This is a genomic window from Ewingella allii (genome assembly GCF_044430645.1).
Taxonomy (GTDB): domain Bacteria; phylum Pseudomonadota; class Gammaproteobacteria; order Enterobacterales; family Enterobacteriaceae; genus Ewingella; species Ewingella allii.
On the sequence record NZ_JAWUDN010000008.1, the window covers coordinates 171293 to 226694 of the forward strand.

A 55402-nucleotide genomic window follows, 5' to 3' on the forward strand; every position below is an offset into this window, starting at 1 on the left:
CAAATGGCGCGATCTCAGCTGGGATCGCTGGCAGCTACTGCCGGGCGTGAATCACTTTAGCGGCCAGCTGAGCGGCAGCGTGCAGCACGGCCAACTGATGGTCAATTTGCAAGACAGCCTACTGCCGTATGGTGAGATGTTCCGCGCGCCGCTGGAGATCAGTGCGGCGCAGGGCACCGTCGATTGGAGCTATAGCCAAGAGGGCTGGGCGCTGTGGTCGAAGAGACTGGATGTCAAAGCCAACGGCCTGTGGGCCAACGGCGGCTTCCACTATAACCAGCCGGAGCACGGCGAGCCGTGGCTAAAAATTCTCGGCGGCATTCGTCTGTATGATGCTGGGCAGGCGTGGCGCTACTTCCCTGAGCCGCTGATGGGCAAACATCTGACGGATTATCTCAGCGAGGCGATTCAGGCCGGGCAGGTGGATAACGCCACGCTGACCTTCAACGGCAATCCGCACGATTTCCCGTTTAAAAAGCATGAAGGGCAGTTTGAAGTGTGGGTGCCGCTGCGTAACGCCACCTTCCAGTTCCAGCCTGAGTGGCCAGCCTTGACCAATTTGGATATCGACCTCGATTTCCTCAATGACGGCCTGTTCATGAAAGCCGAGCACACCAAATTGGGTAATGCCGACGGCAATAACGTGGTCGCCAACATCCCTGATTATCTGAAAGAGAAGCTGTTCATCGACTCCGACATTTCAGGTACTGGCAAAGACATTGGTGACTATTTTAAAGACACGCCGCTGAAGGACTCCCTCGGCGCGGCCCTAGATGAGCTGCAGATTGGCGGCAATGTGAGTGGTCGCTTACATCTTGATATCCCGCTGGATGGCGAAGAAGTTCGCGCCACCGGCGGCGTGAAGCTCAATGACAACAGCCTGTTTATCAAACCGCTGGAAAGTACCATTGAGCACCTCAGCGGCCAGTTCACCTACGACAACGGCAACTTGCAGAGTAGTTTGCTCACCGCCAACTGGTTCGGACAACCTCTGAACGTGCAGTTTAGCACGCACGAACTTACTGATAATTATCAAATTAATGTTGGTCTGGACGGCAACTGGGAACTGGGCAAAATCACCGGAATGCCGGATGCTGTTGCCAGCAAACTCAGCGGCAGCGCACCCTGGAAAGGGACGGTGGATATTTCACTCCCTCATAAGGGTGAGCCAAATTACAGTATCGGCGTAACTACCGATCTGAAGAGTGTAAGTAGTCACTTACCTAGCCCACTCGACAAGAAGCCGGGCCGCAGTCTGCCACTGGCGGTAAATGCCAAAGGCGGGCTGAAGAGTTTTGAAATGAATGGCGTGCTGGGCGGCAAAGACCGATTCAACAGCCGCTGGCTGCTGGGCAAGCAGCTACAGCTGGATCGCGCGTCGTGGCAGATGAATGCCCAGAAAACCCCGGCGCTGCCAGCGACCAGCAGCCTGACGCTGCACCTGCCTGAGCTGGATGGCGAGAGTTGGCTGGAGCTGATGTCGCCAGATAACGCCCCGAAAGCGCCAGTGCAGAAGAGTGCCAAAGGCGCGAAGAGAGCGGCCAATACCGCCGCTTCTTTTGGCTTCCCACATGAAGTGACGCTGACCACGCCGAAGCTCAAATTAGGCGGTCAGGTCTGGAATGACTTACAGATTAGCTCGACTCAGGCCAGCAATGGCATGAACATCACGGCGAAAGGCAAAGAGATCGACGGCACGCTGGCGATGAATGACCGTGGTCCGTGGCAAGCCAATATCCGCTACCTCTATTTCAACCCGCAGTGGACGGTGGCTGACGCGGCCAGCGGCGGTAAGTCAGGCCAGAATCCTTTTGCCGATGACAAAATTTCCTTCGCCAAATGGCCGGCACTGCTTCTGCGCTGTGAAGACTGCTGGTTCCTCGGGCAGAGCTTCCGCAAGGTGAATGCTGATATCACGCCGAGTGGCGATCAGCTGGCGCTGCGCAACGGCCTGATTGATACCGGCTCGGTGCGTTTAGACGTGCAGGGCGACTGGAAGCAGAACGGCAGCGTTGAATCTACCGGCCTGAAAGGCAAACTGTCGGGCAAAGATATTGAAGCCGCGACCTCCTTCTTCGGCGTCACTACCCCGCTGCGCGGTGCGCCATTCAACATCGACTTTGATTTGCACTGGAAATCTATTCCGTGGAAGCCAGATCTGAAAACCCTGAATGGCACCCTGAAAACTGACCTTGGCAAAGGTGAAATCGTGGATTTAGGCGGCGGCCGCGCCGGGCAATTGCTGCGTCTGGTCAGCTTCGACGCCCTGCTGCGTAAGCTGCAACTCGATTTCAGCGACACCTTTGGCAAAGGCTTCTACTTTGACTCTATCCGCTCAAACGCCTGGATCAAAGACGGCACGCTGCATACCGAGGACCTGCTGGTTGACGGGCTGGCGGCGGATATCGCCATGAACGGTAGCGTCGATTTAGTCAATCAGCGGCTAAATATGGAAGCGGTGATCGCTCCTGAAATCTCGGCCACAGTCGGGGTCGCCACGGCCTTTGCTATTAACCCAATCGTCGGCGCGGCGGTGTTTGCCGCCAGTAAGGTATTGGCGCCGCTGTGGAATAAGATTTCGTTAATCCGTTACCATATCGACGGCACCATTGCGGATCCAAAAATTAATGAAGTGCTGCGCCAACCGCGACCTGCAAAAGAGCCTGCCGCACCTTGAGTGCTGAACGCGCTGTGTTAGGCTGTTTAAAACCCGTGTTACGATAGAATTGTTTGGCGGCTAACGAATCACAGTTCATGCCGCGACAATTCATCCCCAAAGAGAGTGAGAATCTATGAGTCTGGCATTAGTCAGTGAGCGGTTACTAACCGCTAACAATCTGAGTCATCAAGACCTGTTCGCTGTATTAGGTCAACTGTCTGAACGCCGTCTCGATTACGCCGATCTCTTTTTCCAATCCAGTTTCCACGAAGCCTGGGTGATTGAAGACAGCATTATCAAAGATGGCTCTTACAACATTGATCAGGGTGTTGGCGTGCGCGCGGTCAGTGGTGAGAAGACCGGCTTTGCCTACGCGGACCAAATTACCCTGAATGCCTTGCAGCAGAGTGCCACCGCCGCGCGCAGCATCGTGCGTGAGCAGGGCAATGGCAAAACCCACACGCTGGGTGAAATTGGTTATCAGGCGCTATACCCGATCCTTGACCCGCTTCAGAGCCTGTCTCGCGAAGAAAAAATTGAGTTATTACATCGCGTTGACCGCGTTGCCCGTGCCACAGACAAGCGCGTGCAGGAAGTCAGCGCCAGCATTACCGGCGTTTACGAAAGCGTATTAGTCGCCGCCACCGACGGCACTCTGGCGGCGGACATTCGCCCGCTGGTGCGCCTGTCGGTCAGCGTATTGGTTGAAGATGACGGGCGTCGTGAGCGCGGTTCTAGCGGCGGCGGCGGTCGTTTTGGCTATGACTATTTCCTTGAAACCGTGAATGGCGAAGTGCGCGCCGAAGCCTACGCCCGCGACGCGGTGCGTATGGCCTTGCTGAACCTCAACGCGGTAGCCGCCCCTGCCGGTGGTATGCCGGTAGTGCTTGGCGCAGGCTGGCCGGGCGTGCTGTTGCACGAAGCCGTAGGCCATGGCTTAGAGGGCGATTTCAACCGTCGCGGCACTTCTATGTTCAGTGGGCAGATGGGCCAACTGGTGGCGTCTGAACTCTGTACCGTGGTGGATGACGGCACCATGCCGGGCCGCCGTGGTTCACTGGCGATTGATGACGAAGGCGTGCCGGGCCAATACAACGTATTGATCGAAAATGGCGTGCTGAAGGGTTACATGCAGGACAAGCTGAACGCGCGCCTGATGGGCGTTGCGCCGACCGGTAACGGCCGTCGCGAGTCTTATGCTCACCTGCCGATGCCGCGCATGACCAACACTTATCTGCTGGGCGGCCAGTCTACGCCGGAAGAGATCATCAGCAGCGTGGAGTTCGGCCTGTATGCCCCTAACTTTGGCGGCGGCCAGGTGGATATCACCTCGGGCAAATTTGTGTTCTCCACCACCGAAGCTTACCTGATTGAAAAAGGCCGTATCACCAAGCCGGTGAAAGGCGCGACGCTGATTGGCTCGGGTATTGAAGCGATGCAGCAGATCTCCATGGTCGGCAACGATCTGGCGCTGGATAAAGGCGTCGGCGTCTGTGGCAAAGAGGGTCAGAGCCTGCCAGTGGGCGTAGGCCAGCCGACTCTGAAACTCGACAACATCACCGTCGGCGGCAGCGCCTAAGCCTTCGAGTTAATAATAGAAAGGGAACCTATGGGTTCCCTTTTTTTAGGCTATTTCGGCCCGAGCTTGCCTTGCCGATAGCCCTGATAGACTTTCCCCACCTCTTTGAAGTACTCGGTCAGGTAGTTGATGCATACCTGCACTTTCAGCGGCATTTTGTCCTTTTCAGTGTACAGCGCGTAGACCGGGCGCGGGTCCGACTGATAATTGCCGAATAAAATTTCCAGCTCGCCGGAGTTAATCTCATTGATCACCCACATTAGTGGCACATAGGCGATGCCCACCCCGGCTTTCAGCCAGCGCGTTAAGGTTTGCGAGTCGTTGGTGACGAAGCGCCCCTGCGGGTTGATGCGCGTGGTAATGCCTTCTGGCGCGATCAGCTCAAACTCGCTGTCGGGCCGCACGCTGTATTCAATCCATGAGAAATTCACCATGTCTGCCGGTTTTTCTGGCTTACCGTGCTGGCTGAGATAGCTGCGCGCGGCGCAGACGATCATCGGCATGGAGCCAAGCCTTTTGGAGAACAGGCTCGAATCCTGCAGTTTTCCCACGCGGATCACCACGTCGAGGCCGTCGGCAATCAGGTCCGGAGCCGGGATGCCGGTGACCAGATTCACTTTCAGGCCGGGGTACTCAATCAGCATCTCGGCGGTCATGGCGGCAAGAACGTTTTGTGCCATTGTCGACGAACTGCCGATGCGCAACGTGCCGGTCGGCGTGTTGTTAAAGGCATATAATTGCTCGTGCACTTCGCGTACATCCAGCAGCATTTTCATACAGCCTTGATAGTAAATCTTACCGGCTTCGGTGAGGCTCAGGCTGCGCGTGCTTCTGTTCAACAGTTTGACTTGTAAGTCATTTTCTAATTTTGAGATCGTCTGGCTGATCGCGGAAACACTCATCTCAAGGCGGCGAGCGGCGGCAGTAAACGAGCCGCTTTCGACCACTTGAGCATAAACCGACATTCTTTTTAATCGTTCCATTGTTAACTCTGGCTTAAAAGTGATTGTGATCACAGAACGTTGATTACTTGATAATAAGCACGCTAATATACTTGCTCGGGTGAATACCTCGGGTTCGGCGCTCGCTGGCAACATAATGCTTACCTTCGCACACTTTTCTGGCAAACCCATTGTCTCTTTTTAACTCATTCTGGCTCTCAGAATGCAGTTGTATTGCCTAAAATAATGATAAAGCTCGGGCGTGTTGCGACGGGGCCTTCTGGTGAGAGTAACGCCACGAGACGAAAGCCCGTGACTATAAACTAAGGATTTTTGAATGAGTTTGCTTCCGGTAATGGTGATTTTCGGATTGTCGTTTCCTCCGGTGTTCTTCGAAGTACTGTTGGCGTTAGTGCTGTTTTTCCTGCTACGACGCCTATTACAACCCACCGGAATTTATGACTTTGTCTGGCATCCGGCGTTATTTAACACAGCGATGTACTGCTGTCTGTTCTACCTGATTTCCTGCTTCTTCATCTGAGGGTGTCGTGAAAAATTTCTCTATAAAAATAATACGTTACTTAATAACGTTAATCCTTGTGGTTCTTGCTGCCATCGCAATTTTCCGGGCATGGGCGTTCTATACTGAATCCCCTTGGACTCGTGACGCCAAATTTACCGCCGACGTGGTTTCTATCGCGCCGGACGTCACCGGCTTGGTGACGGATGTCCCTGTCGTGGATAACCAGTTAGTCCTAAAGGGCCAAACCCTATTCAAGATTGACCAGCCGCGTTATCAACAGGCGCTGGACGAAGCCAATGCCGACGTTGCCTACTATCAGGCGCTGGTCGCGGAGAAAAAACGCGAAGCAGGCCGCCGCGTGAAGCTGGGCGTGCAGGCGATGTCGCAAGAAGAGATCGATCAGGCCAATAACGTCCTGCAAACGGCGCAACACCAGCTGGCGAAATCACAGGCTGCGCGCGACCTCGCGGTGCTTGATTTGCAGCGTACCGTAGTTACGGCTCCGGCTGACGGCTGGGTAACTAACCTCAATGTGCATCCGGGGAACTACATTAATCGCGGTTCGACCGCCGTCGCGCTGGTGAAGAAAAACACCTTCTATATTCTGGCTTATCTGGAAGAAACCAAGCTTTCCGGCTTGAAAAAAGGCGACCGCGCCGAAATTACCCCGCTGGGCAGCAATCGCATCATGCATGGTTCGGTGGACAGCGTCGCGGCGGCGGTCACTAACAGCTCGTCTTCTGCGGCAGCCAACGGGCTGGCAACGGTAGACAGTAATTTGGAATGGGTACGTCTGGCACAGCGCGTGCCGGTGAAAATCGTGCTTGATGATGTTGACCAGCAACACCCGTACCCGGCAGGGACCACCGCGACAGTGGTGATCACCGGCGATCACGATATCAAACATGAGCACCAGTCGCCATTCTCCAGAATGTTGCACCGTCTGCGTGAGTTCGGTTAATCGGCGATGAATAGCATACTGATCCCGCGTATCAGGTTCGCCTGCAAGCTGACTTTCGCCATTCTCGGCGCGCTGGTTCTCGGCTTCTATATGCAGCTGGAAACCCCGCGCTGGGCGGCGATGACCGCGGCGATCGTCACCTCCGGCCCGGCGATGGCGGCGGGCGGAGAACCCTTCGCCGGTGCTATTCGCCACCGTGGCTTCCTGCGCGTTATTGGTACCTTTTTCGGCTGTATCGCCGCGTTAGTCATTGTTATCGCCACGGCGCGTGCCCCGGTAGTGATGCTGCTTTTATGCTGCATCTGGGCTGGGGTCTGTACCTGGTGGTCCTCGCTGGTTCGCGTTGAGAACTCCTATGCGCTCGGGCTGGCGGGATACACGGCGCTAATTATCGTAGTGACTTCCGCCGCCACCCCTTTGCAGACGCCGCAGTTTGCCGTCGAGCGCTGTAGTGAAATCGTGATTGGTATTTGCTGCGCCATCGTGGCCGACCTGCTGTTTTCCCCGCGCTCGATCAAAACCGACATTGACCGGGCGGTTAGCCAACTGCTGCTAGACCAGTTCGCACTGATGCGGCTGTGTATTAATCGTGGTGATAAAGAGGATGTTGACAAGTCGTGGGGCAATCTTATCAAGAGCACTACCGCGCTTAACGGCATGCGTAACAGCCTAATGATGGAGTCTTCGCGCTGGCAGCGTTGCAACCGGCGGTTGAAAGCATTGCACAGCACCTCGCTGAGTTTGATTACGCAGGCCTGCGAAACCTATCTTATTTTGCAAAACTCCCCTGACCGGGTGACGCCTGAGATCAAAGCGCTGTTTGCCGAACCGGCAGAGACGCCGCTGGAAGTGCGTCGGCGGATGAAACAGCTGCGTTTGGCGGTTTCTTCCTCCCATAGCAAAGATATTTTGCTCACCGTCACCAGCTGGATTGGAGCCGGAACGCGCGCGCTGCTGCTGATTAAGGGCATTCATACCAATAGCAGCATTAGCAATCTGGAAGCCGATTTGCTCAATACCGAGGTGGAAGTCAGACCAGCCTCCGCCGAGCGCCACCACGCGCTGATTAACGGCATTCGCACCTTTGTCGCCAGCGCGGCGGGCTGCCTGCTGTGGCTATGGACCGGCTGGACCTCGGCGAGTGGCTGCGTAGTGATCATCGCCGTCGTAACCTCATTGGCGATGCGCACTCCAAACCCGAAAGGCATGGCGTTAGACTTCGTGGTCGGCATGCTGCTGGCAATCCCGGTCGGCTCCATTTACTTCATGCTCATCATGCCCGCCACCCAGCAGAGCCTGTTCCTGCTCTGTCTGTGTCTGGGGGTTTTAACCTTCTTCATCGGCATTGAAGTACAGAAGCGTCGTCTGGGTATGCTGGGGCTATTGGCGGGTACTATCAACGTGCTGGTGCTCAGTAACCCAATGAAATTTAACGTAAGCGCATTTCTCGACAATGCAACGGGACAGGCGATTGGTACCATTATCGCGCTGGTGGTGCTGCTGCTAATTCGCGACAAATCGCGCGACAAAACCGGGCGCACTCTGCTGAACCGCTTTATGAGCAGCGCGGTGTCGGCCTTAACCACCAAGGCGTATCGCCGTCGTGAGAACCACCTTCCGGCGCTTTACCATCAGTTGAATCAGCTACTGGTGATGTTCCCGAATGACATTGATAAATACCGTCTGGCGCTGATGCTGATCATCGCGCACCAGCGAATGAAAATGGCGGAGATCCCGGTCAGCGAAGAGCTATCTGCCTTCCACAAGAAAATCCGTAATACCGCCGACCACGTGGTGTCGTCGGGCGAAGGCAAGCGAACTTACTACTATCAGCGGCTGTTGTCCGAGCTGAATGAGTATCAGCAAAAGCTAGTGGAACACGACGCGCCGCTCAAGGTGACAGAGCCGGTCAAACGACTCGCAGATATGCTGCACAAGTACCAGCACGCCTTTCTGGCCTAACGTTCAGACTCGCGTAAATCATGCCGGGGCCTTTAATGCTCCGGCTTTTTTTTTCCTTATGCCGCATGGACATGATGTGCGGTCTGAAGCCCGCAGTCCGTATTAGCCGCTATACTTAAGCGATTCAAGACTGAAACTTACATTCTTACGTCGTTGTTTTCGAACGATGTTTATTAGCAGGAGAGACAACCTTTATGTCAGCCAATCAACAGAAACTCACTTCTCACAAACTGTTTAAAACCGGGTTTTATGTGGGCGGCAAATGGCAAGAAGCCAAAGAAACTTTTGATGTGTTAAACCCAGCCACTGGCGACGTGGTGGCGAAAGTCGCCAAAGCAGGCAAAGCGGAAACCAACGCGGCCATCAAAGCAGCCAGCGATGCCCTTCCGGCTTGGCGCAAAAAAACCGGCAAGGCGCGCTCTGAGATTTTGCACCGCTGGTATGAACTGATGATTGAAAACAAACAGTTCCTCGGCGAGCTGATGGTGGCCGAGCAGGGTAAGCCGCTGAAAGAGGCCTTGGGCGAAGTGGAGTACGCCGCCAGCTACCTGCAATGGTTTAGCGAAGAGGCCAAGCGCGCCAACGGTGAGATCATCCCGCCAGTGAAAGAGGGATCGCGCATCTTTGCTACCCGCGAGCCGATTGGCGTGGTTGCGGCCATCACGCCGTGGAACTTCCCGCTGGCGATGCTGACCCGCAAACTCGGCCCCGCGCTGGCCGCGGGTTGTACCGGCTTGATTAAACCTGCCAACAACACGCCGCTGTCAGCCTTCGCGCTGCTGGAGTTGGCACACCTGGCGGGCGTTCCCGACGGCGTGATCAACGGCGTGGCCGGTGATACGCATGCTATCAGCGACGCCATCATGGCCAGCAACGAGGTGCGTAAAATATCCTTCACCGGCTCGACCGAAGTGGGTAAAACGCTGGTGCGCAACAGCGCCGACACCATGAAGAAAGTGTCGATGGAGCTGGGCGGAAACGCGCCCTATATCGTGTTTGACGACGCCGACCTTGATGCCGCGGTGAAAGGCGCGGTGAGCTGCAAATTCCGCAACAGCGGGCAGGTTTGCGTGTGCATTAACCGTATTTACGTGCAGGACGGTGTCTACGACAAGTTCGTCACGGCGCTGGCGGAAGAAGTGCGCAAGCTGAAAGTCGGTAACGGCATGGACGACGGCGTGATTGTCGGCCCGCTGAATGATATCAAAGGGTTAGAGAAGGTTGAAGACCACGTCAAAGACGCGCTGGAGAAGGGCGGTCGTCTGGTGGTCGGTGGTCAGCGCCACGAGCTGGGCGGCAACTTCTATCAGCCGACGGTGATTGCCGACGCCAACGACGACATGAAAGTGGCGGCAGATGAAACCTTCGGCCCGCTGGCGGCCTGCTTCCGCTTCAAAACCGAAGAAGAGGTTATCGATCGCGCCAACGCCACGCCGTTTGGCCTGGCGGCTTACTTCTATACTCAAAACTTGCAGCGCGTATTCCGCGTTGCCGAAGCGATTGAAAGTGGCATGATTGGGATTAACGAATCTGCGCTTTCTACCGAAGTCGCGCCGTTTGGCGGGGTGAAAGAGTCCGGGTTGGGCCGCGAAGGTTCGGTGTTAGGTCTGGAAGAATATTTACAGGTGAAAACCTTACATTTAGGTAATCTGTAGAGACATACTAAAATGCTGAATCAGTAATCTGAATGAGTATAAACAGGGCAATGATGAATCGATTGAAAGGGTTGCGTCAGCGCAGCGTTTGGATAAGTTTGTGCCTCGGGCTATTGGCGGGGCCGTTCTCATCTGTCGTTTTGGCGAAACAATCCTCTGATACGCTGGCTGGGTTGACCTCGGAGCAAACCGTGGTGAGCTATTTGCGGCAGAATCATCGGTTGCCCGACTATTACGTGACTAAACGGCAAGCACGGGATGCGGGATGGGACGCCCGCGCGGGCAATCTGTGTCAGGTCTTACCGGGTAAGGCCATAGGCGGCGACAGATTCTCAAACCGCGAAGGGCGCCTGCCTAATGCCTATAAACGCGTGTGGCGCGAGGCGGATATCAACTATCGCTGCGGGCGGCGCGGCGCCGACCGCGTGCTGTTCGCCAGCGATGGCCTGATTTACGTCAGCCGCGATCACTATAAACAATTTGTTCGGGTGGAGTGACATCGATGAATAAAGTGGTCTTCGATTTTAATCATATCCCCGATTTGCCCGCGTTTTATAGCGAGTTTTCCCGTCAATTTGGTCTGAGCGAGAGCTTTGGTGCCAATCTTGACGCACTCTGGGATGAGGTGACGGGAGGCATTACGCTGCCCGTTGAAATTGATTTTGCCCATCTGAATGCCAGCCGTAAACGGCGTTTTGGCGCACTGATTCTGCTGTTTGAAGAGGCGGAAGAGGAGCTGGACGGCGAGCTGCGTTTTAACGTGCTAGAGAAAGCGGCGGCGGCGACGGGTAAAGCTAAAGAGTAAGCGAAAGAGTAGGCGGGAGAGAGTGAAAAGTAGCAGCCACCCGGTGACTCGCGGTGGCTACTGCTGATGGCTGAAAAGACTTACAGGTCTTTGGCTTCGGCCAGCTCGCGCAGATATTGGAAAATCTGGCGGTAAGATTTAGGCGGCTTATTGGCTGCCTTTTCTTTTTGTGCGTTACGGATAAGCGCGCGCAGCTGCTGGCGATCGGCCTCTGGATAAAGCTCCAGCACCGGCGGGATCGCGTCGTCGCCATCTTCCACCAGACGGTCACGCAGCTGCTCCAATTTGTGGAACAGGGAAACCTGCTGGTTGTGGCGGTTTTTCAGCTTATCCAGCGCGGTGGTGATAGGATCAACATCGCGGGAACGCAGCATTTTACCAATCAGCTGTAGCTGACGGCGGCGGCCTTCTTTCTTGATCTTCTGGGCTAAATCGATGGCGGCGCGCAGATCATCATCTAGCGGCAGCTTGTCCAGCGAGTTCTTGCCTAAATCGACCATCTCTTGACCCAAATCTTTCAGGGCTTCGGCGTCGCGTTTAATTTCACTTTTGCTGACCCAGATGATTTCATCATCTTCTTCGTTCTCGTTGCTCTCGGGAACGTCATCCAGCCAGTCGTCAATTTTCTTTGTCATGAGTGCTTCCTCCTTGGGAGGTTTTCCTATCATTTTTCATTGTGCTTTATTGCTTGGCGGCATTATGCATGGTTATGGGGTTTACCTCCACGTTCTGTTGCATATTAAGCCGCTTCCTAGCGTGTCGGGTGCGAAATAATGGGGCGTCTCTGTTAGACTCAAAGACAACGTAACCTCTTTTTTCTCATAAGTGATGGCAGGCTGATGAACGTAGTCAATCAAGTTGCAGAACAGCGTAAGACACTGGAACAGGCCGTAGCTCAGGCCCTCGAATTAGCGAAAGCCGGTTCAGACGGTGCTGAAGTCGCGGTCAGCAAGACCACCGGCATTGGGGTAAGCACCCGCTTTGGTGATGTTGAGAACGTCGAATTCAACAGCGACGGCGCGTTAGGCATTACCGTCTATTATCAGAATCGTAAAGGCAGCGCGTCATCTACCGATCTCAGCTCAGATGCCATTTCTCGCACCGTGCAGGCCGCGTTGGACATCGCCCGCTTCACGTCTCCTGACCCTTTCGCGGGCGTCGCCGATAAAGAGATGCTGGCGTTCGACGCCCCGGACTTGGACCTGTTCCACCCGACTGAATTAGACGCCGATCGCGGCATTGAGCTGGCAGCCCGCGCCGAGCAGGCCGCGTTAGCCGCCGATAAGCGCATTACCAATAGCGAAGGCGGCAGCTTCAACAGCCATTACGGCATTCGCGTCTTCGGCAACAGCCACGGCATGTTGCAGAGCTACTGCTCGACGCGCCACTCGATTTCCGCCTCGGTGATTGCCGAGCACGACGGCGACATGGAGCGCGATTACGCCTATACCATCGCGCGTAAAATGAGTGATTTGGCGAATCCTGAATGGGTGGGTGCCGAGTGCGCACGCCGCACGCTGTCGCGCCTCTCTCCGCGTAAATTGCCAACGATGAAAGCCCCGGTGCTGTTCGCCTCTGAAGTGGCGACCGGCCTGTTCGGCCACTTGGTCGGCGCTATCAGCGGCGGCAGCATCTACCGTAAATCCTCTTTCTTGCTCGACAGTCTGGGCAAGCAGATTCTGCCGGAGTGGCTGACGATTGAAGAGCATCCGCACCTGCTGCAAGGCTTGGCTTCTACGCCTTTCGACAGCGAAGGCGTGCGCACCCAGCGGCGTGACATCGTCAAAGACGGCGTGCTGCAAAGCTGGCTGATGACCTGCTACTCGGCGCGCAAGCTCGGCCTGCAAACCACCGGCCACGCGGGCGGCATCCACAACTGGCGCATTGCCGGGCAGGGCGATGACTTCGCCGCTATGCTGCGCAAAATGGGCAAAGGCTTAGTCGTAACTGAGCTGATGGGCCAGGGCGTCAGCGGCGTGACCGGCGACTACTCGCGCGGCGCGGCGGGCTTCTGGGTGGAAAACGGTGAAATTCAGTATCCGGTTAGCGAAATAACCATCGCTGGCAATCTGAAAGACATGTGGCGCAACATGGTGAGTATTGGCAGCGACATCGAAACGCGCAGCAATATTCAGTGTGGCTCCGTGCTGCTGCCAGAGATGAAAATCGCCGGCGAATAATCGTTTTCTTCGCGTTATCCGCGCAGCGATCGCCCGATCGCTGCGTTTTTTTTATCCTTTTCCGCTCAGACATTACTTATTTACAAAAAAGCTCTGCCACTTTTTCCTTCGCCCATTTATTTTGTCATTGCTGAATAAGTAATGTCGTTTTTTAACAAAATTATAAATTTCTATTAACCTAGATGGATGACCCGAAAATGCGTAAACATTTGATAGCAATGGTTGCCGTTGCCCTACTTGGAAGCAGTTCTATGGTTCTGGCGGCGGATGTCGGCACCAACATGGACACTATCGCCGATAACTACGGCAAAGCGCTGAAAGCCAGCAATGCACAGGATTTCGAAGCGAGCCTGGCGAACATGAAAGCCGCCGCGCTGGACGCTAAAAACGCAACCCCGCCAAAACTGGAAGGGAAATCGGCCAACAGCCCAGAGATTCAGGATTACAAAAAAGGCATGGATGATTTAGTGGCCGGTATCGACAAAGCCTCTGCATTGGCGAAGGCTGGCAAACTGGATGACGCGAAGAAGGAAGCTCAAGGCTTCAAAGCGATTCGTGACGAGAACCACAAGAAGTTCAGATAAGATTTATACGCCCTCCCGGTCATCGGGAGGGCGTGACGCTGACTAGCGGTACTCTCCGGCCGCTTCCGGCTGATACAACAACTCTAGCACTTTAACCAGGCTCTCTTTGCCATTGGGCATCGTCCACGTGATGCTGCTACCCACGCGCAGGCCCAGCAGTGCCGCACCTAGCGGCGCCATCACGGACAGCTGCTCATCGGTATCTTTTAACGCCGCCGGGAAAACCAGCGTGCGCACATGTTCTTCCCCTTCGTTGCCTTCCGTGAAGCGTACCTTACTGTTCATCGTCACGACGTCGGCAGGCATCTCCTGCGGCGGCAGGATTTCAGCGCGATCCAGTTCTTCGTTTAATGCCTCTGCCACCGGGCTGCTTGCGTAAGCAGGCTTCGCCAGTAAGGAATCTAAACGTTCTGCATCCAGCTCGTTGATGGTCAGGGTCGGTTTGCTCATAGCATTATTCCTATTTCCTTCTGAGTCGCCATCGCGAGCGATGGTGTTGGGTGGCATGGTTGCCGATTGTCAAAAAGCAACACCCCCGCGCACTAGCGCAGGGGTGTTGGCGTTTTTCGAATTTCTCATCTGATACTAGGCAGAGATAGCGCAAAATGGAAGGGCTATCCTTTCATTCGTCACTACTAAAACTCCGTTAAGCAGTGAAATACCCTGAACCCTCGCCGTCTGATAGTCGTATCCCCAGATTAATCCCAGTTTTGAGAATGTGATCCGCTTAGGTCACTGCATTTCCACTTTGAACTGGAAAAAAACCATCTACACAGGAAATGCCCGCGGGGTTAGGGTAAAGACAGATGAAATAAACGCGCTTTTTTAGCATTGCACGGCAAGGAGAGGGGTAACCGCGAGTGAATAACGGAACCGCATCTGTTAATACGGCAGGGCAAATTGGTTTGGAAGACGCAGAAGCAACCACAGAGAAAGTGTTAAAAGATATTCAGGTTATGTTGAACGCCGAAAATATCTATACCAATGATGTCCAGCAGCAGATGTTAGCCTCGCACGTTAAGGCAATGGTATTACGCTCTATTACCGGTGAGCCATTACCCGAGGTGGAAAAAGAGCTGTTTGACGAAATTTCTGCGGAGTCAATGCGAATGGCGGAGCGGGTTGTCGACCTGTTCGGTAATTTACCTATCGAAGAGGCTTATTTACTCTCGGTACATTTTGAAGTCGCAAAAGACAATAATTCTTAACAATTTAAATTTTACTCAATTTATCTGGAGAAAGAACTCATGGGACAAATTACCGTTGTTATCGGCGACCGTTTAGGGAAAGGCCAGAAAGTTGCAGCAGGCGTAGAAGCCGCAGGTGGCAAGGCTATCGTGGTGCCGGGCGTGGCCGCTGACATGAAATTAGGCGACGTGATGAAAGCAGAAAATGCCACCTTCGGCATCTCTTTCTGCGGTAGTGGCGGCGCGGGCGCAATTACTGCGCAAACCAAATACGGATATAAAGCAAAATATGGAATGCGCTCTGTGGATGAAGGCGTAACTGCAATTAACGAAGGCTGTAATGTATTAGGTTTCGGATTTATGGATAAAGAAGAGCTGGGTCAACGCCTGGTTGAAGCTTATATCAAGAAATTCGGCCAGCCGTAATGAAACAACAATTAACCACCACTGTTCGGGTTGAAGGAAAAGGCGAAAATAAGGCCGCCGCCTTTTCTGCCGCGCTGAGTCAGGTGCAAAGAACCGTTCTCAAATCTACGAATAATATCTTGCTGCGAATTGAACCGCAGGACGTCAAGGTGATCACCGCAGAAGAGACGGTAAGAAAGGAAAAGTTCCTGTTCTTTTTTCTGGCCAGAGAAAGGAAGAGTTATTATGTAGTGCTCGATATTACCGTCAATATGACGGCAATAGAGACTGACAAGGTAGTTTTTGTCACTAAATAAGGAGCCATTGAGTCAAGAATATTATTTCTTGGTGCAAGGCTCTAAAAACGTTAGCTATAAATGACAAGGATATACTGATGTTTTTAATTATTTTATTTAAGTCGCTTATTATCGGCGGATTGGTCGGCGTGGGCGTAGGTGCAGGTGCTGCACGTATGTTTCACGCGCCAAGCGTGCAAGGGATGGGGGCTTTTCGTACTCTTGGGGAATTAAATTCCTGTGAAGGCGATCCAGCTTCGCATTTCTCATTCGGTTTAGGCTTCTTCTTCAACGCCTGGGCATCTTCTGTCGCTGCAGGTTCCTTCACACAAGACGTCGACCACCGCATTATTCCTCACTGGGCAGCCGCCTCGTTGATGGTGAAAAACCGCAACGTGTCTGAAACCCTGCACGATCCGCGCAAGATGGCCATCGCCGGTGCTGTTATCGGCATGATTGTCGTCGCGTTCCTTAACACCACCGCCTCCGCCGTACCGGCAGCCTTGCAGGTTACCGCGGTGAAAGTGCTGGTGCCTGCCGCTAACCTGTTGGTTAACACCGTCATGCCCGTGATTTTCTGGCTGGCTGCGATTGACGCAGGCCGCCGCTCCGGCTTCTGGGCCACCATCTTTGGTGGTTTGGCGCAGATGATCATGGGTAACGCCGTACCGGGTCTGGTACTGGGTATCTTGATTGGTAAAGGCGTCGAAGAGGGCGGCTGGAACCATGTGACCAAGGTGATGATGGCGGCAATTATTGCGCTGTTCGTGCTCAGCGGGTTCTTCCGCGGTTTCGATGTGAAATTGCTGCAGTCCTTCATGTTGGATGTTCCTGCATGGTTGAACGGCATTCACAACTCTCTCAGCGGCAAGTAACAGGGGATTATGACAATGGAAGAACAAGCCAAAAGTGGTTTTTGGTACGCCGAGTGGTCGTTCCCGATCTTCGTCGGATTACTCTCCTCCGGGGTATTTGCCGGTACGCACATGTACTACCTGTACGGCATCGGTGCCTTTAACGAAGTCGCCTTCGTATCCATGCTGCGTTCCGGCATGGATACCGGGGTGTATGGCGCAGTAGCGGCCTTCGGCGCGAGCTTCTTGTTCGCCCGTATTATCGAAGGTTCGCTGGTCGGTATTCTTGATATCGGCGGCGCAATCCAGACCGGCATTGGGCTAGGGGTGCCGGCAATTCTGCTGGGCGCTGGCATCGTGTTCCCGGTGGCGAACTTCGCGGCGTCTCTGGTGACTGGCCTGATTCTGGGGCTGGCGGTGGGTTACATCATCATTCTGGCGCGTAAATTTACCATCAACCAGAGTAACTCGACCTATGGCGCAGACGTCATGATGGGCGCGGGTAACGCCTCAGGCCGCTTCCTCGGCCCGTTGATTATCCTCTCCGCCATGGCGGCTTCAATCCCAATCGGTCTGGGGTCATTGCTCGGCGCGCTGGTGTTCTATATCTGGCAGAAACCGATCACCGGCGGCGCAATTTTAGGCGCGATGATCCTCGGTGCAATTTTCCCAGTATCGCTGTAGTAGAAAGCAATAAAACGAGTTAAATCAGGCGTCGGCGGCTCGCCGCTGACGCCTAAAAGCAGGACAGAACGGGTCGGGTGGCCACTGTGACTGCCCTGCGTTTACGGAGAATGGCGTATGTTGTATGACCTGATAATCCGACAGGCAAAAAGCTCAGACGGCAGCTTGACGGATATTGCAATTCACGACGGTAAAATCGCCGCCATCGGCCAGCTGGATTCCAGCGTCAGCGCCAAACGGATTCTCGAACTACAGGGCAAGGTTTTCGCCAGCGCCGGGTGGATCGACTCTCATGTTCACTGTTATAGCAAATCGCCGATTTATCACGACGAGCCGGATTTAGTCGGCGTCGCCAGCGGCGTCACCACGGTTATTGATGCAGGCAGCACCGGCGCGAACGACGTCGATGACTTCTACCAGCTGACCCGCCAGGCCAAAACCAACGTCTTTGCTTTCCTCAATATCGCCCGTACCGGCATCGTGACCCAAAACGAGCTGGCGGACATGGAGCAAATCGACAAAGTGGGCGTGCGCGAATCCATTGCCCGCAACCCCGGCTTCATCATTGGTATCAAAGCTCGCATGAGCAGCAGTGTAGTGGGCAAAAACGGCATTAAGCCGCTGATCCGCGCCAAAGAAATTCAGCAGGAAAACGACGACCTGCCGCTGATGGTGCACATTGGCAATAACCCGCCAAATCTGGATGAAATCGCCGATTTACTCACTTCGGGCGACATCATCACCCACTGCTACAACGGTAAACCCAACCGCATTTTATCGCCAGAGGGCGTGCTGCGAGATTCGATTAAACGCGCCCTGAGCCGCGGCGTGCGTCTCGACGTCGGCCACGGCAGCGCCAGCTTTAGCTTTGAAGTGGCCCAGTTGGCGATTCAGCAAGGCATTTTGCCGCACACCATCAGCTCCGATATTTACTGCCGCAACCGCGTCAACGGCCCGGTCCACAGCCTGGCTGCGGTGATGTCCAAGTTCTTTACCGTCGGCATGACGTTAGAACAGGTGATTGATTGCGTCACCTGTAACGCCGCCGACGCGCTTCGCCTGCCGTCAAAAGGACGCCTCGAAGTCGGTGCCGACGCTGACCTGACGCTGTTTGAGATCCAACACGCGCCGAAAGTCTTCCTCGACTCCGAAGGCCAGTCAGTGACCGGCGAACACCATCTGATCCCACTGGCCGCCGTGGTCGCTGGCGTCACCCTAATAACTGATGAAGGGAAATCAAATCATGTCTTCTAATGCCGATCTCTACGAAAAATATAAGCTAAAACAGGTCATTAATGCTTCAGGTCGTATGACCGCGCTGGGCGTGTCTACCCCGCGCCCGGAAGTGGCTGACGTGGTGAATACTGGTCTGAATCACTACTTCGAAATGAAGGATTTGGTCAATAAAACCGGGGCTTACATCGCCAAGCTGCTGGATGTTGAAAACGCGGTAGTGGTGTCCTGCGCCTCGGCGGGGATTGCTCAGTCCGTCGCTGCCGTGATTATCAAAGACAATGCCTGGCTGCTGGAGAACCTGCACGCCGCGCCGCTGGACGTGCCGCACGACATCGTGCTGCCGAAGGGCCATAACGTAAACTTCGGCGCGCCGGTCGGCACCATGATCACCCTGGGTGGCGGTAAAATTGTTGAAGCCGGTTATGCCAACGAATGCTCTGCTGCCCAGCTGGCGGCCTGCATTACGCCGCGCACCGCCGCGATTATGTACATCAAATCGCACCACTCGGTGCAGAAAAGCATTCTCTCCGTGGAAGAAGCCGCCGTCGTGGCGCAGGAGCATAACCTGCCGCTGATCGTCGATGCTGCCGCTGAAGAAGATCTGACCTGCTACTACAACATGGGCGCAACTCTGGTGATTTACAGCGGCGCGAAGGCCATCGAAGGCCCAACCAGCGGCTTGGTGCTGGGCAAGCACCAGTACGTCGAGTGGGTGAAGCAGCAGTCTGGCGGCATTGGCCGCGCGATGAAAGTGGGTAAAGAGGGCATTCTTGGCTTAACGCAGGCGATTGAAAGCTACATCACCCAGCCGAAAACCACCGGGCAGGAGATGGTGGACAAGATGACGCCATTTATCGACAGCCTGAACCAAATCAACGGCGTCAGTGGCCGCGTGGTGTGGGACAGCGCCGGGCGCGACATTGCGCGCACCGAAATCACCTTCGACGAAGCCGTGCTGGGCTGGAAAACCAAAGCCATCGTGGAAGCGATGAAAGAGGGCGATATCGCGGTGTACTTCCGTGGTTATCGCGCCAACGAAGGCAAGATTGAAGTCGACGTGCGCAGCGTGACCCCGCCGCAGTTAGCCATCGTCGCTGAGCGTTTCAAACAACTTTTTGATGGAGCAAAAGCATGAACCTGACCCCGAACTTCTACCGCGATCGCGTGTGTCTGAACGTGCTGGCAGGCTCCAAAGACAACGCCCGCGACATCTATGATGCGGCGCAGGGCCACGTGCTGATTGGCGTGCTTTCCAAGAACTATGCCGATGTACCTTCTGCCGTGGCGGATATGAAAGAGTACGCGTCGCTGATTGAAAATGCCCTGTCCGTCGGGCTTGGCGCGGGCGATCCGCGCCAGTCGCTGATGGTCAGCCTGATTTCACAGCAGGTCCAGCCGCAGCACGTCAATCAGGTGTTCACCGGCGTCGGCACCAGCCGTGCGCTGCTGGGCCAGAACGACAGCGTAGTTAACGGTCTTATCTCCCCAACCGGCAAAGTGGGCTGGGTTAAAATCAACACCGGGCCACTGAGCGCCTCGCAGCCCGACGCCATCGTGCCGGTCGAAACCGCCATTGCGCTGCTCAAAGACATGGGCGGCAGCTCGGTGAAATACTTCCCGATGGGCGGGCTGAAGACTCGTGATGAGTTCGCCGCCGTGGCGCGCGCCTGCGCCGAGCACGACTTCTGGCTTGAGCCGACCGGTGGTATCGATCTGGAAAACTTCGAGCCGATCATGGAGATCGCACTCGAAGCCGGGGTGAGCAAAATCATTCCGCACATTTATAGCTCGATTATCGACAGCGCCAGCGGCGACACCCGTCCGGTCGATGTCAGAACTCTGCTGGCGAGCGTCAAAAAGCTCGTAAGCTGAGGTTTATTCTCGTATTCCAATTCGCGCCGTCAGTTCGCTGCGCTGTTAAACACCCTGCGTCGCCGTTTTATGGCGCAGGGATCCCGCGTTTGTCTGGCAATCCCTTTGATTTGAGGAAATGTATGAGAAACTGGTTACTGATTTCAGGTTTAACATCCGCGATGCTGGCGATGTCTGCCACGCCGCTCTACGCAGCAGAAAAAGCTATGGCCCAAACTTCACACTATGCCTATGTCGGGACTTACAATCCCAATGGCGAAGGCGTCTATCGTTTTAAATTTGATAGCAAAACCGGCGCGCTGACTGACCGCGTGCTGGCCAGCCAGTTGCCGAATCAGGCACAGATGGTGCTGAGCCACGACGGCAAAACGCTGTTCATTGGCAGCGAAATCGATAACTTCAATGGCGGCAAAAACGGTGCGATTGCGGCATATAAAATCAACCCGCAGGATGGCAGTTTAACGCTGATCAATCAGGTGGATTCACAGGGCGCAGGCCCGGTGTACCTATCGCTGACGCCAAAAGGCGATCACCTGCTGGTGGCTAACTACATCAGCGGCGTGGTGGCGATTTTCCCGGTGGATGCCAGTGGCAAACTGGGCGAAGCCAGCGATCATCAACAGGACTCAGGCCCGGCCGGTGCCGCCAAACCTGAAGCTGCGGCGCCGGGCAGCTTTGCCGCCAGCGACCACAACGGCCCGCACGCGCACATGATCGCCACCGATCCGAGCGGCAAGTTTGTCTTCTCAACCGATCTGGGTCTGGACAGGATCTATCAGTGGAAGCTGGACAGTGCCAGCGGCAAGCTGGAAGCCAACGATCCTCCGTTTATCAACGCCTCTTCCGCCGGTGCGGGGCCGCGCCATTTCGTGTTCCACCCGAACGGCAAAGTGGTGTTCCTGATTAACGAAGAAGCTTCGACCCTGACCAGCTATCGCTTCGACAGCGCCAAAGGCACGCTGACCCAGCTCCACGTGCTCTCTTCATTACCTGCTAACTTTAAAGGCACCAACTTTGCCGCCGGTATCGTGCTGAGCAAGGATGGCCATCACCTTTACGTGGCGAACCGCCTGCATAACAGCATCGCGCAAATCAACGTGACGGGCGAGGGGGCAATGACCTTCGCTGAGGAAGCTTGGACACGTGGTGACTACCCGCGCACGCTGACCTTGTCGCCGGATGGAAAATACATTTACGCGATGAATCAACGAAGCGATAACATCACTCGATTCAAGATTGCCGCCGAGAGCGGTAAACTGACGTTTGTTGATGATTACACGCCAGTGGGCAGCCCGTCGCAGATGGTGATTGTTCCTTAAGCCGTTTTACCTCGTGAGGTAGGCGGAAAATAACGGGTGCGGGGTGACGCGGTGGGTCATCCCGCCTTGTCATTTCAAGTGGCAGTAGAATTGATGTTTCACAGCAACAACCGACTGGAAGGATTATGGTGAGATTTCCCTATCAACGACTGGCCCATCTGTTCGATGCCTTACAGGCCGAAACGCTGCCTCAGGACGAGCTGGCGAAGCGCCTTGACGTCTCCACTCGCACCGTGCGCGCTGATATTACCGCGCTGAATGAAATTATGGCCCAGTACGGCGCCTCCTTTGTGCATAACCGCGGTAGCGGCTATCAGCTGAAAATCGACGATCAGACGCTGTTCTCTGCGTTGCAGGAAACCAATAATCGTCGCGTCAGCCCAACGCCGCGCACCGCGCCGGAGCGGGTGAATTACCTGCTTATACGCTTTTTGACCTCAGCCTTTTCCCTCAAGCTAGAAGATCTGGCCGATGAATGGTTTGTCAGCCGGGGAACCCTGCAAAATGATATGGCTGAGGTCAGAGAACGTCTGGCACGTTACCACCTGAGCATTGAAACCAAGCCGCGTTACGGCATGAAGCTGTTTGGCGCCGAGCTGGCGATTCGCTCCTGCCTGACGGATTTGCTGTTCCAGCTGGAAAGCGACGAGCAGAGCCATCCGCTGCTGAAAACCGAGAGTCTGGCGCTTGAGGCGCTGGGGCCGTTAACCGATTTTATGCACCAGTCGCTGGCGCAGTCCTCGATCCAACTGACCGATGAAGGTGAGCAGTACCTAATTCTGTACTGCGCGGTGGCGATTAAGCGCATTAGCGGCGGCTATCCGTTAACAGATTTTGATGCTGAAGAGGGCGACCCGGCGGTGAAGCAGGTCTCTACGCGCCTGGCGGCCGAGCTTAAGGCGCTAGTGGGTAAGGAGATCCCGGCGGCCGAAGAGGCCTATTTGCGGGTGAATATCGCGGCACGGCGGGTGCAGAACATCCTGCCGACGGATATTAATGCCGATGACGATGAGTCGCTGGTGGACTACATTCTGTCCTACATCAATGCGCACTATAATTATGATTTACAAGGGGATAAGCAGCTCCGCGCCGATTTGCTCACCCATATCAAAACCATGATAACCCGGGTGAAGTATCAGATTAACATCCCCAACCCGCTGCTGAGCAACATCAAACAGCACTACCCAATGGCCTACGACGTCACGCTGGCGGCGGTATCGAGCTGGGGCAAATACACCCCTTATTCGCTCAGTGAAAACGAAATCGGTTTTCTGGTGCTGCATATCGGCGTCGGGTTGGAGCGCCACTACAACATCGGCTACCAGCGCCATCCGCAGGTGATGCTGGTGTGCGATACCGGCAACTCGACCATTCGCATGATTCAGGCGCAGATTAGCCGCAAATACCCGCAGCTGGTGGTGACGCAAGTGGTGACGCTGCGAGATTACGAGAAGCTGGAGCACATCGACGAAGATTTCATCATCTCCAATGCGCGCATCACCGAGAAGAACAAGCCGGTGGTGGTGCTGTCGCCATTCCCCACCGAGTACCAGATGGAGCAGCTCGGCAAGCTGGTGCTGGTGGACCGCACGCGGCCCTATATGCTGGAGAAGTTTTTCGACGAGCGCCATTTCATGATAATCAATGAGCCGATGACCCAGGCCGAGCTGTTCCACAAGGTGTGCAGTCAGCTGGAAGAAGAGGGCTATGTGGACGCGGAGTTTTACCCGTCGGTGGTCGAGCGCGAGGAGATTGTCTCGACCATGCTGGGCGAAGGCATTGCGCTGCCGCACTCGCTGGGGCTGCTCGCCAAGAAGACGGTGGTGATCACCCTGCTATCCCCGCAGGGCATTGAGTGGGGCGATGGCGAAACTGCGCACGTGATTTTCCTGCTGGCGATCAGCAAAGCGGACTATGAAGAGGCGATGGCGATTTACGATTTGTTCGTGACGTTCGTACGGGAAAGGTCGATGAGCCGTTTGCTAAGTAGTGAGAGTTTTAATTCTTTTAAAGCGATAGCGATAGATTGTTTGAGTAGAATTTAGGAAAAATGCTTTACCCAAAATAGTTCGAGGCGCAGCCAACGCACCTGCACCTTGAAATATGATGGGTCAATTAGTCTTCGTCGAAGCCGGAATTGATAAGATTAATCACGGCTTCCAAAGCTTGAACCTCATCGGAGCCGGTGGCTTCGATTTCAATCTGCTGGCCCTTTGGCGAGTCCAGCATCAGCAGCGCGATCACGCTGCTGGCCTCGGCTTCAATGCCTGCGTCGTTACGCAGCATCACTTCTGACTCAAAGCTCTGCACCAGTTCAAACAACTTCATTGCCGGACGAGCGTGCATGCCCAGCCGGTTTTTGATTTCTACCGTTTGTTTAACCGTCATGATTTGCGTTTTTCCAGCGTGCGATGGCGGGATTGCACATTCTTCCCGCGAGAACGGAAGTAGTCAGCCAGTTGTTCAGCGATGTAAACCGAGCGATGTTTCCCGCCGGTACAGCCAATGGCAACGGTCAGATAACTGCGATTGTTGGTTTCCAGCATCGGCAACCACAGTTCAAGGTAGCTGCGGGTCTGGTAAATGAAGTTATGCACATCGGTATGGCGGTCGAGGAACGCGGCGACGGGTTTATCCAGTCCGGTCATCGGGCGCAGTTTCGGGTCCCAGTGCGGGTTCGGCAGGAAGCGCACGTCAAACACGTAGTCGGCATCAATAGGAATGCCGTGCTTGAAGCCAAAGGACTCAAACACCATGGTCAGTTCGCGCTCGCGCTTGCCCAGCAGGCGAGTACGCAGCATTTCAGCCAGTTCGTGAACTGACATCTCGGAGGTGTCGATGATCAGGTCTGCGGAAGAGCGCAGCGGCTCTAGCAGGTCAGCTTCTTCATCAATCGCACTTTCGAGCGACAGATTTTTACTGGAAAGCGGATGCAGGCGACGAGTGTCACTGTAACGGCGGATCAGCGTGTTGCGATCGGCGTCGAGAAACAGCAGCTGCGGCGAAAAGCTCGCGGGCAACTGCGTCATTGCATGTTCGTAAACTTCCGGGGTTTCCGGCATGTTGCGCACGTCGATACTGACCGCGGCGGAGGTATTACGTTCAGCAAGGGTCTGTGCGAGCTGCGGCAGTAACACCACCGGCAGGTTATCGACACAGTAAAAACCCATATCTTCCAGTGCCCGCAAAGCAACCGATTTCCCTGAACCGGAACGGCCGCTGACAATCATCAGCACCATGTTGTCACTCCCCTGCAATCAGTGTTCAGAATTCACTTTCCCGGAACACAATCCGGGAACCGTCATTGGCAAAATCGCGCCGGTAAACACTATTATCCGGCTGAACATTAAAGAGATCTTAAATCTGTATTCTTCTTATTATTCACTTTCGGTCATGATTTGGAACAGTTCTTCGTCACTTTGCGCTCCGCGCAGGCGACGGCACACGGCTTTGTCCGCTAATTTCTTAGCTACCAAAGAGAGGGTGTGTAGATGGGTTTTACATTGATCGGCGGGGACCAGCAAGGCAAAAAGCAGGTCGACAGGTTGATTATCGATAGCGTCGAAAGCGATCGGCTGTTCCAGTTGAATGAACACACCTACGGCGCGCAGCGTATCCTCTTCCAATTTGCCGTGAGGAATGGCGATACCCGCACCGATGCCGGTGCTGCCCATTCTCTCGCGGGTCAAAATGGCGTCAAAAATAACCTGTGGCGCCAGATTGAGCTGCTTGGCGGCGAGTTCGCTGATGATTTCCAGCGCGCGTTTCTTACTGGCGCAGTGAACGCCGCTTTTGGTGCACTCGGCATTAAGGACCGACGTTAACTGCATGGCTATATCGTTAATCATTTCATCATTCACTTTTTCGCTCTGACACCGGACAGGCTCTTTTACCCTAAATGACAGTTCGGCTCGCTGCCAGAAGGTCGCGAGCCGATACTCAAGGTCCGTAGTGCATAGAGACTATGTGGGTGCTAGTGCTGTTTCAGTTTATCTTTATGCTTATTGAGCTGGCGAGCCAGCTTATCAATCAGGAGATCGACGGCTGCATACATATCCTGATGATCCGAGGTGGCGTGCAACTCGCCTCCATTCACATGCAGCGTGGCTTCCGCCTTTTTCTGCACTTTTTCAACGCTCAACACCACGTATACCTGATTTATTCGATCAAAATATTGCTCAAGTTTGGCAAATTTTGTCGTAACAAATTCTCTGATAGGTTCCGTGATCTCGATGTGGTGTCCGGTAATGTTGAGCTGCATAATGTCTTCCTTCTCTGTTGAGGTCAAACTAACTGTTTACGTTGGTTTGAAGGCGGGATGGACAAAGACTCTCGGTATTTCGCTACTGTGCGGCGCGCGACCATGATCCCTTGATCAGAGAGCATGGTGGCTAACTTGCTGTCACTTAACGGTTTGACAGGGTTTTCCGCCGCGATTAATTTCTTCACCAGCGCCCTAATGGCGGTAGATGATGCCTCGCCTCCGCTGTCAGTACTGACATGGCTGGAGAAGAAATATTTTAGTTCGAAGATACCGCGCGGACTGTGCAGGAACTTCTGCGTGGTCACGCGCGATATGGTCGATTCGTGCATATCCACGGCGCTGGCGATGTCTGCCAACACCATAGGTTTCATAAATTCTTCGCCTGATTCAAAGAACGCCTGCTGCTGCTCGACAATGCAGCGCGTCACTTTTAACAGCGTGTCGTTGCGGCTTTCGAGGCTCTTAATCAGCCACTTGGCTTCCTGCAAATTACTGCGTATGAACTGCCCGTCGCTGTCACTGCGCGTTGAGTTGCCCATCGCGGCATACTGCTGGTTAATCTTCAGGCGTGGAATGCTGTCTGAATTCAACTCGACGGTCCAGACGTTCGACACTTTGCGCACCAGCACGTCGGGGATCACATACTCAGATTCTCCGGTGTTGATCGACTGCCCTGGGCGCGGATCGAGCGACTGGATCAGCTGCATCGCACATTTAAGTGTATCTTCTTTTAAGCGGGTCGAACGCATAAGTGCGCGAAAATCATGATTGGCGAGCAGATCCAGATGTTCACTGACGATCAATTTAGCTTCGGCCAGAAAAGGCGTTTCCGCCACGTATTGCGATAGCTGGATCAGCAGGCAGTCGCGCAGGTCGCGTGCGGCAACCCCCACCGGATCAAAGCGTTGAACGCGCTTAAGCACGGCTTCAACCTCATCCATGCTTATCTCTTCATCGCCCATGCTTTCAAGGATATCTTCCAGCGAGACGGTGAGGTAGCCGGTGTCGTCAACGGCGTCGACGATAGAGGTGGCAATGGCGGCATCGGTGTCGGTGAAGGGGGTCAGTTCCACTTGCCACATGAGGTAATCTTGCAGCGTTTGGGTGGTTTCGCCCTGATAGATTGGCAACTCGTCATCACTGTAGTCATTACCAGTGCCTGACGGCGTTCCTGCGGTGTAAATCTCATCCCACGTGGCGTCGAGCGGCAGCTCCTCGGGCATATCTTTCTGCTCAAGGGCTTCACGCGTATCTAAGCCTTCACTGGCCGTGGCTTCGACGGAATCAATTTCATCATGCAGATCGGTTTGCTCCAACAGCGGGTTGCTTTCCAGCGCCAGTTGGATCTCCTGTTGGAGCTCAAGCGTTGATAGCTGCAACAGGCGAATAGCCTGCTGTAGCTGAGGTGTCATGGCCAATTGCTGGCTAAATCTGAGCTGCAAACCTTGCTTCATATCTTGGCTTTACTTCCTGAACTGAACTACCCGCCGTCACTCAACGCGAATGAAAGCGGGCAGAATCGGTGATTACAGACGGAACTCATTGCCGAGATAAACGCGTTTCACTTGTTCATCTTCCAGAATATCTGTCGGAGTACCATGAGCGATAAGCTTGCCCTGACTGACGATGTAAGCGCGCTCACAGACATCCAGCGTTTCACGAACGTTGTGGTCGGTAATTAATACCCCCAGCCCGCTGTCGCGCAGATGTTCGATAATCTTTTTGATGTCGATAACTGAAATAGGGTCAACGCCGGCAAAGGGTTCATCCAGCAGGATAAATTTCGGGTTTGCGGCCAGCGCGCGGGCGATTTCAACACGACGGCGCTCACCACCAGACAGGGATTGACCCAAGTTATCGCGCAGATGAGAGATATGGAACTCTTCCATCAGCTCGTTGGCGCGATCGTTACGCTGCTCTTTGGTCAGGTCGTCGCGAATTTCCAGCACGGCCATCAGGTTGTTGAAAACGCTGAGGCGGCGGAAAATCGAGGCTTCCTGCGGCAGATAGCCAATACCGCGACGTGCGCGGGTATGCAGCGGCAGCAGACTGATGTCTTCATCATCAACCACAATACGACCCGCGTCGCGCTGAACGATGCCCACGACCATGTAGAAGGTGGTGGTTTTACCGGCACCGTTTGGCCCCAGCAACCCAACGATTTCGCCGGAGTTGACGGTCAGGCTGACGTCCTCGACCACTTTGCGGCCTTTGTAAGCCTTAGCCAGATTTTCTGCGATTAACGTTGCCATAAATTATCACTTACTCTTTTTGGTCGGAGTTGTCGCCGGTTGCTGGCCTTTGTCTTGCAATTGCGTAGGCACCAGCACGGTGGTCACACGGCCGCCTTTATTGTCACTGAAGGCCTGCATCTGCTGTTTTTGCACCAGATAAGTAATTTTGTCACCTTTCACGTTGCTATCTTGTTGTTCGAGATAAGCATTGCCGGTCAGCGTCACCAGATCGCTCGCCACTTCATAGCGCACTTTCGAAGCGTGGCCGCTGATTGGCTTACCGTTATCCTGCATCTGATAGAAGGTCACGGGATTACCATAGCCTTCTACCACTTCTTGCCCGGAAACGCCGTTAGGGCGGATAACCACGACTTTATCGGCTTTCACCTGAATAGAGCCTTGATTCACCACCACGTTGCCCGTAAAGGTCGCGGTATTGGTGTTCACATCCAGTGCCTGGTTAGCAGAGTCGATAGTGATCGGCTTTGTGGTGTCATCTTTCAGCGCAAACGCCGGAATGCTGACGGCTAACAGAGAGCTGGTGATCAGGAGATTACGGATTCTGTTTTTTGTTTTGAATTTCATAAGAGGTATTTACCTTATCGATCAGCTCTGCGGTTTTGTTACGCAGATTTCCACGCATTTTCATGCCGTTAGATGTAAAGCCTGTGCCGTAAAGCGTCACTTCATCATCAGAGGCAACATCTTGCGTTACCAAATTGACAGAAGCGTTGTCGGTTCTAATACGCTGCAATTGCGAGGTATCAGGCGTCAGACTGTCGACCTGCACATGACCATACAAATAGAGCATCTTGTCATTGGTCATCTTGGCGCGATCTGAGCGAACCGTCCACACAGGAATTTTGTCTTTGTCATACATGGTCATTACCGGGTTGGTAAACCATGTTAATTGAGTCGTAGTGTAATATTTGACTTCGTCAGAGACTAGCTTGTAATTCAGGGCGCCCATAGGGTTATAAACGACCGTCACCGTGTGCTGGCTCTGATAAGTCGGGTCCTGATCATTCACTGTGACAGGGGCAGTGTTGTCTGAATCAGACAGGTTCCAGCCAATCAGGGCTAATACCACGATGGCCAGAACGATAGTTATCCAAAGCTTAGGTTTGTTCATATTGACAGCCCTTTGGCGTCCTCCAGCTTGCCCTGTGCCAGCAGAATAAGGTCACATATTTCGCGTACTGCGCCACGCCCACCGGGGATTTGGGTTACATAATGCGCCTTTGGAAGCAGAATAGGGTGCGCATCTTTTACGGCAACAGACAGACCTACTTCAGCCATCACCGGCCAGTCAATCAGGTCATCACCAATGTAGGCAACTTCATCAGCCTTTAAGGACAGTGTATCTAACAGTTCGCGGAAGGCCAAAAGCTTATCTGACTGCCCCTGATATAGATGACGAATTCCCAGCGTCTTGGCGCGATCTTCCAGCAATTTTGCATTTCTGCCGGTAATGATCGCCACTTCGACGTCGGACGTCAGCAGGCAGCGAATGCCATAGCCATCGCGTACATTGAAGGTTTTCAGCTCTTCGCCTTGATTACCCATATAAATCAGGCCATCAGACATCACGCCGTCCACATCACAAATCAGCAGGCGAATGGACTTAGCTCGCTCCAGCACATTGGCGCTGACCGGGCCATAACACGTATCCACCGTAGCTGCTTTATTACTCATTCAGGGCATTCCTCAATTAAATGACGCCAGCGCGCAGCATGTCGTGCATATGTACCACACCCATCAACTGGTCGCCATCGGCAACCATTACGCAGGTAATGTGTCGTTCCTGCATCAAGTTTAGGGCATCAACGGCCAGCAAATTCGGACGAACGCGGATGCCGCCCGTGGTCATGACATCAGCGATGGAGGCCTCATTGATATTGACGCCCATATCGAAGATGCGCCGTAAGTCACCATCAGTGAAGATGCCTTCGATTTTCATCAAGTCATCGCAAATGATGGTCATCCCGAGATTTTTGCGAGTGATCTCCAGCAGGGCGTCGCGCAGAGACGCATCGCGGCTGACGTGGGGGATTTCGCTCCCGGTGTGCATGATATCGCTGACGCGCAGCAGAAGCTTACGGCCAAGTGCTCCGCCGGGATGGGACATGGCGAAGTCTTCCTCGGTGAAGCCGCGAGCCTGTAACAGCGCCACGGCCAGCGCGTCGCCCATCACCATCACCGCGGTGGTGCTGGTGGTCGGCGCAAGGCCCAGCGGGCAGGCTTCTTCGGGAACGCGCACGCAGATATGCACATCGGCGGCTCGACCCATGGAGCTTTCCGGGTTGGCCGTCATGCAAATCAAGGGGATTGAAAGACGCTTCAGCACCGGGATCAGCGCCAAGATTTCGTGCGATTCACCGGAGTTGGAAATCAGGATAACTACGTCTTGTTTAGACACCATGCCCAGGTCGCCATGGCTGGCCTCGCCCGGGTGGACGAAGAACGCTGGCGTGCCTGTGCTGGCGAAGGTTGCCGCCATTTTGCGCCCGACGTGGCCTGATTTCCCCATCCCCATCACCACTATTTTACCGACGCAGGCGAACATCTTTTCACAGGCGCGGGTAAAATCGTCGTTGATGTATTGGTCGAGTTGCTCCAGTCCTTCGCGTTCCGTCTTCAGCACTGCTTTTCCTGCGGATTGATAATCAAACCCGCGCTCTAGCTCGAAATTTCCCATTTTTTCTTCCTGATGGGTCAAAAATCAACGCTGCCCGGCACAAAATAGAGCAACGCGAGATAGGCGACAAAGCCGCATAATAACAAGGTTCCTGCCAGATGGCCGATGCGATGTTTGCGCATCAAACACAGGCCAGTTAGCACCACGCTGACGGCTAACATGACCCAGTAATCGCGGTGGAACGCCTCAGGGCTAAACGACCCTGGAGCCACCAGCGCGGGCAGGCCCAGCACTAAACATGTGTTAAAGATGTTGGCACCAATAATATTACCCAGCGCGATGTCGTCTTCACCTTTCACCGCGCCAGCAATAAAGGTCGCCAGCTCCGGCAGGCTGGTGCCGATAGCCACCACCGTCAAACCGATAATCAGTTCGCTGACGCCAAAGTAGCGGGCAATCACCGTCGAGTTATCAACAATCATGCTCGACGCCAGCGGCATGATAATGAACCCCAGCGCCAGCCACAGGAAAGCGACCGTATTACTACTGTCCTGTGGAAGTTCGGCCATCTGTTCATAGGTCAGGGTGTCCAAACCTTGCTTCTCGGCGGCGCGGGCAATTTTTATCATTAAGATGACAAAAATTGCGGCACTCGCCAGCAGCAGAAGTCCGTCCATTCTGCTCAATTCACCATCGCTAAGCAGAAAACCACAGAGCGCGGTGACCAGTAACAATAAAGGGAGTTCGCGGCGCAAGATATCAGAACCCACGGAAAGTGGATGAATTAGGGCCGCTCCGCCCAAAATCAGAAGAATATTAATGATATTTGAACCGATGGCGTTACCCACGGCTAAATCCATCTGATCATTAATCGCGGCGGTGGTGGATACCACTAGCTCCGGCAAGGAGATCCCGATGCCAACCACGGTCATACCTATAATTAACGGCGGGATGCCAATTGAGCGGGCGAGAACGGCGGCTCCGTACACTAATCGATCGGCGGCATAAACCAGAAGCAGGAGGCCGACAACCATGAGTACGATAGCGAGAAGCATGAAAAGTCCTTTAATTAGGTATAATGCGAGGTTCGTAACCCGAACAGGCGACCAAAATGGTAGTCAAAAATGATCAACAAGCTTCAAACTGTCCTTAATACAGCCAGTCAAAGCTGCTATATGTTAGACGAATTGTTGATTTGTTTTAATCGTGTTTTCGAAGATTTTGACCCTCTGCCAGAGAAAAGTAAATCAATGGCAACTTTAGTGACGCAAACGCGGTAAGTTTTTGTAAAAATACCGGAGTTATGCGCTGATCCCTCTAACATCAGGGGTATCGTAAGCTGAAACAGTCCGAAGGGATAAACTGAATGAGTCAGAGCCAATCGAATCTGGTCGAGATCAAAGGCATGAGCTTCATGCGCGGCGATCGTCCCATTTTCGAAGAGATAAACATGACGGTGCCACGCGGCAAAGTCACTGCCATCATGGGGCCATCGGGGATCGGGAAAACCACCTTGTTGCGTCTCATTGGCGGCCAGTTAGCACCAGACAGTGGTGAAATCTGGTTCGACGGGGAAAATATCCCTGCCTTATCACGCAGTAAGCTCTACGAATCACGTAAAAAAATGAGCATGCTGTTTCAGTCCGGTGCATTGTTCACCGACCTCAATGTGTTTGAAAATGTCGCCTTCCCGCTGCGCGAACACAGCAAGCTGCCCGAAGAGCTGCTGCGCAGCACTGTTACCATGAAGCTCGAGGCCGTTGGCCTGCGCGGGGCAGGGGAACTGATGCCGGCGGAGCTGTCCGGCGGTATGGCGCGTCGCGTCGCCTTGGCTCGCGCCATCGCGCTTGATCCCGAACTCATCATGTTCGACGAACCTTTTGTCGGCCAGGATCCTATCACCATGGGCGTCTTGGTGAAGCTGATTGATGAGCTTAATCATGCACTTGGTGTTACCTGTATTGTCGTGTCGCACGACGTTCCCGAGGTCCTTAGCATCGCCGACTATGCTTATATCGTGGCGGCTCAGCATGTTATTGCGGAAGGAACGACGGAGGAATTGCAGAACAATCCTGACCCACGCGTCCGCCAGTTCCTGGACGGCATTGCGGATGGTCCGGTGCCTTTCCGGTTCCCAGCGGGTGATTATAAAACCGAGCTGCTTGGATGATGGAGTTGTATATCAATGTTAATTAAGGCATTAGCCTCAACGGGCCGCCGTGGCATTCAAACTTGCGCCTCTTTTGGTCGCGCCGGTTTGATGCTATTTCGCGCCCTGGTCGGTAAGCCGCAGTTTGCCAAGCAGTGGCCTTTGCTGCTCAAACAGCTGTACAGCGTGGGCGTGCTGTCACTGCTGATCATTTTGGTTTCAGGCCTGTTTATCGGCATGGTGCTGGGGCTGCAAGGCTACATCGTTCTGACCACCTACAGTGCTGAAGCCAGTCTGGGCATGATGGTGGCGCTCTCCTTGCTTCGCGAGCTGGGGCCGGTAGTCACGGCTCTGCTGTTCGCCGGGCGTGCGGGTTCTGCACTCACTGCGGAAATCGGCTTGATGAAAGCCACCGAGCAGATCTCAAGTCTGGAAATGATGGCAATTGACCCACTGCGCCGCGTTGTCGCGCCGCGCTTCTGGGCCGGGATGATCTCCATGCCTCTGCTCACCGCCATTTTTGTCGCGGTGGGGATTTGGGGCGGCTCTCTGGTCGGCGTTAACTGGAAAGGCATCGACAGCGGCTTCTTCTGGTCCGCCATGCAAAGTGCAGTAGAATGGCGTCATGACCTGCTCAACTGTTTGATTAAAAGCGTAGTTTTCGCTATTACCGTGACCTGGATTGCGCTTTTCAATGGTTATGATGCTATCCCAACTTCGGAAGGGATTAGCCGGGCAACGACTCGTACCGTGGTGCATTCGTCTTTGGCGGTGCTGGGATTAGATTTTGTGCTGACAGCACTGATGTTTGGGAATTAATCGATGCAAACGAAAAAGAGTGAAATTTGGGTTGGCGCATTTTTGATAATCGCCCTGTGCGCCGTGTTATTCCTTTGCCTCAAAGTGGCGGATATTCGTTCGATCGGTTCAGAACCGACTTACCGTATCTCTGCCACCTTTGACAACATCGGTGGCCTGAAAGCGGGCTCTCCGGTGAAAGTGGGCGGCGTAGTGGTTGGCCGTGTTAGCGCCATCACCCTCGATAAAAACTACTCGCCAAAAGTGGAAATGGATATCGAGCAGAAATACAACCAGATCCCGAGCACCAGTACCTTGGCGATTCGCACATCTGGCCTGCTGGGCGAGCAATTCCTGGCCCTGAACATTGGTTTCGAAGACCCAGAGATGGGAACGACTATCCTTAAAGATGGCGGTTCAATTCAGGACACCAAATCAGCTTTAGTGCTGGAAGACCTTATCGGCCAATTCCTGTACAAGAGCGGTAACGATGGTAAAGATGCGAAATCCGGTGACGCACAGGCTGCGCCAGATGCTGTATCAGCCCCACAACCTGCGGCCCCAAGTCATTAAGTAGTTTCCATCGCAAAGCTTTATTAAGAGGAGCACGGCATGTTTAAACGTATTATTTTGGCCACTCTGCTGGTGGTAATGGCACCCCTAGCCAATGCGGCAGTAGACAAGACCAACCCTTATAGCGTGATGAATGAAGCGGCGAAAAATACCTTTACCCGCTTGAAAACCGATCAGCCGAAAATCAAACAAGATCCAAACTATCTGCGTACCATCGTGCGTGAAGAGCTACTGCCTTTCGTGCAGATCAAATACGCGGGCGCTCTGGTGCTAGGCCGTTACTACAAAGATGCGACCCCAGCCCAGCGTGATGCGTACTTCAAAGCGTTCGGCGACTACCTGCAACAGGCTTACGGTCAGGCGTTGGCGTTATACCGCGACCAGACCTATCAGGTACAGCCTGAGCAGTCTTATGCCGGCCAGCAAATCATCGCTATCCGCGTTACCATCATCGACCAGCACGGCCGTCCGCCGGTTCGTCTTGATTTCCAATGGCGTAAAAACAGCCAGACTGGCGATTGGCAGGCTTATGACATGATTGCCGAAGGCGTAAGCATGATCTCTACCAAGCAGAACGAATGGGCAGACATCTTGCGCCAGAAAGGCATTGATGGTCTGACTGAGCGTCTGAAACAAGCCGCTGCGCAGCCAATCACTCTGGATCAAAAATGAAAGGCCAACTGAGCTGGGAACATCAACCACCGCGCCTGATTTTGCGCGGTGAGTTAGATCGCGAAACCCTGCTGCCATTATGGAACCAGCGCCTGACTCTGATGGCGGGCGTTAACACTGTGGATGTTGCTGGCCTTGAGCGCGTTGATTCTGCCGGACTGGCGATGCTGGTTCACCTGCGTGAGCTGGCAGAGCAGGGCGGTGGCTCACTCAGCGTGACCGGCATGACCGACCGTTTGAGCACCTTGATCGCACTCTACAATTTGCAGGACATTATTCCTGTTAACTAAATGTGCCTTCCATGCCGGATAAAATAAGGCAATAGATACCGTGAGTTAGCCTGAAGTCATGGCTAAAGCGGCCTCCATACCGACAAGCCCCTGTGCGAAACTCTCGAACAGGGGCTTTTTCATGGTTTAAGAGTTGGCCGGATCTCTATAAGATGTTCGGCTGTTATGATCTCTTCAGAAGAATCGATTGCTATGGACACTAACGAAATTAAAGACGTGCTGATGAACGCATTGGCATTAGATGAAGCTCACATTACTGGCGACGGTAGCCATTTTCAGGCCATCGTGGTCGGCGCCATGTTCGACGGCATGAGCCGCGTAAAAAAACAGCAAACCGTGTACGCCCCGCTGATGGAATACATCGCTGATAACCGCATCCACGCCCTTTCTATCAAAGCTTATACCCCTGAAGAATGGCAGCGCGATCGCAAGCTGAACGGTTTTTAAGCTGCTGGTTCATCCGGCAGTTCCGCAATATTTGAAATGAAGTTTTTGAAATTAAGAGAGTCGTCATAATGGATAAATTTCGTGTACAGGGTGGGACTCGTCTAAGTGGCGAAGTGTCTATCTCCGGTGCAAAAAATGCCGCACTTCCTATCTTGTTTGCCGCGCTTCTCGCCGAAGAGCCGGTTGAGCTACAGAATGTCCCGCATTTAAAAGACATCGACACCACCATGAAGCTGCTGGGTCAGCTGGGGACTAAAGTCGAACGTAATGGTTCGGTTTTTGTTGATGCACGCGACGTAAATGAATTTTGCGCGCCATACGACTTAGTCAAAACCATGCGCGCTTCTATCTGGGCATTAGGCCCGCTGGTTGCTCGTTTCGGTCAGGGGCAGGTTTCCCTGCCGGGCGGCTGCGCTATCGGCGCGCGTCCGGTTGATTTGCACATTAGCGGCCTTGAGCAACTGGGTGCCAAAATCGTGCTGGAAGAAGGCTATGTGAAAGCTTCTGTCGATGGCCGCCTGAAGGGCGCTCACATCGTGATGGACAAGGTGAGCGTAGGCGCGACCGTGACAATCATGTGTGCGGCAACCTTGGCTGAAGGCACCACCATCATCGAGAACGCGGCGCGTGAGCCTGAAATCGCGGACACTGCCGGCTTCCTCAACGCCATCGGTGCGAAAATTACCGGCGCAGGTACCGACAAAATCACCATCGAAGGCGTGAAGCGTCTCGGCGGCGGTGTTTACCGCGTCGTGCCTGACCGTATCGAAACCGGCACTTTCCTGATTGCAGCTGCTATCTCTGGCGGTAAAGTGGTTTGCCGCGATACTCGCCCTGACACGCTGGATGCCGTGCTGGCAAAACTGCGTGAAGCAGGTGCTGATATCGAAGTGGGCGAAGATTGGATCAGCCTCGACATGCACGGTAAGCGCGCGAAAGCCGTAACGCTGCGCACCGCCCCGCACCCGGGCTTCCCGACTGACATGCAGGCGCAGTTCAGCTTGCTGAACCTGGTTGCCGAAGGTACCGGCGTTATCACCGAAACCATCTTCGAAAACCGCTTCATGCACATTCCTGAGCTTATCCGTATGGGTGCTCACGCTGAGATTGAAGGCAGCACCCTGATTTGTCACGGTGTTGAGCAGCTGTCTGGTGCGCAGGTAATGGCGACCGACCTGCGCGCTTCGGCGAGTCTGGTACTGGCGGGCTGTATTGCGGAAGGCGTGACTATCGTTGACCGTATTTATCACATCGATCGCGGCTATGAGCGTATCGAAGATAAACTGCGCCAGCTGGGTGCAAAAATCGAACGTGTGAAAGGCGAGTAATTACGCCGTACTGCCCGCCATATCCTGTCGGGCCACCCATAAAAAAGCCGGAAGATTGAATCTTCCGGCTTTTTTTTATCGCTCTGGTTTTTATCGCCCGATCAATGCGACGGGTATTCCTGAATGGTGACCTGTAGAGCAATCTTCTTGCCGTCGCGCATGATCTCAACCGGGATAACCGTGCCAGGGCGAATCTCTGCGACCTGGTCCATGGTCTCAATGGCCGATACCGCCGGTTTGCCGTTCACGCTGACAATCACGTCGCTCACCACGATACCCGCGTTGGCCGCCGGACCGTTTGGCGTCACTTCATTAACGATAATGCCCTGAATTCTATCTAAACCGGTATTTGGCCCATGCAGAGGAGAAGCCTCGCGCCCGCCGATACCGATATAACCACGGATCACCCGACCATCGCGGATAAGCTTGCCCATGACTTTGGTGGCCAATGCGGTAGGGATGGCGAAGCCGATGCCCTCTGGCGTCGCGCCATCATTGCTCTGGTCGAAGGAGAGGGTGTTGATACCTACCAGTTCGCCCAGTGAGTTCACCAGCGCCCCGCCCGAGTTGCCCTGGTTAATAGAGGCATCGGTTTGCAGGAAGTTTTGGCGACCAGACGGGCTTAAACCAATACGCCCCGTGGCGCTGATAATCCCCTGCGTCACGGTCTGACCAAGGTTATAAGGGTTGCCAATCGCCATCACGATGTCGCCCACGTGAGGCACCCGCTTGGCGTTAATCGGAATGACCGGCAGATTAGTACCTGCATCGATTTTCAGCACGGCCAGATCGGTGAGGGTATCCGAACCGACCAGCAGGGCTTCAAACACGCGCCCATCCTGTAATGCGACGATGATTTGGTCAGCATTATTGATAACGTGTTTGTTGGTCAGAATGTAGCCTTTGTCATTCATGATGACGCCCGATCCCAGAGTGCGGATCTGCAACTCGCTTTGCGAGTTGGCTCCCATATTACGGTTATAAACGTTAACTACCGCAGGGGCTGCGTGACGCACGCCTTCGTTATAGCTGACCGGCTGTTGGCTATTTTCAGTGAAATTATGCTCAAACAGCGGCTGGGCGATATTTTTACGCAGCATAGGCACCGCGGCCAGCAAAATACCGGCAACAATCAGTCCAATAACGGCGGATCGCAATAACTTAACTAGCATGAGTGTCTGGAATGGTGGTTGAAATATGTCAGAAGGATAGCATGAGTTAATCGGACGCAGCACTGGCTACGTCCGATTTTCAGAGGTTTACGGCATTAACGGCGGTTTTCAGCCAGCAATGACGATTTAAGGCATCAACAAATAGATGTTCTGACCTTTGCGCTGCACGCTAAGCGCAATTAACGCGGGCTTGGTTTCAAGGATTTTGCGCAATGCTGCCAGATTGTCCACCGCTTCGCGGTTAACGCCGACGATCACGTCATCCTTCTGCAAGCCGATTTGGTCAGCCGGAGAGCCTTTCTTCACGTCATCGACCCGAATACCTTTGGCGGTTTTAGGATCAAGATCGCTTAAGGTCACGCCCTGCAGCGCCGGGTTTATCTTATCGATGCTGGTTTCCACCGTCGGGCTCTTATCTAGCGTGACATCCACATTCATCGGCTTGCCTTCGCGCAGCAAACCAATCTGCATGGTGACGCCCGGACCGGCAGTTCCCACTTTGGCACGCAGTTCGGCAAAGCTGCTTAGCGGTTTGCCTTGCAGGGTGATCAGCACGTCGCCAGCCTTGATACCGGCTTTTGCCGCTGCGGAATCCGGCAGAACTTCATTGACGAAGGCACCACGCTGGCTGTCCAGTTTGAAGGCTTTCGCTAGTTCCGGAGTCATTTCGCTACCGCGAATACCCAGCAGGCCGCGTTTCACTTCGCCAAACTTAATCAACTGAGCGCTGAGGTTTTTCGCCATGTTCACCGGAATGGCGAAACCAATGCCGATGCTGCCGCCCTGCGAGGAGAGGATCGCGGTATTGATACCGATAAGCTCGCCTTTCAAGTTAATCAGCGCGCCACCGGAGTTACCCCGGTTAATTGAGGCATCGGTTTGGATAAAGTTTTCCAACCCTTCCAGATTCAAGCCACTGCGCCCCAGCGCAGAGATAATGCCGGACGTCGCGGTTTGACCCAGACCGAACGGGTTACCTACGGCAACAGCGAAGTCGCCCACGCGCAGCGCGTCGGAGTCAGCCATGGCAATTTGGGTCAGGTTTTTGGCGTCAATCAGCTGAATCAGGGCGATATCGGACTGATCGTCTTTGCCAATCAGCTTCGCATCATATTCACGGCCGTCGTTGATCTGCACTTTGATCTTGTCGGCGTTGTTAACCACGTGGTTGTTGGTCAGTACATAGCCTTTGGCGGCATCAATAATGACGCCAGAACCAAGGCCTTCAAAAGCCTGACCGCCCTGATCTTCCGTTGGCGCCTGTGGGCCGAAGAAGAATTTAAATTCAGGGGGAACGTCGTTGCTGGCAGGCGTGGTGCCAGTGACCTGCACGCTGACCACGGCGGGCAGCACTTTTTCCAGCATTGGCGCCAGACTTGGCAATGCCTGACCGTCTACCGCAACGGGAATACTGGCGTTCGCAACAGGAACAGAAGCGAAGGTTAATCCGAGACTAATGGCTAATGCACTGAGTAAAAATGACTTTTTCTTCATCAGGATAACTCTCTCGCTGTCTGTTAGAGGCTCGAAACGGTATAGAGATTACTTATAAAAGAAGACGGGCTTGAAGTTGGCGCGGCGACGCCGATGTCGGCGCGCCGCGAGTTGCCCGCAACGATGAATAGCGTCGCGGAGCAAGGTAGAGCGTTATTTACGACCAGTGCGCTCACCGCGCAGCAGGCCTGATGCACCGTCTGAGTAATCGCGTGGCATCTCAACCGGCGCCTGATCGTTATCTGCCTCTGAACCCGTCAAACGGTAATTGAACGGATTGTCATGGGCCGGCATATCTGGCAGTAAATTGTTCGAGCTTTTCGCCATGTGCTGATACAGCTGGCGATAGTCGGTGGCCATATTGTCCAGCAGCTCAGCGCTGCGGGCGAAGTGGCCAGTGAGTTCCTGACGATACTCTTCGAGTTCTGCTTTGCTTCTCTCCAGCTCGTTTTGCATCACTTGCTGATCGCGTAATTTACGATTGCCAAAGCGCATCGCTACCGCACCAACGGCGATACCGACCACTAATCCAATGAGCGCATACTCCCAGGTCATAATGACTCCTATTTTAACTTCGTTGTTCCGTAGGGCTTTTTCACGCAATGGTTTTAACGTAAATTCAACATACGTTTCGACCCGTATAAGTCCACTATAACCGTTTACCTTGTCTGAGTGGAATCCTAGGCGAACAATCACCAAAGGAAAGCGGTTTTTTCACGAGCAGACGGATGATAAAAGCGGCGAATAGGCATTAAATCTGCGCATAACCTCCGCGAAATACTGAAAAATATTTTCTCAGGGACGTTGAACCACATGCAACCCATTACACCACTGACAGTATATAAGAACGCATTATCGGCCGGTGAGTTCCAACCAGATGATGTTCAGCTTGCCGCCGTCACGCGATTAGACGCTATTTATCACGCGTTAAATGCTCAAGCTGGTGCTGCGCCAGTTTCACCTTCAGCCCGGCCGGGCTTATTGGGAAGACTGTTCGGCAAAAGCGTTCAAAAGAGCCCGCAGAGACCAGCCCAGGGATTATATATGTGGGGCGGGGTAGGGCGGGGGAAAACTTGGCTGATGGATCTGTTTTTTCAGACACTTCCCGGCGATCGCAAGCTGCGTTTACATTTTCATCGCTTCATGTTGCGAGTTCACGAGCAATTAACTGAGCTACAGGGCAAGGAAGATCCGCTGGAAATCATCGCCGACGGCTTTAAAGCCGAAACGGACGTGCTGTGCTTCGACGAATTTTTTGTCTCTGACATTACCGACGCAATGCTGCTGGCGACCCTGCTTCAGGCGCTTTTTGCCCGGGGTATCACGCTGATTGCCACTTCGAACATTCCTCCGGACAACCTTTACCGTAATGGCTTGCAGCGTGCGCGTTTCCTGCCTGCGATTGATTTAATTAAAGAGTATTGCGACGTGATGAACGTGGATGCGGGTATCGATTACCGCCTGCGAACGCTCACCCAGGCCAATTTGTGGCTTACGCCGCTACAGCCTGATACTCAGGTCGCGATGCAGCACATGTTCGACAAACTCGCGAGCCAAGAGGGGGAAGTCGGCCCTGTGTTGCAAGTGAATCACCGCCCGCTACAGGCGATTGCCTCCGGCGACGGGGTGCTGGCGGTGGAGTTCCACACCCTGTGCGAAGAGGCCAGAAGCCAGCTCGATTACATTGCGTTGTCGAAAATCTACCACAGCGTGCTACTGCACAACGTGCCGGTGATGGGCGTGAAAGATGAAAACCCGGCCCGCCGTTTTCTGGCGCTGGTGGACGAATTCTATGAGCGCCACGTTAAGCTGATGATTTCCGCCGAGAAGCCAATGTTCGAGATTTATCAGGGCGAGCGGCTAAAATTTGAATACCAGCGCTGCCTCTCGCGATTGCAGGAGATGCAGAGTGAGGAGTACCTCAAGCGCCCGCATCTTCCCTAAGTTGCTTGGTTTAATGGGTGAAAAAAGAATCGGTTGCGAAATCTGCGTTTTAGTCAAAAAAGGGTTCGATCTTTGTGGGCGACTTCTCTATAATCTTGCGACCCCACGTTACTACGAAGTTTTTTTCCCGAAACTTTATAAGTGCCGGCATTGGCTATTCGAAGGGGTAGGTTTGCTGGACGATGGTCGTGTGAACCTCCAATACTTATTTTATGAACTTCGGCTCATAAAAACATATAGGCGTTAGGGTGTTCGCCAACGTGTAACTTTAATTGGGTAAGCTTTTAATGAAAACTTTTACAGCTAAACCGGAAACCGTACAACGTGACTGGTTCGTAGTTGACGCAACCGGCAAGACTTTAGGTCGCCTGGCCACTGAACTGGCTCGCCGTCTGCGTGGCAAACATAAAGCGGAATACACTCCGCACGTTGATACTGGTGATTACATCATCGTTCTGAACGCAGAAAAAGTTGCTGTTACCGGCAACAAGCGTAACGACAAGATTTATTACCATCACACCGGCCACATCGGTGGTATCAAGCAAGCGACCTTTGAAGAGATGATCGCTCGCCGTCCTGAACGCGTGATCGAGCTCGCGGTTAAAGGCATGTTGCCAAAGGGCCCGCTGGGTCGTGCAATGTACCGTAAAATGAAAGTTTACGCGGGTAACGAGCACACTCATGCGGCGCAACAACCGCAAGTTCTTGACATTTAATTCGGGATTATAGGCAATGGCTGAAAATCAATACTACGGCACTGGTCGCCGCAAAAGCTCCGCCGCTCGCGTTTTCATCAAACCGGGTAGTGGTAACATCGTAATTAACCAGCGTAGCCTGGAACAGTACTTTGGTCGTGAAACTGCCCGCATGGTAGTTCGTCAACCTCTGGAACTGGTCGACATGGTTGAGAAATTTGACCTGTACATCACTGTTAAAGGTGGTGGTATCTCCGGTCAAGCTGGTGCTATCCGTCACGGTATCACTCGTGCACTGATGGAATATGACGAAAATCTTCGTGGCGAACTGCGTAAAGCTGGCTTCGTTACTCGTGATGCTCGTCAGGTTGAACGTAAGAAAGTCGGTCTGCGTAAAGCACGTCGTCGTCCTCAGTTCTCCAAGCGTTAATTCTTTCTGCTTCGGCACAAAGAACAGCGTCAAAAACCCGGTGCTTCACCGGGTTTTTTTATGTCTGAAATTTGCGTAATGCCTCAACAAATTGCCTTCTGACACACATTTCACCACGAAATCCTCCATCCCGTCCCCACAGACCGGTCAAAATCTGGTAAACTATCACACACTTTTGTGCCTGTTCGCCGAGCAGTTCCCGTTACCGCACTCTATGGCTAGGGTTTACCTTGCCAACGTTTATTGAAGAAACTAGAAGCGAAACTACGGAGCGAGACTGCGGGCTGGTGGTGAAGATGACTGTTCAGGATATAAGCCTGACCAGTTGGCTATTCGCAGATTATTCTAGATAAACTTGGAGGTTTTCATGGCTGTCGCTGCCAACAAACGTTCGGTAATGACGCTGTTTTCCGGCCCGACCGACATTTTTAGCCATCAAGTACGCATCGTACTGGCGGAAAAAGGTGTTAGCGTCGAGATCGAGCAGGTGGATATGGATCACTTGCCGCAGGATCTTATTGACCTCAACCCATATCGCACCGTTCCAACGCTGGTCGATCGTGAGCTGACTCTGTTTGAATCACGTATCATCATGGAATACCTTGATGAGCGTTTCCCGCATCCTCCATTAATGCCGGTTTATCCGGTTGCTCGTGGTGAAAGCCGTCTGATGATGCACCGCATCGAAAATGACTGGTACTCACTGCTGCGCCAAATCGAACAGGGTTCTGCACAAGAAGCTGACGCTGCGCGTAAGCAACTGCGTGAAGAACTGCTCGCCATCGCGCCAATTTTCTCTTACATGCCTTACTTCAAGAGCGAAGAATTCAGTCTGGTTGACTGCTATCTTGCTCCGTTGTTATGGCGCTTGCCTGAGTTGGGCATTGAGCTGTCAGGCGCGGGTTCTAAAGAGCTGAAAGGTTACATGACTCGCGTATTCGAGCGTGATGCTTTCCTGGCCTCTTTGACTGAACCAGAGCGCGAAATGCGTTTGCATACCCGAGGTTAAGTGATGGAGATGACTGACATGTCTCCGCGCCGTCCCTACCTGCTGCGGGCGTTTTACGACTGGTTGCTCGACAACCAGCTGACGCCGCACTTGGTGGTAGACGTCACCATGCCAGGCGTTATGGTGCCGATGGAATTTGCCCGTGATGGTCAGATTGTCCTCAATGTTGCACCCCGCGCCGTCGGCAACCTCGAACTGGGTAACGATGATGTTCGCTTTAACGCACGCTTCGGCGGTGTTCCTCGCAACGTTTTCGTGCCTATCGCCGCCGTGCTGGCGATTTACGCCCGTGAAAATGGCGCAGGTACCATGTTCGAACCTGAACCCGCTTATGACGCTGATGGTACCTTTGAGGACCACAGCGACGAAGGCGAAATGGCAGATTCAGCGCCAACCATGTCGGTGATCGACGGCGATTTGCCGGATGTCTCTGAAGAGAATCCGGATGATGAGCCACCGACGCCGCCTCGCGGTGGGCGCCCTGCACTTCGCGTGGTGAAGTAAGCGCGAATAGCATGACCACAACATAAACCCTGCATCTTGATGCGGGGTTTTTTTATGGCTGTTTTAAGCGGAGTTGCTGGGCCACTCTCTAAGTTGGTGATGGTTATCACAAAGCTTTCATCTGCCGCTGTTACTTGTTTACTCAGCAAAGTATCCCGACCATGCTAAATACTCATCACGACTGTGCATATATGGAGAGGATGGGTATGGACGAATTGAATGTTGAACACCAAGGCGTTGCTGCAATCATTGAAGGGAATCAGATGGCGGCGGAGGTGTTCGCATGAAGCTGAAACCACAGTTTTTATCTTTCCCACAGGACTTTTGGTGGGGCAGCGCCTGGTCGGCAGAGCAGGCGGAAGGTCGCGGTAACACGGGCAAGGGCCGCACTCAATGGGACATGTCCTGGGATAAATATCCGAATCGCTTTCACCACGGCATTAACACCGACGTCACCACCGACTTCTTTAATCGCTATCCCGAAGACATCCAGCTGATGAAGGAGACCGGGCATAACTCCTTCCGCATCTCTATCTCCTGGGCGAGAATGTTCCCGCAGGGCGATGGCGAAGTCTGTGCCAAAGCCATCGTTTTCTACCGCAAAGTGTTGGAAGAGTTGACCCAGCAAGGCATTAAGCCTTTTGTGAATCTTTTCCATTTCGACATGCCAGAAGCCATGATGCTCAAAGGTGGCTGGGAGAATCGCGAGGTGCTGGCAGCCTATGTCCGCTACTGCGACGTCTGCTTCCGCGAGTTTGGTGATTTAGTCTATCGCTGGTTTACCTTCAATGAGCCGGTTGTACCGGTGCTGGGCGGCTTTTTAGAAGACTTCCACTATCCTAACGTGGTTGATTTCAAGCGCGCCGCTCAGGTGGCGTTCACGACGGTTCTCGCCAGCGCCATGGCAGTCCGCGCCTTCAAGAGCCACGGTCTGAACAGCAAGATTGGCGTGATTTTGAATCTCAGCCCGAGCTATCCGCGCAGCGAAAATCCGGCCGACGTGCAGGCCGCGAAATACGCCGATCTGTTCTATAACCGCAGCTTCCTCGACCCATCAGTTAAAGGTGAGTTCCCGGCTGAACTTGTCGATGTGCTGAAGAAGCACGATCAGATGCCGGTAATTGAAGAGGGGGATTTGCAAATCATCGCCGAAAACACCGTGCAGATTCTGGGGATCAACTACTACGAACCTCGGCGAGTTAAGGCGCGGCTGACGGCGGTGGATCCGCAATCGCCTTTCATGCCGGAATGGTTCTTCGAAAGCTATGTGATGCCGGGACGCAAGTTCAATCCTTACCGTGGCTGGGAAATCTACGAAGAGGGGATTTACGATTTGTGCGTCGATATCCGCGACAACTACGGCAATATCGAAGCTTATATTTCGGAAAATGGCATGGGCGTGGCGGATGAAGAGCGTTTTATTCAAGACGGGCAAGTGCAGGACAGCTATCGCATCGGCTTTATCCAAAACCATCTGGCGTACCTACATCAAGCCATTAGTGAAGGCTGCAATGTTAAAGGCTACCACCTGTGGACCTTTATCGACTGCTGGTCGTGGTTGAATACCTATAAAAACCGTTATGGGCTGATTGCGCTGGACCTGAAGACTCAAGAGCGAACCATCAAGAAGAGCGGCGAGTTCTACAAATTGCTCAGCCAGAACAACGGCTTTGAATTTGAGGGGCTGTATACCCAGTTCTAGTCAGTCAGCGTTGAAGGCAAAAAAAAGCGGGGATGTTGCCATCCCCGCTTTTCATGTTGGTTACGCTTAAACTTCGAGATAGTTCATGATGCCGTCTGCCGCTTTGCGGCCTTCAGCAATAGCGGTAACCACTAAATCAGAGCCGCGCACGATATCGCCGCCAGCAAAGATTTTCGGGTTGCTGGTCTGGAAGGCGTTTTCGCTGCCTTCAGGTGCCACGACGCGGCCCTGAGTGTCCAGTTCGACGTCGTGTGATGCTAGCCATTCCATTTTATGTGGGCGGAAACCAAAGGCCATGACCACGGCATCGGCTTCCATCACATGTTCGGAACCCGCCACGATCTCAGCACGGCGACGGCCTTGGGCGTCTGGCGCACCAAGTTCGGTGCGTGCCATTCTCACACCACTGACGCGGCCAGCGCTGTTCAGTTCGATGCTCAGCGGCTGCAGGTTGAATTTGAATTCAACACCTTCTTCGCGCGCATTCTTCACTTCACGGCGTGAGCCCGGCATGTTCTCTTCGTCACGGCGATAAGCACAGGTGACGTGCGTTGCGCCCTGACGAATCGAGGTGCGCACGCAGTCCATCGCAGTGTCACCACCGCCCAGCACCACGACGCGTTTCTTCTCCATCGAGGTGTAAGGCTCATCAACGCTGTCGTCATAGCCCATCAGCTGCTTGGTGTTAGCAATCAGGAATGGCAGCGCATCGTAAACGCCCGGCGCATCTTCATTTTCCAAACCACCGCGCATGGACTGGTAAGTCCCCACGCCCAAGAACACCGCGTCGTACTCGGCCAGCAGGGCATCAATGGTGATGTCCTTGCCGACTTCGGTATTGAGTTGGAACTCGATACCCATTTCGGTGAAGATCTCACGGCGCTTGGTCATCACGGATTTTTCCAGCTTGAAGGCTGGGATACCGAATGTCAGCAGACCGCCGATTTCAGGGTGACGGTCATACACCACGGCCTTCACGCCGTTACGAGTCAGCACGTCAGCACAGGCCAGACCGGCAGGGCCGGCGCCGATAATAGCAACGCGTTTACCCGTAGGGTGGACATGAGACATATCAGGACGCCAGCCCATTTCGATGGCTTTGTCATTGATATAGCGCTCGATGTTGCCGATGGTCACCGCGCCAAACTCGTCATTCAGCGTACAAGAGCCTTCGCACAGGCGGTCTTGTGGACAAACGCGGCCGCACACTTCCGGCAGGCTGTTGGTCTGGTGAGCCAGATCCGCCGCTTCCATAATGCGACCTTCATTCGCCAGCTTTAGCCAGTTAGGAATGTAGTTGTGAACCGGGCATTTCCACTCGCAATACGGGTTACCGCAAGAGAGACAGCGGTCAGCCTGGGACGCGGCCTGAGTCGCTGAAAACGGCTCGTAAATTTCAACAAATTCAATTTTACGGATTTTCAGCGGTTTCTTTGGCGGATCTACGCGCTGTAAGTCGATAAATTGATAAACGTTTTGACTCATCTTGACCTCTTACTGCGCTTGTACCCGCAGCTCAGCTGCGGAACGACTACGGTGACCCAACAATGCTTTGACATCACTGGACTTCGGTTTTACCAGCGCAAACTTCGGCGCCCATTCCGGCCAGTTAGCCAAAATCTCTTCACCGCGTGTCGATGCGGTCAACTGTACGTGTTCGGTGATCAAACCGCGCAGATGCTCTTCATGGATTGCCAGCTCTTCAACATCAAGCACTTCAACCAATTCTGGGTTAACGCGTTTGCGGAATTCGCCATCTTCGTCCAGCACGTAAGCGAAACCACCGGTCATCCCCGCGCCGAAGTTGACGCCAGTACGGCCCAGCACGCAGACGATGCCGCCAGTCATGTATTCACAGCCGTTGTCGCCAATGCCTTCAACCACGGTGATTGCGCCGGAGTTACGCACTGCGAAACGCTCGCCCGCGCGGCCTGCAGCAAACATCTTGCCGCCTGTTGCGCCATACAGACAGGTGTTGCCGATGATGCTGGCTTCGTGGCTGCGGAACGCCGAACCTATTGGTGGGCGAATCGCGATACGGCCACCGGCCATACCTTTACCCACGTAGTCGTTAGCGTCGCCGGTTAACATCAGGTCTACGCCACCGGCGTTCCAGACGCCGAAGCTCTGGCCAGCGGTACCGTTAAAGTTGATGCGAACTGGGTCCGCCGCCATGCCCTGATCGCCATGCTTCTCAGCGATGGCGCCAGACAGCAGCGCACCCACGGAACGGTCGGTGTTACGGATATCGAAGAACAGCGGCTTGCTCTGTTTGGTCTCGATATGCGACGCGGCCTGATCCAGAATATCTTTGTTCAACTTGCCGTTGTCGAACGGCGGGTTGCTTTCGGTGCAGTACACCGCTTTGCCCGGGTGCGGCGTTGCAGTTTTCAGCAGCGCGGACAGGTCCAGTTTATTCTGCTTGGCGGTGAAGCCGTCAAGTTCCAGCAGCAAGTCAGTGCGACCAATCAGGTCAACCAACTGGCTCACGCCCAGCTCAGCCATGATTTCACGTGTTTCCTGAGCGATGAACTTGAAGTAGTTCGTCACGCGCTCTGGCAGGCCGTGGTAGTGGTTGCGGCGCAGTTTCTCATCCTGAGTGGCTACGCCGGTTGCGCAGTTGTTCAGGTGGCAAATTCGCAGGTATTTACAACCCAGCGCGACCATTGGGCCCGTACCGAAGCCGAAGCTCTCAGCACCCAAGATGGCAGCTTTGATAATGTCAGTACCGGTTTTCAGACCGCCATCCACTTGCAGACGAATCTTGTGGCGCAGGCCGTTGGCAACCAGTGCTTGCTGAGTCTCCACCAGACCGAGCTCCCACGGGCAGCCCGCGTATTTCACAGATGACAGTGGGCTTGCGCCAGTACCGCCGTCGTAACCTGCGATGGTGATGAGATCCGCATAGGCTTTCGCCACGCCGGTGGCGATAGTGCCTACGCCCGGCTCAGAAACAAGTTTCACCGAAATCATGGCTTTCGGATTGACCTGTTTCAGGTCGAAAATCAGCTGCGCCAGGTCTTCGATAGAGTAGATATCGTGGTGCGGTGGTGGAGAAATCAGAGTCACGCCCGGCACGGAGTAACGCAGTTTCGCGATGTACGGCGTCACTTTGTCACCCGGCAGCTGGCCGCCTTCGCCCGGTTTTGCACCTTGGGCAACTTTGATCTGAATGACGTCAGCATTCACCAGATAAGCCGGTGTCACGCCGAAACGACCAGAAGCCACCTGCTTGATGCGCGACACTTTATTGGTGCCGTAGCGCGCCGGATCTTCACCGCCTTCGCCTGAGTTAGAGCGACCGCCGATGCTGTTCATTGCTTCAGCCAGAGACTCGTGAGCTTCCGGGCTGAGTGCGCCGATGGACATCGCTGCGGTATCGAAACGGGTGAAAAGCCCTTCGGCTGGCTCAACCTGATCCACTGGGATCGGCTGGCCTTTTGGCGTGATCTGCAACAGATCGCGCAGGGCAGCAACCGGACGTTCGTTGACCAGTTTGGCGTATTGCTGATAGTCGCTGTACTCGCCGCTTCTTACTGCGGCTTGCAGCGTATTCACCACGTCCGGGTTGTAAGCGTGATATTCGCCGCCGTGGACGAATTTCAGCAGGCCGCCCTGTTCCAAGGTTTTACGCTTCAACCATGCGCGCTTGGACAGGTTTTGCAGGTCTTGCTCGAAGTCGCTGTAGCTTGCGCCACCGATGCGGCTCACCACGCCTTGGAAGCAGGTGTTGGACAAGTCTTTGTGCAGGCCTACGGCTTCGAACAGTTGTGAACAACGGTAAGAGGCGATGGTGGAAATGCCCATTTTGGACATGATTTTGTACAAGCCTTTGTTGATACCGTTACGGTAGTTCAACATGACTTCGCGATATTTCTTGTCGATGACCTGAGAGTCGACCAGCTTCGCCAGCGTTTCATAGGCGAGGTACGGGTAAACTGCCGTCGCGCCGAACCCAAGCAGCACGGCGAAGTGGTGCGGATCGCGGGCACTGGCGGTTTCAACAATGATGTTGGCGTCGCAGCGCAGGCTCTTCTCAACCAGACGGCGTTGCAGCGCGCCCACTGCCATTGGGGCTGGCAGAGGTAAACGGTTTGGCGCGATATTGCGGTCAGACAGCACCAGCAGCACGGCGCCGTCGCGCACTTTGCGCTCGCCTTCGTCGCAGAGTTTGGCGACAAAGGCTTCCATGTCTTGCTCGGCTGGATCGTAAGTCAGGTCCAGCGTGTCGGCGCGATAGTATTTGCTGTCCAGCGTGGTCAGCTGTTTAAAGTCAGACCACAGCAGGATTGGCGATTTGAAGCTCAGACGGTGCGCCTGACCTTCGGCTTCACAGAACACGTTCATCTCGCGGCCAATGCTGGTCGCCAGAGACATCACGTGAGCTTCGCGCAGCGGGTCGATTGGCGGGTTAGTTACCTGCGCAAACTGCTGGCGGAAGTAGTCATAAATAATGCGCGGACGGCTTGAGAGCACGGCGAATGGCGTGTCGTCACCCATGGAGCCGACGGCCTCTTGACCGTTCTCACCCAGCACGCGGATGATCTGATCCAGCTCTTCGCTGCTATAAGCGAACTGCTTCTGGAAGGTTTCCAACTGGGTATCGTCGAGTTCGCGAGTGCCCACTTCGGCGTCGGAGAGATCTTCAAAAGGCACCAGACGCTGAACGTTTTTCTCCATCCACTCTTTATACGGGTGGCGTCCCTTCAGGTCGTTATCGGTTTCTGCCGAGTGGTGGATCTTGCCGGTACGGGTGTCGATAACCATTAGTTCGCCAGGTCCGACGCGGCCTTTTTCGACCACTTCGTCCGGCTGGTAATCCCAGATACCCACTTCAGACGCGCAGGTGATCAGCTTGTCTTTGGTGATGACGTAGCGCGCAGGGCGCAGGCCGTTACGGTCGAGGTTACAGGCAGCGTAGCGGCCATCTGACATCACGATACCGGCCGGGCCGTCCCACGGCTCCATGTGCATGGAGTTGAAGTCGAAGAACGCGCGCAGGTCGTCGTCCATGTCCGGGTTCTGCTGCCAGGCTGGCGGCACCAGCAGGCGCATAGCGCGCAGCAGGTCCATACCACCGGCTAAAAACAGCTCCAGCATGTTATCCAGCGAGCTGGAGTCAGAACCTGTTTCATTCACAAACGGCGCAGCGTCTTGCAGATCGGGGATTAACGGCGTCTTGAACTTATAACCACGGGCGCGCGCCCACTGGCGGTTACCGGCAATCGTATTGATTTCGCCGTTATGCGCCAAATAGCGGAATGGCTGGGCCAGAGGCCAGCGCGGCACGGTGTTGGTGGAAAAGCGCTGGTGGAATAAGCAAATGGCCGATTCCAGACGCAGGTCTGCTAAATCAAGATAGAAACGTGGCAAATCGGCTGGCATACACAAGCCTTTATAGATGTTCACCACGTTGGAGAAGCTACACACGTAGAAGTCTTTGTCTTCAATACGTTTTTCCATACGGCGACGCGCCATGTACAGGCGGCGTTCCATATCGCGCGGACGCCAGCCCGCAGGGGCGTTCACGAAAATCTGTTCGATGCGAGGCAGGGAGGAGAGGGCAATCTCACCGAGAACGTCAGGGTTAGTCGGCACGTCGCGCCAGCCCACAACGGACAGCGTTTCGTTTTGCAGTTCTTCCTCAATAATGCGGCGACTTGCAGCAGCTTCTTCATCATCTTTGCTGAGGAATAACATGCCAACGGCGTAGTTTTTTGCCAAACGCCAGCCGCGCTCTTCTGCAACCATGCGGAAGAAACGGTCGGGTTTCTGTAAAAGTAAGCCACAGCCGTCGCCAGTCTTGCCATCGGCAAGGATTGCGCCACGGTGTTGCATGCGGGCCAGTGCGTGGATTGCCGTACGCACGACCTTATGGCTAGGTTCGCCTTCTATGTGGGCGATCAGGCCGAAACCACAGTTGTCCCTCTCGAGGGATTTATCGTACAACATATTAGTGAACCTCCCCAGGCTCTGCGAGACTCTCACACCTTTTGCGAGGGGGCTTTTAGACGGAGAGGGCTCACATTTCCACGCACTCTTGCGGTGCGTTGAATGCCTGAGTTTCTCGGCCAAAGGCCCCTCGTGACGGTTCTCACAAGTGGTGGTTGACTTGTTTTAATGAGGGAGTCTTCAATTACTGCATAAATATGACGAGTGATGCACCCGTCGAGATTGCTTCCAGCGGACTCCCAACTTAGCGAGAAAGCCTACACAGGTCAAATAGGTATTTAAGTTATATCAAAATGTGCATAAATTAGGTTATTGTATTGAAATAAAAGAACTTATTGGTGATTTTAAACCCGCATAGACGTTGCGGATAGGGGGCCGAAGTGTGAGCTGTCTCACTGTCCGGTAGCCACACTAACTATGCACCATGCTAGAAGAGACGATAATCGCAGTGTTTTATACTGCTAAAGGCCTGCCGCCTGTGCTTTGTGACTGTTTTTAACCAGACAGTAATAATGTACTAAGAGGGGGAGAATAATAAGAAATATTCATACAGCAAGAAGTGATTTTATTTGCAGTAATAATGAATAGTTATTCTTAATGTGAGTGATTCGCATTAAGGGGAATTTATGAAGAAAGGGCGGAATGACTGAGGATATTAGGGGCAAACCTGAATAGTTAAGGCGATCATTAATAATATCCCACAGCTTATTAGTCAATATCTGCACGAATTTAAACTCCCTTGCACCATCACCAGCCCTGTCTGGGTGCAAAGCCTGCAGCAATAGCTGGCTCGCGGTTCTGACTCATCTTCGCCTCATTTCCGAGCATTATGCGGTATCATTTAATCGTCTTCGTTTTTAGGGAATGGTTATGAAGCAAATCCGAGTGTTAGCCCAGTATTACGTTGATCTGATGGTCAAGCTGGGATTGGTACGTTTTTCTTTGCTATTGGCATCCGCGCTAGTGGTGCTGGCGATGATTGTGCAAATGGCCGTGACCATGCTGCTGCGTGGGCAGGTTGATAGCATTGACGTGGTGCGTTCAATCTTCTTTGGTTTGCTGATAACCCCTTGGGCGGTCTATTTCCTCTCGGTGGTGGTCGAACAGCTGGAAGAGTCCCGCCAGCGTTTGTCGCGCTTGGTCGATAAGCTCGAAGAGATGCGCCATCGCGACCTGACCCTAAATCAGCAGCTGAAGGACAACATCACCCAGCTGAATCAGGAGATCGCCGACCGTATCAAGGCGGAAGAAGCGCGTTTGGCCGTGGTCGACAAGCTGAAACTCGAGATGCACCACCGCGAACAGGCGCAGATTGAACTGAGCCAGCAATCGGCTCTGCTCCGCTCCTTCCTCGATGCCTCGCCGGATTTGGTTTACTACCGCAACGAAGACAAGGAGTTCTCCGGCTGTAACCGCGCCATGGAGTTGCTGACCGGTAAAAGCGAGAAGCAGCTTATTGGGCTAACCCCCAATGATGTTTACAGCCCGGACATTGCCGAGAAAGTGGTGGAAACCGATGAGAAAGTCTTCCGCCACAATGTCTCTTTAACCTACGAGCAGTGGCTGGTGTATCCCGACGGGCGCAAAGCCTGTTTCGAGCTGCGCAAAGTGCCGTTTTATGACCGAATTGGTAAGCGCCATGGCCTGATGGGCTTCGGGCGTGATATTACCGAGCGTAAGCGCTATCAGGACGCGCTGGAGAACGCCAGCAGGGAAAAGACCACCTTTATCTCTACTATCAGCCACGAGCTGCGTACGCCGCTTAACGGCATCGTGGGGCTAAGCCGCATTCTGCTGGACACCCATCTCAACGAAGAGCAGCACAACTACCTGAAAACCATTCACGTCAGCGCCATCACCCTTGGCAACATTTTTAATGACATCATTGAGATGGATAAGCTCGAGCGCCGCAAAGTGCAGCTGGATAACCAGCCGGTGGACTTCACCGGTTTCCTGTCGGATCTGGAAAACCTCTCCGGCCTGCTGGTTCAGCCTAAAGGCCTGAAGTTCGTGATGCAGCCCGATTTGCCGATGCCAGACAAAATCGTCACCGACGGCACCCGTTTGCGACAAATCCTGTGGAATCTGATTGGTAACGCGGTCAAGTTCACTCACGACGGCGAAATCGTGGTGCGCGTCCATCATGACGGCAGTGAGCATCTGCGCTTTGAAGTGCAGGATTCGGGAATGGGCATTCCGAAAGATGAACAAGAGAAGATCTTCGCCATGTATTACCAGGTGAAAGATAAGAACGGCGGCAAGCCTGCCACCGGCACCGGGATTGGCCTGGCGGTGTCTAAACGCCTGGCGCAAAGCATGGGCGGCGATATCACCGTGTGCAGCGAAAAGGGGCAGGGTTCTTGCTTCACGCTGAGCGTTATCGCGCCTACGCTTGATGAACCCGTCGCCGAGAGCGAAGAGGAAGAGGATCTGCCGCTGCCGGCGCTGAACGTGCTGCTGGTGGAGGATATCGAGCTGAATGTCATCGTGGCGCGCTCGGTACTGGAGAAGCTCGGCAACAGCGTTGACGTGGCAATGAATGGCCACGACGCACTGCAAATGTTCGATCCGGACGAATACGATTTGGTGCTGCTCGACATTCAGCTACCGGACATGACCGGGCTGGTTATCGCTCGCAAACTTCGTCAGGACTATGCCGGCCAGCATCTCCCACCGTTGGTGGCGTTGACCGCCAACGTACTGAAAGACAAGAAAGAGTATCTCGATGCCGGTATGGATGACGTACTGAGTAAGCCGCTCTCCGTGGCGGCGCTGACTGCCATGATCCAGCAGTTTTGGGATCATCAACCTGAAGAATTGCCTACTGAGGAAAAAACCGTGGTCGCAAAAGCTAACGAGTCAGTGCTCGATGTCGCCATGCTGGAACAGTACATGGAGTTGGTTGGGCCGGGGCTGATTTACCAGAGTGCGGATATGTTTGAGAAAATGATGCCGGATTATCTCGCGGTGCTTGATTCCAACATGGTCGCCCGCGACCAAAAAGGCATTGCGGAAGAGGGCCATAAGATCAAAGGCGCGGCCGGGTCGGTAGGGCTTAAGCATCTACAAGTGCTAGCACAGCAAATTCAAACGCCGACATTGCCAGCTTGGTGGGATAACGTTCAGGAGTGGATCGATGAGTTGAAGCTTGAATGGCGTAATGATGTGCGAATTTTACGTGAATGGACGGCAAACGCTGAAAAAAAATAACCCCAGCCTAGGCCGGGGTGCGCGAATACTGCGCCAACACCAGGGAAATCGTTAACCCGCGTTAATTCTTAGGGTTTTGGTTTCGCAGGTTTTGGTCAATTCGACGTAAAGTCTAATAGGGGTCAGTTTGGATATCGAAAATTATTGTACGTTAAGGCTATTTTTTGACCTTTCGACTTTAGCTGGTCTCAGCCG

General features: G+C 53.9%; 53 protein-coding genes (1 of these 53 only partly in view). 34 read left to right on the forward strand and 19 right to left on the reverse strand.

Annotated features, from left to right (window positions below; all coding sequences use genetic code 11):
• Positions 1–2677, forward strand: partial view of an AsmA2 domain-containing protein YhdP gene (yhdP, locus tag SBO83_RS17140; protein WP_396132346.1) — the 3' portion only. It extends 1181 nt beyond the left edge of the window; 2677 of the gene's 3858 nt are visible here — the last part of the coding sequence; its start codon lies off the left edge, out of view; the stop codon is at positions 2675–2677.
• Positions 2678–2792: 115 nt separating this feature from the next.
• Positions 2793–4238, forward strand: a complete 1446-nt coding sequence (tldD, locus tag SBO83_RS17145) for a metalloprotease TldD (RefSeq protein ID WP_353500749.1) — start codon at positions 2793–2795, stop codon at positions 4236–4238.
• A gap of 50 nt (positions 4239–4288) precedes the next feature.
• Here the strand turns inward: tldD and aaeR are convergent, their stop codons facing one another.
• Complete coding sequence (gene aaeR / locus SBO83_RS17150) at positions 4289–5221, reverse strand: HTH-type transcriptional activator AaeR (RefSeq protein ID WP_034786670.1); 933 nt, start codon at positions 5219–5221, stop codon at positions 4289–4291.
• A gap of 295 nt (positions 5222–5516) precedes the next feature.
• On the opposite strand from aaeR, the gene aaeX reads away from it, so the two are divergent.
• The 6 genes from aaeX (at position 5517) to SBO83_RS17180 (ending at position 11085) form a co-directional block, all read left to right on the forward strand.
• Positions 5517–5720, forward strand: a complete 204-nt coding sequence (gene aaeX / locus SBO83_RS17155) for a p-hydroxybenzoic acid efflux pump operon protein AaeX (protein WP_034786671.1) — start codon at positions 5517–5519, stop codon at positions 5718–5720.
• 7 nt (positions 5721–5727) lie between these two features.
• A complete protein-coding gene (gene aaeA / locus SBO83_RS17160) occupies positions 5728–6663 on the forward strand; it encodes a p-hydroxybenzoic acid efflux pump subunit AaeA (protein ID WP_396132347.1) in 936 nt (311 codons plus the stop codon).
• Between the two features lie 6 nt (positions 6664–6669).
• Positions 6670–8625, forward strand: a complete 1956-nt coding sequence (gene aaeB / locus SBO83_RS17165) for a p-hydroxybenzoic acid efflux pump subunit AaeB (protein WP_396132348.1) — start codon at positions 6670–6672, stop codon at positions 8623–8625.
• Between the two features lie 194 nt (positions 8626–8819).
• Positions 8820–10280, forward strand: a complete 1461-nt coding sequence (locus SBO83_RS17170) for an NAD-dependent succinate-semialdehyde dehydrogenase (RefSeq protein ID WP_396132349.1) — start codon at positions 8820–8822, stop codon at positions 10278–10280.
• Positions 10281–10330: 50 nt separating this feature from the next.
• On the forward strand, positions 10331–10777 hold the full coding sequence (locus tag SBO83_RS17175; protein WP_353500753.1) for a ribonuclease domain-containing protein: 447 nt from the start codon (positions 10331–10333) through the stop codon (positions 10775–10777).
• Positions 10778–10782: 5 nt separating this feature from the next.
• Positions 10783–11085: a barstar family protein gene (locus SBO83_RS17180; RefSeq protein ID WP_396132350.1), complete on the forward strand. Its 303-nt coding sequence runs from the start codon at positions 10783–10785 to the stop codon at positions 11083–11085.
• Positions 11086–11165: 80 nt separating this feature from the next.
• Here the strand turns inward: SBO83_RS17180 and yjgA are convergent, their stop codons facing one another.
• Positions 11166–11720 carry a ribosome biogenesis factor YjgA gene (gene yjgA, locus SBO83_RS17185; protein ID WP_353500755.1) on the reverse strand — a complete coding sequence of 185 codons (555 nt, stop codon included), beginning with the start codon at positions 11718–11720 and terminating at the stop codon, positions 11166–11168.
• Positions 11721–11924: 204 nt separating this feature from the next.
• Here yjgA and pmbA point away from each other — a divergent pair, with 204 nt between their 5' ends.
• Together pmbA and cybC are read left to right on the forward strand one after the other, a co-directional pair.
• Complete coding sequence (gene pmbA, locus SBO83_RS17190; RefSeq protein WP_353500756.1) at positions 11925–13265, forward strand: metalloprotease PmbA; 1341 nt, start codon at positions 11925–11927, stop codon at positions 13263–13265.
• 197 nt (positions 13266–13462) lie between these two features.
• On the forward strand, positions 13463–13849 hold the full coding sequence (cybC, locus tag SBO83_RS17195; RefSeq protein ID WP_396132351.1) for a cytochrome b562: 387 nt from the start codon (positions 13463–13465) through the stop codon (positions 13847–13849).
• Between the two features lie 42 nt (positions 13850–13891).
• On the opposite strand, the gene rnk is transcribed toward cybC, so the two are convergent.
• Positions 13892–14299, reverse strand: a complete 408-nt coding sequence (gene rnk, locus SBO83_RS17200; RefSeq protein ID WP_353500758.1) for a nucleoside diphosphate kinase regulator — start codon at positions 14297–14299, stop codon at positions 13892–13894.
• A 410-nt stretch (positions 14300–14709) separates the two neighbouring features.
• Between rnk and SBO83_RS17205 the strand changes: the two genes are divergently transcribed.
• The 10 genes from SBO83_RS17205 (at position 14710) to SBO83_RS17250 (ending at position 23747) form a co-directional block, all read left to right on the forward strand.
• The gene (locus tag SBO83_RS17205; protein ID WP_034786687.1) at positions 14710–15057 is read left to right on the forward strand and encodes a PRD domain-containing protein; all 348 of its coding nucleotides are present in this window, start codon (positions 14710–14712) and stop codon (positions 15055–15057) included.
• 39 nt (positions 15058–15096) lie between these two features.
• Positions 15097–15462 (forward strand): glycine-rich SFCGS family protein, encoded by a 366-nt coding sequence (locus SBO83_RS17210; RefSeq protein ID WP_034786688.1) that lies wholly within the window; start codon positions 15097–15099, stop codon positions 15460–15462.
• Positions 15462–15758, forward strand: coding sequence for a DUF4312 family protein (locus SBO83_RS17215; protein WP_353500759.1), 297 nt, complete (start codon positions 15462–15464; stop codon positions 15756–15758). The genes SBO83_RS17210 and SBO83_RS17215 overlap by 1 nt, the downstream gene beginning before the upstream one ends.
• Before the next feature lie 77 nt (positions 15759–15835).
• On the forward strand, positions 15836–16612 hold the full coding sequence (locus tag SBO83_RS17220) for a DUF4311 domain-containing protein (protein WP_034786690.1): 777 nt from the start codon (positions 15836–15838) through the stop codon (positions 16610–16612).
• Positions 16613–16627: 15 nt separating this feature from the next.
• Positions 16628–17275: a DUF4310 family protein gene (locus tag SBO83_RS17225; protein WP_034786691.1), complete on the forward strand. Its 648-nt coding sequence runs from the start codon at positions 16628–16630 to the stop codon at positions 17273–17275.
• A gap of 120 nt (positions 17276–17395) precedes the next feature.
• Positions 17396–18529 (forward strand): amidohydrolase/deacetylase family metallohydrolase, encoded by a 1134-nt coding sequence (locus SBO83_RS17230; protein ID WP_396132371.1) that lies wholly within the window; start codon positions 17396–17398, stop codon positions 18527–18529.
• Positions 18519–19646, forward strand: coding sequence for a DgaE family pyridoxal phosphate-dependent ammonia lyase (locus SBO83_RS17235; protein WP_396132352.1), 1128 nt, complete (start codon positions 18519–18521; stop codon positions 19644–19646). The genes SBO83_RS17230 and SBO83_RS17235 overlap by 11 nt, the downstream gene beginning before the upstream one ends.
• Positions 19643–20383 carry a 2-dehydro-3-deoxy-phosphogluconate aldolase gene (dagF, locus tag SBO83_RS17240; protein ID WP_396132353.1) on the forward strand — a complete coding sequence of 247 codons (741 nt, stop codon included), beginning with the start codon at positions 19643–19645 and terminating at the stop codon, positions 20381–20383. Before SBO83_RS17235 ends, dagF begins: the two co-directional genes overlap by 4 nt.
• Positions 20384–20505: 122 nt before the next feature.
• Positions 20506–21702 (forward strand): beta-propeller fold lactonase family protein, encoded by a 1197-nt coding sequence (locus tag SBO83_RS17245; protein WP_396132354.1) that lies wholly within the window; start codon positions 20506–20508, stop codon positions 21700–21702.
• 125 nt (positions 21703–21827) lie between these two features.
• Positions 21828–23747 carry a PRD domain-containing protein gene (locus SBO83_RS17250; RefSeq protein WP_396132355.1) on the forward strand — a complete coding sequence of 640 codons (1920 nt, stop codon included), beginning with the start codon at positions 21828–21830 and terminating at the stop codon, positions 23745–23747.
• Between the two features lie 70 nt (positions 23748–23817).
• On the opposite strand, the gene npr is transcribed toward SBO83_RS17250, so the two are convergent.
• The 11 genes from npr to SBO83_RS17305 form a co-directional block, all read right to left on the reverse strand.
• On the reverse strand, positions 23818–24090 hold the full coding sequence (gene npr, locus SBO83_RS17255) for a PTS phosphocarrier protein NPr (RefSeq protein WP_034786698.1): 273 nt from the start codon (positions 24088–24090) through the stop codon (positions 23818–23820).
• Positions 24087–24941 carry an RNase adapter RapZ gene (gene rapZ, locus SBO83_RS17260; RefSeq protein ID WP_353500764.1) on the reverse strand — a complete coding sequence of 285 codons (855 nt, stop codon included), beginning with the start codon at positions 24939–24941 and terminating at the stop codon, positions 24087–24089. The genes npr and rapZ overlap by 4 nt, the downstream gene beginning before the upstream one ends.
• Before the next feature lie 138 nt (positions 24942–25079).
• Positions 25080–25562 carry a PTS IIA-like nitrogen regulatory protein PtsN gene (gene ptsN, locus SBO83_RS17265; protein WP_172468494.1) on the reverse strand — a complete coding sequence of 161 codons (483 nt, stop codon included), beginning with the start codon at positions 25560–25562 and terminating at the stop codon, positions 25080–25082.
• 113 nt (positions 25563–25675) lie between these two features.
• Entirely contained in the window at positions 25676–25963 is a 288-nt protein-coding gene (gene hpf, locus SBO83_RS17270; protein WP_034786702.1) for a ribosome hibernation promoting factor, read from the reverse strand.
• Positions 25964–25986: 23 nt separating this feature from the next.
• On the reverse strand, positions 25987–27420 hold the full coding sequence (gene rpoN, locus SBO83_RS17275) for an RNA polymerase factor sigma-54 (protein WP_353500765.1): 1434 nt from the start codon (positions 27418–27420) through the stop codon (positions 25987–25989).
• A 72-nt stretch (positions 27421–27492) separates the two neighbouring features.
• On the reverse strand, positions 27493–28218 hold the full coding sequence (gene lptB, locus SBO83_RS17280) for an LPS export ABC transporter ATP-binding protein (protein WP_353500766.1): 726 nt from the start codon (positions 28216–28218) through the stop codon (positions 27493–27495).
• A 6-nt stretch (positions 28219–28224) separates the two neighbouring features.
• Complete coding sequence (gene lptA / locus SBO83_RS17285; RefSeq protein ID WP_353500767.1) at positions 28225–28785, reverse strand: lipopolysaccharide ABC transporter substrate-binding protein LptA; 561 nt, start codon at positions 28783–28785, stop codon at positions 28225–28227.
• A complete protein-coding gene (gene lptC / locus SBO83_RS17290; RefSeq protein ID WP_353500768.1) occupies positions 28754–29332 on the reverse strand; it encodes an LPS export ABC transporter periplasmic protein LptC in 579 nt (192 codons plus the stop codon). The genes lptA and lptC overlap by 32 nt, the downstream gene beginning before the upstream one ends.
• On the reverse strand, positions 29329–29895 hold the full coding sequence (gene kdsC, locus SBO83_RS17295) for a 3-deoxy-manno-octulosonate-8-phosphatase KdsC (RefSeq protein ID WP_396132356.1): 567 nt from the start codon (positions 29893–29895) through the stop codon (positions 29329–29331). Before kdsC ends, lptC begins: the two co-directional genes overlap by 4 nt.
• Positions 29896–29911: 16 nt before the next feature.
• Positions 29912–30898 (reverse strand): arabinose-5-phosphate isomerase KdsD, encoded by a 987-nt coding sequence (gene kdsD / locus SBO83_RS17300; protein WP_396132357.1) that lies wholly within the window; start codon positions 30896–30898, stop codon positions 29912–29914.
• A 17-nt stretch (positions 30899–30915) separates the two neighbouring features.
• The gene (locus SBO83_RS17305) at positions 30916–31893 is read right to left on the reverse strand and encodes a calcium/sodium antiporter (protein WP_396132358.1); all 978 of its coding nucleotides are present in this window, start codon (positions 31891–31893) and stop codon (positions 30916–30918) included.
• Positions 31894–32204: 311 nt separating this feature from the next.
• On the opposite strand from SBO83_RS17305, the gene mlaF reads away from it, so the two are divergent.
• From mlaF to murA, 7 genes are all read left to right on the forward strand, one after another.
• On the forward strand, positions 32205–33008 hold the full coding sequence (gene mlaF, locus SBO83_RS17310; RefSeq protein ID WP_034786714.1) for a phospholipid ABC transporter ATP-binding protein MlaF: 804 nt from the start codon (positions 32205–32207) through the stop codon (positions 33006–33008).
• 15 nt (positions 33009–33023) lie between these two features.
• Positions 33024–33806, forward strand: coding sequence for a lipid asymmetry maintenance ABC transporter permease subunit MlaE (gene mlaE, locus SBO83_RS17315; RefSeq protein ID WP_034786715.1), 783 nt, complete (start codon positions 33024–33026; stop codon positions 33804–33806).
• Between the two features lie 3 nt (positions 33807–33809).
• Complete coding sequence (gene mlaD, locus SBO83_RS17320; RefSeq protein WP_353500772.1) at positions 33810–34358, forward strand: outer membrane lipid asymmetry maintenance protein MlaD; 549 nt, start codon at positions 33810–33812, stop codon at positions 34356–34358.
• Positions 34359–34397: 39 nt separating this feature from the next.
• Positions 34398–35030 (forward strand): phospholipid-binding protein MlaC, encoded by a 633-nt coding sequence (gene mlaC / locus SBO83_RS17325; RefSeq protein WP_353500773.1) that lies wholly within the window; start codon positions 34398–34400, stop codon positions 35028–35030.
• Entirely contained in the window at positions 35027–35320 is a 294-nt protein-coding gene (gene mlaB, locus SBO83_RS17330; RefSeq protein WP_353500774.1) for a lipid asymmetry maintenance protein MlaB, read from the forward strand. The genes mlaC and mlaB overlap by 4 nt, the downstream gene beginning before the upstream one ends.
• A 192-nt stretch (positions 35321–35512) precedes the next feature.
• On the forward strand, positions 35513–35767 hold the full coding sequence (gene ibaG / locus SBO83_RS17335) for a BolA family iron metabolism protein IbaG (RefSeq protein WP_034786719.1): 255 nt from the start codon (positions 35513–35515) through the stop codon (positions 35765–35767).
• A 68-nt stretch (positions 35768–35835) separates the two neighbouring features.
• Positions 35836–37095 carry a UDP-N-acetylglucosamine 1-carboxyvinyltransferase gene (gene murA, locus SBO83_RS17340; protein WP_353500775.1) on the forward strand — a complete coding sequence of 420 codons (1260 nt, stop codon included), beginning with the start codon at positions 35836–35838 and terminating at the stop codon, positions 37093–37095.
• Between the two features lie 101 nt (positions 37096–37196).
• On the opposite strand, the gene degS is transcribed toward murA, so the two are convergent.
• From degS to zapG, 3 genes are all read right to left on the reverse strand, one after another.
• Entirely contained in the window at positions 37197–38267 is a 1071-nt protein-coding gene (degS, locus tag SBO83_RS17345) for an outer membrane-stress sensor serine endopeptidase DegS (protein ID WP_353500776.1), read from the reverse strand.
• Between the two features lie 126 nt (positions 38268–38393).
• Positions 38394–39761 carry a serine endoprotease DegQ gene (gene degQ, locus SBO83_RS17350; protein WP_278877592.1) on the reverse strand — a complete coding sequence of 456 codons (1368 nt, stop codon included), beginning with the start codon at positions 39759–39761 and terminating at the stop codon, positions 38394–38396.
• Between the two features lie 153 nt (positions 39762–39914).
• The gene (zapG, locus tag SBO83_RS17355; protein WP_353500778.1) at positions 39915–40316 is read right to left on the reverse strand and encodes a Z-ring associated protein ZapG; all 402 of its coding nucleotides are present in this window, start codon (positions 40314–40316) and stop codon (positions 39915–39917) included.
• Positions 40317–40574: 258 nt separating this feature from the next.
• On the opposite strand from zapG, the gene zapE reads away from it, so the two are divergent.
• The 6 genes from zapE to SBO83_RS17385 all read left to right on the forward strand — a co-directional run bounded on the left by zapE (position 40575) and on the right by SBO83_RS17385 (position 46045).
• On the forward strand, positions 40575–41705 hold the full coding sequence (gene zapE / locus SBO83_RS17360) for a cell division protein ZapE (RefSeq protein ID WP_396132359.1): 1131 nt from the start codon (positions 40575–40577) through the stop codon (positions 41703–41705).
• A 287-nt stretch (positions 41706–41992) separates the two neighbouring features.
• Complete coding sequence (rplM, locus tag SBO83_RS17365; RefSeq protein WP_013577239.1) at positions 41993–42421, forward strand: 50S ribosomal protein L13; 429 nt, start codon at positions 41993–41995, stop codon at positions 42419–42421.
• A 16-nt stretch (positions 42422–42437) separates the two neighbouring features.
• Positions 42438–42830, forward strand: a complete 393-nt coding sequence (gene rpsI / locus SBO83_RS17370; RefSeq protein ID WP_013577238.1) for a 30S ribosomal protein S9 — start codon at positions 42438–42440, stop codon at positions 42828–42830.
• 367 nt (positions 42831–43197) lie between these two features.
• A complete protein-coding gene (sspA, locus tag SBO83_RS17375; RefSeq protein WP_034786725.1) occupies positions 43198–43839 on the forward strand; it encodes a stringent starvation protein SspA in 642 nt (213 codons plus the stop codon).
• Positions 43840–43842: 3 nt separating this feature from the next.
• Positions 43843–44343: a ClpXP protease specificity-enhancing factor gene (gene sspB, locus SBO83_RS17380; protein ID WP_396132360.1), complete on the forward strand. Its 501-nt coding sequence runs from the start codon at positions 43843–43845 to the stop codon at positions 44341–44343.
• Positions 44344–44626: 283 nt separating this feature from the next.
• Positions 44627–46045, forward strand: a complete 1419-nt coding sequence (locus SBO83_RS17385; protein ID WP_396132361.1) for a family 1 glycosylhydrolase — start codon at positions 44627–44629, stop codon at positions 46043–46045.
• Positions 46046–46111: 66 nt separating this feature from the next.
• Here the strand turns inward: SBO83_RS17385 and SBO83_RS17390 are convergent, their stop codons facing one another.
• Complete coding sequence (locus tag SBO83_RS17390) at positions 46112–47530, reverse strand: glutamate synthase small subunit (protein WP_396132362.1); 1419 nt, start codon at positions 47528–47530, stop codon at positions 46112–46114.
• Positions 47531–47539: 9 nt separating this feature from the next.
• A complete protein-coding gene (gene gltB / locus SBO83_RS17395) occupies positions 47540–51997 on the reverse strand; it encodes a glutamate synthase large subunit (protein ID WP_396132363.1) in 4458 nt (1485 codons plus the stop codon).
• 870 nt (positions 51998–52867) lie between these two features.
• On the opposite strand from gltB, the gene arcB reads away from it, so the two are divergent.
• Positions 52868–55207, forward strand: a complete 2340-nt coding sequence (gene arcB, locus SBO83_RS17400) for an aerobic respiration two-component sensor histidine kinase ArcB (protein WP_396132364.1) — start codon at positions 52868–52870, stop codon at positions 55205–55207.
• Positions 55208–55402: the final 195 nt, after the last annotated feature.

Coding starts and splice junctions, on each gene's coding strand:
- tldD (WP_353500749.1), top strand. CDS start 2,793: ATGAGTCTGGCATTAGTCAGTGAGCGGTTACTAACCGCTAACAATCTG.
- aaeR (WP_034786670.1), bottom strand. CDS start 5,221: ATGGAACGATTAAAAAGAATGTCGGTTTATGCTCAAGTGGTCGAAAGC.
- aaeX (WP_034786671.1), top strand. CDS start 5,517: ATGAGTTTGCTTCCGGTAATGGTGATTTTCGGATTGTCGTTTCCTCCG.
- aaeB (WP_396132348.1), top strand. CDS start 6,670: ATGAATAGCATACTGATCCCGCGTATCAGGTTCGCCTGCAAGCTGACT.
- SBO83_RS17170 (WP_396132349.1), top strand. CDS start 8,820: ATGTCAGCCAATCAACAGAAACTCACTTCTCACAAACTGTTTAAAACC.
- SBO83_RS17175 (WP_353500753.1), top strand. CDS start 10,331: ATGATGAATCGATTGAAAGGGTTGCGTCAGCGCAGCGTTTGGATAAGT.
- SBO83_RS17180 (WP_396132350.1), top strand. CDS start 10,783: ATGAATAAAGTGGTCTTCGATTTTAATCATATCCCCGATTTGCCCGCG.
- yjgA (WP_353500755.1), bottom strand. CDS start 11,720: ATGACAAAGAAAATTGACGACTGGCTGGATGACGTTCCCGAGAGCAAC.
- pmbA (WP_353500756.1), top strand. CDS start 11,925: ATGAACGTAGTCAATCAAGTTGCAGAACAGCGTAAGACACTGGAACAG.
- cybC (WP_396132351.1), top strand. CDS start 13,463: ATGCGTAAACATTTGATAGCAATGGTTGCCGTTGCCCTACTTGGAAGC.
- rnk (WP_353500758.1), bottom strand. CDS start 14,299: ATGAGCAAACCGACCCTGACCATCAACGAGCTGGATGCAGAACGTTTA.
- SBO83_RS17210 (WP_034786688.1), top strand. CDS start 15,097: ATGGGACAAATTACCGTTGTTATCGGCGACCGTTTAGGGAAAGGCCAG.
- SBO83_RS17215 (WP_353500759.1), top strand. CDS start 15,462: ATGAAACAACAATTAACCACCACTGTTCGGGTTGAAGGAAAAGGCGAA.
- SBO83_RS17220 (WP_034786690.1), top strand. CDS start 15,836: ATGTTTTTAATTATTTTATTTAAGTCGCTTATTATCGGCGGATTGGTC.
- SBO83_RS17225 (WP_034786691.1), top strand. CDS start 16,628: ATGGAAGAACAAGCCAAAAGTGGTTTTTGGTACGCCGAGTGGTCGTTC.
- SBO83_RS17235 (WP_396132352.1), top strand. CDS start 18,519: ATGTCTTCTAATGCCGATCTCTACGAAAAATATAAGCTAAAACAGGTC.
- dagF (WP_396132353.1), top strand. CDS start 19,643: ATGAACCTGACCCCGAACTTCTACCGCGATCGCGTGTGTCTGAACGTG.
- SBO83_RS17245 (WP_396132354.1), top strand. CDS start 20,506: ATGAGAAACTGGTTACTGATTTCAGGTTTAACATCCGCGATGCTGGCG.
- SBO83_RS17250 (WP_396132355.1), top strand. CDS start 21,828: ATGGTGAGATTTCCCTATCAACGACTGGCCCATCTGTTCGATGCCTTA.
- npr (WP_034786698.1), bottom strand. CDS start 24,090: ATGACGGTTAAACAAACGGTAGAAATCAAAAACCGGCTGGGCATGCAC.
- rapZ (WP_353500764.1), bottom strand. CDS start 24,941: ATGGTGCTGATGATTGTCAGCGGCCGTTCCGGTTCAGGGAAATCGGTT.
- hpf (WP_034786702.1), bottom strand. CDS start 25,963: ATGCAGCTCAACATTACCGGACACCACATCGAGATCACGGAACCTATC.
- rpoN (WP_353500765.1), bottom strand. CDS start 27,420: ATGAAGCAAGGTTTGCAGCTCAGATTTAGCCAGCAATTGGCCATGACA.
- lptB (WP_353500766.1), bottom strand. CDS start 28,218: ATGGCAACGTTAATCGCAGAAAATCTGGCTAAGGCTTACAAAGGCCGC.
- lptA (WP_353500767.1), bottom strand. CDS start 28,785: ATGAAATTCAAAACAAAAAACAGAATCCGTAATCTCCTGATCACCAGC.
- lptC (WP_353500768.1), bottom strand. CDS start 29,332: ATGAACAAACCTAAGCTTTGGATAACTATCGTTCTGGCCATCGTGGTA.
- kdsC (WP_396132356.1), bottom strand. CDS start 29,895: ATGAGTAATAAAGCAGCTACGGTGGATACGTGTTATGGCCCGGTCAGC.
- kdsD (WP_396132357.1), bottom strand. CDS start 30,898: ATGGGAAATTTCGAGCTAGAGCGCGGGTTTGATTATCAATCCGCAGGA.
- SBO83_RS17305 (WP_396132358.1), bottom strand. CDS start 31,893: ATGCTTCTCGCTATCGTACTCATGGTTGTCGGCCTCCTGCTTCTGGTT.
- mlaF (WP_034786714.1), top strand. CDS start 32,205: ATGAGTCAGAGCCAATCGAATCTGGTCGAGATCAAAGGCATGAGCTTC.
- mlaE (WP_034786715.1), top strand. CDS start 33,024: ATGTTAATTAAGGCATTAGCCTCAACGGGCCGCCGTGGCATTCAAACT.
- mlaD (WP_353500772.1), top strand. CDS start 33,810: ATGCAAACGAAAAAGAGTGAAATTTGGGTTGGCGCATTTTTGATAATC.
- mlaC (WP_353500773.1), top strand. CDS start 34,398: ATGTTTAAACGTATTATTTTGGCCACTCTGCTGGTGGTAATGGCACCC.
- mlaB (WP_353500774.1), top strand. CDS start 35,027: ATGAAAGGCCAACTGAGCTGGGAACATCAACCACCGCGCCTGATTTTG.
- ibaG (WP_034786719.1), top strand. CDS start 35,513: ATGGACACTAACGAAATTAAAGACGTGCTGATGAACGCATTGGCATTA.
- murA (WP_353500775.1), top strand. CDS start 35,836: ATGGATAAATTTCGTGTACAGGGTGGGACTCGTCTAAGTGGCGAAGTG.
- degS (WP_353500776.1), bottom strand. CDS start 38,267: ATGCTAGTTAAGTTATTGCGATCCGCCGTTATTGGACTGATTGTTGCC.
- degQ (WP_278877592.1), bottom strand. CDS start 39,761: ATGAAGAAAAAGTCATTTTTACTCAGTGCATTAGCCATTAGTCTCGGA.
- zapG (WP_353500778.1), bottom strand. CDS start 40,316: ATGACCTGGGAGTATGCGCTCATTGGATTAGTGGTCGGTATCGCCGTT.
- zapE (WP_396132359.1), top strand. CDS start 40,575: ATGCAACCCATTACACCACTGACAGTATATAAGAACGCATTATCGGCC.
- rplM (WP_013577239.1), top strand. CDS start 41,993: ATGAAAACTTTTACAGCTAAACCGGAAACCGTACAACGTGACTGGTTC.
- rpsI (WP_013577238.1), top strand. CDS start 42,438: ATGGCTGAAAATCAATACTACGGCACTGGTCGCCGCAAAAGCTCCGCC.
- sspA (WP_034786725.1), top strand. CDS start 43,198: ATGGCTGTCGCTGCCAACAAACGTTCGGTAATGACGCTGTTTTCCGGC.
- sspB (WP_396132360.1), top strand. CDS start 43,843: ATGGAGATGACTGACATGTCTCCGCGCCGTCCCTACCTGCTGCGGGCG.
- SBO83_RS17385 (WP_396132361.1), top strand. CDS start 44,627: ATGAAGCTGAAACCACAGTTTTTATCTTTCCCACAGGACTTTTGGTGG.
- SBO83_RS17390 (WP_396132362.1), bottom strand. CDS start 47,530: ATGAGTCAAAACGTTTATCAATTTATCGACTTACAGCGCGTAGATCCG.
- gltB (WP_396132363.1), bottom strand. CDS start 51,997: ATGTTGTACGATAAATCCCTCGAGAGGGACAACTGTGGTTTCGGCCTG.
- arcB (WP_396132364.1), top strand. CDS start 52,868: ATGAAGCAAATCCGAGTGTTAGCCCAGTATTACGTTGATCTGATGGTC.